The 57,161-nt window shown below is 76.0% G+C and carries 47 protein-coding genes and 1 pseudogene (2 of these 48 only partly in view); 23 read left to right on the top strand and 25 right to left on the bottom strand.

Annotation, left to right across the window (positions count from 1 at the left end):
• The 6 genes from cseB to RM780_RS05425 all read left to right on the top strand — a co-directional run.
• A protein-coding gene (gene cseB / locus RM780_RS05450) for a two-component system response regulator CseB (RefSeq protein ID WP_311629375.1) crosses the window boundary here: on the top strand, positions 1-672 show its 3' portion. The gene continues 63 nt to the left of window position 1, outside the view; 672 of the gene's 735 nt are visible here — the last part of the coding sequence; the start codon falls outside the window, past its left edge; it ends in the stop codon at positions 670-672.
• A 1-nt stretch (position 673) separates the two neighbouring features.
• Positions 674-1,957, top strand: coding sequence for a sensor histidine kinase (locus RM780_RS05445; RefSeq protein WP_311629327.1), 1,284 nt, complete (start codon positions 674-676; stop codon positions 1,955-1,957).
• Positions 1,958-2,081: 124 nt separating this feature from the next.
• Entirely contained in the window at positions 2,082-3,053 is a 972-nt protein-coding gene (locus tag RM780_RS05440; RefSeq protein WP_311629326.1) for a D-alanyl-D-alanine carboxypeptidase family protein, read from the top strand.
• A 141-nt stretch (positions 3,054-3,194) separates the two neighbouring features.
• Positions 3,195-4,037: an SGNH/GDSL hydrolase family protein gene (locus RM780_RS05435; protein ID WP_311629325.1), complete on the top strand. Its 843-nt coding sequence runs from the start codon at positions 3,195-3,197 to the stop codon at positions 4,035-4,037.
• 98 nt (positions 4,038-4,135) lie between these two features.
• Positions 4,136-4,654 carry a hypothetical protein gene (locus RM780_RS05430; RefSeq protein ID WP_311629324.1) on the top strand — a complete coding sequence of 173 codons (519 nt, stop codon included), beginning with the start codon at positions 4,136-4,138 and terminating at the stop codon, positions 4,652-4,654.
• Between the two features lie 77 nt (positions 4,655-4,731).
• A complete protein-coding gene (locus RM780_RS05425; protein WP_311629323.1) occupies positions 4,732-5,970 on the top strand; it encodes a chromosomal replication initiator protein DnaA in 1,239 nt (412 codons plus the stop codon).
• A gap of 51 nt (positions 5,971-6,021) precedes the next feature.
• Here the strand turns inward: RM780_RS05425 and RM780_RS05420 are convergent, their stop codons facing one another.
• Positions 6,022-8,496, bottom strand: a complete 2,475-nt coding sequence (locus RM780_RS05420) for an NB-ARC domain-containing protein (protein ID WP_311629322.1) — start codon at positions 8,494-8,496, stop codon at positions 6,022-6,024.
• Positions 8,497-8,666: 170 nt separating this feature from the next.
• Here RM780_RS05420 and RM780_RS05415 point away from each other — a divergent pair, with 170 nt between their 5' ends.
• Positions 8,667-8,927, top strand: a complete 261-nt coding sequence (locus RM780_RS05415) for a hypothetical protein (protein WP_120760512.1) — start codon at positions 8,667-8,669, stop codon at positions 8,925-8,927.
• 644 nt (positions 8,928-9,571) lie between these two features.
• Positions 9,572-10,849, top strand: a complete 1,278-nt coding sequence (locus RM780_RS05410) for a PucR family transcriptional regulator (RefSeq protein ID WP_311629321.1) — start codon at positions 9,572-9,574, stop codon at positions 10,847-10,849.
• Between the two features lie 27 nt (positions 10,850-10,876).
• Here the strand turns inward: RM780_RS05410 and RM780_RS05405 are convergent, their stop codons facing one another.
• Positions 10,877-11,794, bottom strand: coding sequence for an alpha/beta hydrolase family protein (locus RM780_RS05405; RefSeq protein ID WP_311629320.1), 918 nt, complete (start codon positions 11,792-11,794; stop codon positions 10,877-10,879).
• Between the two features lie 478 nt (positions 11,795-12,272).
• Between RM780_RS05405 and RM780_RS05400 the strand changes: the two genes are divergently transcribed.
• The 4 genes from RM780_RS05400 to RM780_RS05385 all read left to right on the top strand — a co-directional run bounded on the left by RM780_RS05400 (position 12,273) and on the right by RM780_RS05385 (position 15,260).
• Positions 12,273-12,539 carry a hypothetical protein gene (locus tag RM780_RS05400; RefSeq protein WP_311629319.1) on the top strand — a complete coding sequence of 89 codons (267 nt, stop codon included), beginning with the start codon at positions 12,273-12,275 and terminating at the stop codon, positions 12,537-12,539.
• A gap of 156 nt (positions 12,540-12,695) precedes the next feature.
• Positions 12,696-13,724, top strand: a complete 1,029-nt coding sequence (locus tag RM780_RS05395) for a helix-turn-helix domain-containing protein (RefSeq protein WP_311629318.1) — start codon at positions 12,696-12,698, stop codon at positions 13,722-13,724.
• Positions 13,711-14,220, top strand: a complete 510-nt coding sequence (locus RM780_RS05390) for a hypothetical protein (protein WP_311629317.1) — start codon at positions 13,711-13,713, stop codon at positions 14,218-14,220. The genes RM780_RS05395 and RM780_RS05390 overlap by 14 nt, the downstream gene beginning before the upstream one ends.
• A 212-nt stretch (positions 14,221-14,432) precedes the next feature.
• Entirely contained in the window at positions 14,433-15,260 is an 828-nt protein-coding gene (locus RM780_RS05385) for an SAM-dependent methyltransferase (protein WP_311629316.1), read from the top strand.
• An 18-nt stretch (positions 15,261-15,278) separates the two neighbouring features.
• Here the strand turns inward: RM780_RS05385 and RM780_RS05380 are convergent, their stop codons facing one another.
• A complete protein-coding gene (locus tag RM780_RS05380; RefSeq protein WP_311629315.1) occupies positions 15,279-16,184 on the bottom strand; it encodes a helix-turn-helix domain-containing protein in 906 nt (301 codons plus the stop codon).
• An 87-nt stretch (positions 16,185-16,271) separates the two neighbouring features.
• Complete coding sequence (locus RM780_RS05375) at positions 16,272-16,508, bottom strand: DUF397 domain-containing protein (protein WP_311629314.1); 237 nt, start codon at positions 16,506-16,508, stop codon at positions 16,272-16,274.
• 170 nt (positions 16,509-16,678) lie between these two features.
• On the opposite strand from RM780_RS05375, the gene RM780_RS05370 reads away from it, so the two are divergent.
• The gene (locus RM780_RS05370) at positions 16,679-17,131 is read left to right on the top strand and encodes an ATP-binding protein (RefSeq protein WP_311629313.1); all 453 of its coding nucleotides are present in this window, start codon (positions 16,679-16,681) and stop codon (positions 17,129-17,131) included.
• Between the two features lie 158 nt (positions 17,132-17,289).
• Here the strand turns inward: RM780_RS05370 and RM780_RS27800 are convergent.
• The 8 genes and pseudogenes from RM780_RS27800 to RM780_RS05330 all read right to left on the bottom strand — a co-directional run.
• Positions 17,290-17,541 (bottom strand): annotated as a pseudogene (locus tag RM780_RS27800) (BTAD domain-containing putative transcriptional regulator); the annotation flags it as partial.
• A 224-nt stretch (positions 17,542-17,765) separates the two neighbouring features.
• Positions 17,766-18,161, bottom strand: coding sequence for a four-helix bundle copper-binding protein (locus RM780_RS05360; protein ID WP_394812889.1), 396 nt, complete (start codon positions 18,159-18,161; stop codon positions 17,766-17,768).
• Positions 18,162-18,324: 163 nt separating this feature from the next.
• Entirely contained in the window at positions 18,325-19,281 is a 957-nt protein-coding gene (locus RM780_RS05355) for a squalene/phytoene synthase family protein (RefSeq protein ID WP_311629310.1), read from the bottom strand.
• The gene (gene uppS, locus RM780_RS05350) at positions 19,278-20,225 is read right to left on the bottom strand and encodes a polyprenyl diphosphate synthase (protein WP_311629309.1); all 948 of its coding nucleotides are present in this window, start codon (positions 20,223-20,225) and stop codon (positions 19,278-19,280) included. Before uppS ends, RM780_RS05355 begins: the two co-directional genes overlap by 4 nt.
• A gap of 164 nt (positions 20,226-20,389) precedes the next feature.
• Positions 20,390-20,974: a GTP-binding protein gene (locus RM780_RS05345; protein WP_394812887.1), complete on the bottom strand. Its 585-nt coding sequence runs from the start codon at positions 20,972-20,974 to the stop codon at positions 20,390-20,392.
• Positions 20,955-21,347 carry a DUF742 domain-containing protein gene (locus tag RM780_RS05340; RefSeq protein WP_311629307.1) on the bottom strand — a complete coding sequence of 131 codons (393 nt, stop codon included), beginning with the start codon at positions 21,345-21,347 and terminating at the stop codon, positions 20,955-20,957. The genes RM780_RS05345 and RM780_RS05340 overlap by 20 nt, the downstream gene beginning before the upstream one ends.
• Positions 21,344-21,769, bottom strand: a complete 426-nt coding sequence (locus RM780_RS05335) for a roadblock/LC7 domain-containing protein (protein ID WP_311629306.1) — start codon at positions 21,767-21,769, stop codon at positions 21,344-21,346. Before RM780_RS05335 ends, RM780_RS05340 begins: the two co-directional genes overlap by 4 nt.
• Positions 21,762-24,518 (bottom strand): sensor histidine kinase, encoded by a 2,757-nt coding sequence (locus RM780_RS05330; protein ID WP_311629305.1) that lies wholly within the window; start codon positions 24,516-24,518, stop codon positions 21,762-21,764. Before RM780_RS05330 ends, RM780_RS05335 begins: the two co-directional genes overlap by 8 nt.
• A gap of 254 nt (positions 24,519-24,772) precedes the next feature.
• Between RM780_RS05330 and RM780_RS05325 the strand changes: the two genes are divergently transcribed.
• Entirely contained in the window at positions 24,773-25,900 is a 1,128-nt protein-coding gene (locus RM780_RS05325) for a GAF domain-containing protein (RefSeq protein ID WP_311629303.1), read from the top strand.
• Positions 25,901-25,993: 93 nt separating this feature from the next.
• Here RM780_RS05325 and RM780_RS05320 read toward each other — a convergent pair whose 3' ends face one another.
• Positions 25,994-27,109 carry a hypothetical protein gene (locus RM780_RS05320; RefSeq protein WP_311629302.1) on the bottom strand — a complete coding sequence of 372 codons (1,116 nt, stop codon included), beginning with the start codon at positions 27,107-27,109 and terminating at the stop codon, positions 25,994-25,996.
• Positions 27,110-27,502: 393 nt separating this feature from the next.
• On the opposite strand from RM780_RS05320, the gene RM780_RS05315 reads away from it, so the two are divergent.
• Positions 27,503-29,560 (top strand): NADPH-dependent 2,4-dienoyl-CoA reductase, encoded by a 2,058-nt coding sequence (locus RM780_RS05315; RefSeq protein ID WP_311629301.1) that lies wholly within the window; start codon positions 27,503-27,505, stop codon positions 29,558-29,560.
• Between the two features lie 62 nt (positions 29,561-29,622).
• Positions 29,623-30,228 (top strand): PadR family transcriptional regulator, encoded by a 606-nt coding sequence (locus RM780_RS05310; RefSeq protein ID WP_311629300.1) that lies wholly within the window; start codon positions 29,623-29,625, stop codon positions 30,226-30,228.
• Positions 30,229-30,231: 3 nt separating this feature from the next.
• Here the strand turns inward: RM780_RS05310 and ccrA are convergent, their stop codons facing one another.
• Positions 30,232-31,578 (bottom strand): crotonyl-CoA carboxylase/reductase, encoded by a 1,347-nt coding sequence (gene ccrA / locus RM780_RS05305; RefSeq protein WP_311629299.1) that lies wholly within the window; start codon positions 31,576-31,578, stop codon positions 30,232-30,234.
• 174 nt (positions 31,579-31,752) lie between these two features.
• Between ccrA and RM780_RS05300 the strand changes: the two genes are divergently transcribed.
• Together RM780_RS05300 and RM780_RS05295 are read left to right on the top strand one after the other, a co-directional pair.
• Positions 31,753-33,474, top strand: coding sequence for an AMP-binding protein (locus RM780_RS05300; protein WP_311629298.1), 1,722 nt, complete (start codon positions 31,753-31,755; stop codon positions 33,472-33,474).
• A gap of 29 nt (positions 33,475-33,503) precedes the next feature.
• Entirely contained in the window at positions 33,504-33,953 is a 450-nt protein-coding gene (locus RM780_RS05295; protein WP_311629297.1) for a VOC family protein, read from the top strand.
• A 45-nt stretch (positions 33,954-33,998) separates the two neighbouring features.
• Here RM780_RS05295 and RM780_RS05290 read toward each other — a convergent pair whose 3' ends face one another.
• On the bottom strand, positions 33,999-34,328 hold the full coding sequence (locus RM780_RS05290) for a YybH family protein (RefSeq protein ID WP_311629374.1): 330 nt from the start codon (positions 34,326-34,328) through the stop codon (positions 33,999-34,001).
• 218 nt (positions 34,329-34,546) lie between these two features.
• Between RM780_RS05290 and RM780_RS05285 the strand changes: the two genes are divergently transcribed.
• On the top strand, positions 34,547-35,467 hold the full coding sequence (locus RM780_RS05285) for a LysR family transcriptional regulator (RefSeq protein ID WP_311629296.1): 921 nt from the start codon (positions 34,547-34,549) through the stop codon (positions 35,465-35,467).
• 264 nt (positions 35,468-35,731) lie between these two features.
• Here RM780_RS05285 and RM780_RS05280 read toward each other — a convergent pair whose 3' ends face one another.
• Together RM780_RS05280 and RM780_RS05275 are read right to left on the bottom strand one after the other, a co-directional pair.
• Positions 35,732-37,087: a serine hydrolase domain-containing protein gene (locus tag RM780_RS05280; protein WP_311629295.1), complete on the bottom strand. Its 1,356-nt coding sequence runs from the start codon at positions 37,085-37,087 to the stop codon at positions 35,732-35,734.
• 157 nt (positions 37,088-37,244) lie between these two features.
• The gene (locus RM780_RS05275) at positions 37,245-38,678 is read right to left on the bottom strand and encodes an MFS transporter (protein WP_311629294.1); all 1,434 of its coding nucleotides are present in this window, start codon (positions 38,676-38,678) and stop codon (positions 37,245-37,247) included.
• Between the two features lie 259 nt (positions 38,679-38,937).
• Between RM780_RS05275 and RM780_RS05270 the strand changes: the two genes are divergently transcribed.
• The 4 genes from RM780_RS05270 to RM780_RS05255 all read left to right on the top strand — a co-directional run bounded on the left by RM780_RS05270 (position 38,938) and on the right by RM780_RS05255 (position 47,330).
• Positions 38,938-40,731 carry a fatty acyl-AMP ligase gene (locus tag RM780_RS05270; protein WP_311629293.1) on the top strand — a complete coding sequence of 598 codons (1,794 nt, stop codon included), beginning with the start codon at positions 38,938-38,940 and terminating at the stop codon, positions 40,729-40,731.
• A 37-nt stretch (positions 40,732-40,768) separates the two neighbouring features.
• Entirely contained in the window at positions 40,769-45,136 is a 4,368-nt protein-coding gene (locus RM780_RS05265; RefSeq protein WP_311629292.1) for a beta-ketoacyl synthase N-terminal-like domain-containing protein, read from the top strand.
• A gap of 96 nt (positions 45,137-45,232) precedes the next feature.
• A complete protein-coding gene (locus tag RM780_RS05260) occupies positions 45,233-46,216 on the top strand; it encodes an alpha/beta hydrolase (RefSeq protein WP_311629291.1) in 984 nt (327 codons plus the stop codon).
• A 136-nt stretch (positions 46,217-46,352) separates the two neighbouring features.
• A complete protein-coding gene (locus RM780_RS05255) occupies positions 46,353-47,330 on the top strand; it encodes an acyl-CoA desaturase (protein WP_311629290.1) in 978 nt (325 codons plus the stop codon).
• Between the two features lie 48 nt (positions 47,331-47,378).
• Here RM780_RS05255 and RM780_RS05250 read toward each other — a convergent pair whose 3' ends face one another.
• The 8 genes from RM780_RS05250 to RM780_RS05215 all read right to left on the bottom strand — a co-directional run.
• Positions 47,379-48,893, bottom strand: a complete 1,515-nt coding sequence (locus RM780_RS05250; protein WP_311629289.1) for a vanadium-dependent haloperoxidase — start codon at positions 48,891-48,893, stop codon at positions 47,379-47,381.
• A gap of 521 nt (positions 48,894-49,414) precedes the next feature.
• Complete coding sequence (locus RM780_RS05245) at positions 49,415-50,656, bottom strand: S8 family serine peptidase (RefSeq protein ID WP_311629373.1); 1,242 nt, start codon at positions 50,654-50,656, stop codon at positions 49,415-49,417.
• 129 nt (positions 50,657-50,785) lie between these two features.
• Positions 50,786-52,036 (bottom strand): cytochrome P450 family protein, encoded by a 1,251-nt coding sequence (locus tag RM780_RS05240; RefSeq protein WP_311629287.1) that lies wholly within the window; start codon positions 52,034-52,036, stop codon positions 50,786-50,788.
• Positions 52,037-53,321: 1,285 nt separating this feature from the next.
• Positions 53,322-53,948 carry a GTP-binding protein gene (locus RM780_RS05235; RefSeq protein ID WP_199739546.1) on the bottom strand — a complete coding sequence of 209 codons (627 nt, stop codon included), beginning with the start codon at positions 53,946-53,948 and terminating at the stop codon, positions 53,322-53,324.
• The gene (locus tag RM780_RS05230; protein WP_120760501.1) at positions 53,926-54,282 is read right to left on the bottom strand and encodes a DUF742 domain-containing protein; all 357 of its coding nucleotides are present in this window, start codon (positions 54,280-54,282) and stop codon (positions 53,926-53,928) included. The genes RM780_RS05235 and RM780_RS05230 overlap by 23 nt, the downstream gene beginning before the upstream one ends.
• Positions 54,279-54,728 (bottom strand): roadblock/LC7 domain-containing protein, encoded by a 450-nt coding sequence (locus tag RM780_RS05225; RefSeq protein WP_311629286.1) that lies wholly within the window; start codon positions 54,726-54,728, stop codon positions 54,279-54,281. The genes RM780_RS05230 and RM780_RS05225 overlap by 4 nt, the downstream gene beginning before the upstream one ends.
• Before the next feature lie 95 nt (positions 54,729-54,823).
• The gene (locus tag RM780_RS05220) at positions 54,824-56,344 is read right to left on the bottom strand and encodes an ATP-binding protein (protein ID WP_311629285.1); all 1,521 of its coding nucleotides are present in this window, start codon (positions 56,342-56,344) and stop codon (positions 54,824-54,826) included.
• A 361-nt stretch (positions 56,345-56,705) separates the two neighbouring features.
• Positions 56,706-57,161 carry the final stretch of an FtsK/SpoIIIE domain-containing protein gene (locus tag RM780_RS05215; RefSeq protein ID WP_311629284.1) on the bottom strand. It continues 4,110 nt past the right edge of the window, so 456 of the gene's 4,566 nt are visible here — the last part of the coding sequence; its start codon lies off the right edge, out of view — the gene reads right to left on this strand; the stop codon is at positions 56,706-56,708.

The raw sequence follows: 57,161 nt of genomic DNA, 5'->3' as shown, positions 1-57,161 counted from the left end.
GACGAGGTCATCCGCCGGGCCGTGGCCATGGCGCTGGAGCGCTACGGCTACCGTGTGGACGTGGCCGCCGACGGCCTGGCGGGTCTTGAGGCGCAGCGCGCGCGGCGGCACGACGTGCTGCTGTTCGACGTGATGCTGCCGGGCCTGGACGGGATCGGGCTGTGCCGCAGGGTGCGCGAGACCAGCCTGGCGCCGATCCTGATGATGTCCGCGCGGGGCGACGCGCTGGACGTGGTCGCGGGGCTGGAGGCGGGGGCCGACGACTACGTCGTCAAGCCGGTCGACACCCCCGTACTGGTGGCCCGGATCCGCGCGCTGCTGCGGCGGGCCGCGTTCGGCCCGCCCGAGCCCGGCGCGCCCGAGCCCGCGGAGGAGGAACGGCCGGGCGCCCGGCTGTCGTTCGGCGACGTGACGATCGACACCGCGGGCCTTGAGGTCTGCCGCGCGGGCGCGCCCGTGGCCCTCGCGCCGACCGAGCTGCGGCTGCTGCTGGAGTTCGCGGCGCACCCCGGGATCGTGCTGGACCGCGGGACGCTGCTGCGGAACGTCTGGGACTACGGCTGGGACGGCGACAGCCGCGTCGTGGACCTGTGCGTGCAGCGGCTGCGCAAGAAGATCGGCGCCGACCGGATCGAGACGGTCCGCGGCTTCGGCTATAAGCTGCGGCGCTGACGTGCGCAACTGGCCCTTTCTGCATTGGCGTTCGCTGCGCTGGAAGATCGCCGCCCTGGTGTCCGCGGCCTCCTGCGCGGTCGCCCTGGCCGTCGGGCTGCTGGTCCACGAGCGCACCTACGACCGTTCGATGAACGAGGGCGCGGGCTGGGCCGTCCGCGAGCTGACCACCGTGATCGAGGAGCACCGGCGCACCAAGGACGAGGCCGCCGTGGCCGAGCCCCTCCAGGAAGCGGCGGACCTGCCCCCGGAGCTGCGGCAGCGGATCCGCCCCGGCGAGTACACCACCTGGTACGACGACAGCCACGCGGACCGGCCCTGGATGTGGGCGGCCGGAACGCTCGACGACGGCCGCCCGCTGGCCGTTCGCATCGAGGTGGGCGCCGACCTGCGCAGCCGCCAGGCCCTGGACCGCACCATGCTGCGCGCGGCGCTGGCCGTGCTGGCCGTCGTCGTCCCGCTGTCGCTGCTCGCCGCCGAGCTGCCCAACCGGCGCCTGCGGCGGGTCGCCGCCACCGCGCGGCGGATCGCGGCCGGCGACCTCGACGCCCGGACGGGCGCGCGGGGCAGGCGCGGGGGCGACGAGGTCGCCGGCATCGCCGCGAGCGTCGACGCGATGGCGGACGCGCTGCGCGGCCGGCTGCGCGGCGAGCAGCGCTTCACGGCCGACGTCGCCCACGAGCTGCGAACGCCCCTGGCCGGCCTGGTCACCGCCGCCGAGCTGCTGCCGGAGAGCGAGGCCACCGGCCTGGTCAGGAACCGGGTCGCCGTGCTGCGGAAGCTGGTCGAGGAGCTGCTGGAGATCTCCCGCCTCGACGCGGGCGCGGAGCGCGCCGAGGCGGTGCCCGTCGCGCTCGGCGAGGCGGTCCGCGAGTCGGCCGCCCGCGCGGGCCTGGCCGCCCGGATCACCGTCGACGGGGAGCCCGCCGCCGCCACCGACCCCCGGCGCCTGGACCGGATCGTCACCAACCTGCTGGTCAACGCCCACCGGCACGGGAGCCCGCCGGTGGAGGTCGAGGTGGCCGCGGAACGGGACGGGGCGGCGATCGTGGTGCGCGACCACGGGCCGGGCTTCCCGGCCGAGCTGCTGGCCGACGGGCCGCAGCGCTTCCGCAGCGGAGCGGCGGAGCGCGGCCGGGGCCACGGCCTCGGGCTGACCATCGCCGCGGGCCAGGCGGCGGTCATCGGCGCCGCCCTCACCTTCGCCAACGCCCCCGGCGGCGGCGCCGTCGCCACCCTCCGGCTGCCGGGCGGCCCCGCCTGGGACGAGGGCCGCGCCGGCTGAAACCCGGCCGATACACGACGGAGGGGCGGCCGGGCCCTGGTTCCGGCCGGACGGACACACCGCCCGCCGAGGGTGGTGAACGCGGCAGCCCGCCGCGTTCCCGCCCACCGGAGGTCTCCCTTCCATGCGTGCTCACTCCGCACCCGCGGACCGCCCCCGCCGCCGGCTCGCGCTGCTGACCGGGGCCGTCGCCGCCCTCACCCTGGCCGCCGTCGCCGCCGTCACCGGCCTCACCTCGCCCCCGGACGGGCCGGACGCCAGGCCCGCCCAGGTCCTGACGGGCGAGCAGGCCCGGATAGCCGACGCCCTGCCCTGGCCCGAGGACGGCCAGGCGGCCGTCGAGGCGGAGGGCCTGGGCAGCCTCGGCACGAGCGGCGAGCAGCGCCCGATGCCGATCGCCAGCCTGACGAAGGTGATGACGGCCTGGGTGCTGCTGCGCGGCCACCCGCTCGCCTCCGGCGAGGACGGCCCGGAGATCACCGTCGACGCGACGGCGGCGAACGAGTCCTGGAACCCGGACGAGTCGGCCGTGCCGGTGCGCGAGGGCGACGCGTTCAGCCAGCGCGAGCTGCTGGAGATGATGCTTGTCCCCTCGGGCAACAACATCGCCCGCCTGCTGGCCCGTTGGGACGCCGGAGGCGAGGAGGCGTTCGTCGCCCGCATGAACGAGGCCGCCGAGGAGCTGGGTATGGCCGACACCACCTACACCTCCGCCAGCGGCTACGCGGCCTCGACCGTCAGCACCGCCGCCGACCAGCTGATCCTGGCCCGGCACGCGATGACGGAGCCGGCGTTCCGGGAGGTCGTCGCCACCGAGCGCATCACCGTCCCCGGGAACCCGCGCCGCTTCGACAACACCAACGACCTGCTCGGCGCCGACGGCGTGATCGGCATCAAGACCGGTTCCAGCACCCCGGCCGGCGGCGCCCTGATGTGGGCGGCCCGCGCGCCCGGCGACGGCCCGCTGATCCTCGGCGTCGTCCTCCACCAGGAGGCCGGTACCACCCCCGCGCGGGGCAGCGCCGCGGCGGCGGAGGCCGGCCGGGCCCTGGTCCGCGCCGCCCGCGAGGCCCTGGCCGGGCACCGGGCGGCGTGACCCCTCGGCGCCCAGCACTTGTCACGCGTCACAAGCGCGCCCCGGGCGATTCGGGCAGAGGGCCAAGGACCCGGGCGGCCCCGGGGCGGCACCATATGGGGGCGCGTCCCAACGGCGGGGCGCGGCGCCGAGGGAGGCCCCATGCGACGAAACACCACGGTCACGGCCGTCAGCGCGGCGGCGCTGGCTGCCGTCCTCGGCTGGGGCGCGGGCCCCGGCCACGCCTCGGAGGCGCAGGAGCCCCTGCGCTACGTGGCGATGGGCGACTCGGCCGCCGCCGGGCCGCTGATCCCGGACCAGGTCGACCGGGACTGCCTGCGCTCCGACCGCAACTACCCCTCGGTCGCGGCGGCGGAGCTGGGCGCCGAGCTGACCGACGTGTCCTGCTCGGGCGCCACCCTGGAGGACTTCTCCGGCGGCTCCTCCCCGCAGTACGAGGCGCTGGACGAGTCCACGGACCTGGTGACCGTCACCATCGGCGGCAACGACACCGAGCTGGTCGCCCTGACCCTGGGCTGCGTGAACCTGCTGCCGCCCCCGCTGGGCCGCTCCTGCGCCGACGAGATGACGGCCGGGGGCACCGACCGGGTCGCCGAGGCCATCCGCGCCTGGGAGCCGGCGTTCGGGGAGGCCCTGGCGGAGATCCGGCGGCGGGCCCCGCACGCGCGGATCCTCGTGGCCGGCTACGGCACCTACCTGCGGGACGGCGGCTGCTGGCCCGCGCAGCCCATCTGGTCCCGGGACGCCGACTACGTCCAGGGCTCGGTCGACGCGCTGAACGACGCCCTGCGCCGCCAGGCCGAGGCGCACGGCGCCGGCTACGTGGACCTGGCCGCCGTCAGCGTCGGCCACGACACCTGCGCCCCGGCCGGGGAGCGGTACCTGGAGGGCCTGGTGGCCGTCAGCCCCGCCGCCCCGCTGCACCCCAACGCCCGCGGCATGGCCGCCTTCGGCGCCGAGGTCGCCCGGGCCGCCCGCGGCTGAGCCCCGGGCGTTGCCCCTCCCGCGAGCGCTGCCCGGGCCCGGCGGCGGGTTACGATCTGCCGTCGTTGCCCGGGTGAAGCGTGTCGCGGTGGGGGTGGGTGGTGGGGGAACTCCCGCACGTCAGGGTGCCGGTGGGGCGGGAGGCGGAGCGCTGGGTGACGGGGCGGGGGCGCCGGCGGGTCCTGCTCGTCGTGCACAACGTCACCTCCGCCACCCGCCTGCTGGACGTCCTGCCGCTGTTCGCGGACGACGGGCGCGTGCAGTTGCTGGCGACCTGCACGGGGTCCTCGCCCTTCCCGGACGGCGTGCCGCGGCTGCTGGAGTCGGCCGGGCTGCCCGTGCTGCCGTGGCGGCAGGCGGTGCGCACCCCGGTCGACCTCGCGGTCGCGGCCAGCTACGGCGGTCAACTCCATGCGATACGGGGCAAGTTGGCCGTTCTCTCGCACGGCGCCGGATACAATAAGAAGCTGGCGCCAGCGGCCAGCGGCCAGCGGCCAGCGGCCAGCGGCCAGCGGCCAGCGGCCAGCGGCCAGCGGCCAGCGGCCAGCGGCCAGCGGCCAGCGGCCCGGCCTTCGGTCTCGGTCCCGAGTGGCTGCTGCACGACGGTGAGCCGATAGCCGCCGCCACTGTCCTGTCCCACCCCGAGCAGCTTGACCGCCTGCGGGCCGCCTGTCCGCCGGCCGCCCTCACCGCCGTGCTGGCCGGCGACCCCTGCTACGACCGCCTCCTCGCCGCGCTGCCCTACCGCGAGCGGTTCCGCCGCGCGCTGGGCGTGGCACGGGGCCAGCGCCTGGTCCTGGTCACCTCCACCTGGGGCGGCGCCTCGCTGCTGGGCCGGAGCGAGCCGCAGGGCCCCGACGCCCCGCCGGGACTCCTGCCCCGGCTGACGGCCGAGCTGTCCGCCGACGAGTACCGGACGGCGGCCGTTCTGCACCCCAACGTCTGGCACGGGCACGGCCCCGGCCAGGTGCGGGCCTGGCTGGACGGGGCGCGCCGGGCCGGGCTGCTGCTGATCCCGCCGCTGGAGGGGTGGCGGCAGGCACTGATCGCGGCGGACTGCGTGATCGGGGACCACGGCTCGGTGACCTTCTACGCCGCCGCGCTCGGCCGCCCCGTGCTGCTGGCGGCCTTCCCCGACCCGGACGCCGGCGCCGACCTCGACCCGGCCTCCCCGGTGGCCGCGCTGGGGCGGCACGCACCCCGGCTGAACGCGGCCGGGAGCCTCCGGGCACAGATCGAACGGGCCGTCTCCGCGCACGACCCCGCCCGCCACGCCGGGCCGCGGGAGCTGGTCACCTCGGCCCCGGGCGGCTCGGCGGCCCTGCTGCGCGCGCTGTTCTACCGGCTGATCGGCATCCCCGAGCCGGCCGGGAGCCCGGCGCTCCTGGACCGCCTCCTCCCGCCCCGCCCGGAGCCGGCCCCGCGCACCGCGCCGCTGCGCGTGCTGACCCGCCCGGCCGCCGGGCCGCTCCCGGCGGTCGCGGTCAAGCGGTTCGCGGGACCGCCGTTCGAGCCGGAGGCCGCCGGGTTCGAGGAGGCGCACACGGCCGTTCACGAGGACACCCGCGACCTCGCCGCCCTGGCGGTCGCCGACCTCGTGCTGCGCGGCCCCGGGGAGGACGAGGCGGGCCCGGCCGGGCCGCCGGAGGCGTGGACGGCGGAGGTGCTGGAACGCCACCCCGGCTGCGCCCTCGCCGCCTGGATCACCGGCCCCGACCGCTGCCTGGCCCGGCCGCGCGGCGGGGGAACGCTCCGCCTGACCGCCGCCCCGGACGCCTCGGGCCGCCCCGACCTGTGCGACCCCGCGGCCTACGCCTCGGCCCTCTACGCCTGGCTGTCCGGCGGCGGGGACCTCTCCCGCCTCGCCGCGGAGGGCCTGACCGTGCTCACCGGAGGGACCGGCCACCACGTCCGCGTGGAGCCGGGCCCGTAGGGGGCCCGGGACCGGGCCGTGACCGAGGGCCGGGCGCGCCGCGGCCCCCGGCTAGGGGCCGTCGCCGCCGAGCCGCGCCAGGCGGTCCTCCACCCGCGCGGCGGCGGCGAGTTCGCCCGTGCGCTCGTACAGCTTCCGGGCGGTGCGCAGGAACGCGGCCTCCCCCTCCGCGTCGCCCAGGTCCCGCGCGCAGCGGGCCCGCAGCAGCGCGGCCTCGGCCTGCGGGAGCCAGGCGCCCTCGGCCGACAGCACCTCAAGGGCCTCGTCCAGCGGGGCGCGGGCGGCCCCGGGGTCGCCCGCGTCGAGCAGCGTCTCCCCCAGAGCGGTGCGCACCCGGGCCCCGTTGTAGGGGTCGGGCACCTCCAGCGCGCCGAAGAGGGCCAGGGCCTCGAGGAGCCGGCGGACGGCCTCCGTCAGCCGCCCGTCGCCGCGCAGGGCCCGGCCGGTGTGGAACGCCAGCAGGGCCGTGGCGCGCGGCACGTCACGCGCGCCCTCCTCGTCGGGGGCGATCAGGCCGAGCGTTTCCCGGGCCCGCGCGAACGCGGCCTCCGCCTCGGCCCAGCGCCACTGGCGCAGCCGCAGCAGCCCCAGCGTTTCCTCGGCCGTGGCCTGGCCGCGGCGGTGCCCGGCGCGCCGGTCGGCCTCGGCCGCGTCCCGGAGCTGCTCCTCGGCCTCCTCCGTCCGCCCCAGGCCCATGAGGGCGAAGGCGTGCTGCACCCGCATCCGGCCCTCGGCGCGGGCGTCGCCGAAGTCCTCGGCGGCACGGCGGGCGGCGGCGACGCCGCGGGCGTGGGTGTCCGCCTGCTGCTGGTGGAAGCCGAGCTTGAGGTGCAGGCTCCACGTGGCCTCGCAGAGCTGCCAGACGAGGCCGTCGGAACCCTGCTCCTCGGCCGCGCGGACGGCCTCGGCCAGGTTCTCGCGCTCGCGCCGCAGCCAGGCGAGGGCCGGGGCCACCGGGCGCGGCGGGGCGCCGGGCGGCGGCGGGCCCGGGAAGGCCGGGCCCAGGCGCCAGCGGCCCGGGAGCACGGCCGCGTCGGCCTCCGCCGCCCGGCGCAGGAACCAGCGCGCCATCCGGCCGGTTGCGCGGGCGAGTTCGGCGGGGCTCTCCTCGCGCGCGGCCTGCCGGGCGGCGTGGCGGCGCACCGCGTCGTGGAAGCGGTAGCGCTCCTCGGCCACCTCCTCCAGCAGGTGGACCCGGGCCAGCTCCTCCAGGAGCGCGCGAGCCTGGTCCTCCTCGGCCGGGCTCGCCTCGGGACCGGCCGCCGGGCCCGCCGCCGCGGCGGCGGCGCCGACCGGGATCTGCGGCCAGGGGCGCTGCCCCAGCAGCCGGTAGAGGCGGGCGGCGGGCGGGCTCAGCTCGCGGTAGGAGAGGTGGGTGGCGAGGAGGACGGGGTCTCGTCCGTCCGGTTCCTCCTCTCCGCTGAACGCCCCGTTCTCCGGGGAGAGTTCGCGCACGATGCGCTCCCAGCTCAGGTGCTCGCGCTCCGCCGCGCGGGCGCCGGTGGCGCACAGGGCGAGCGGGACGCCCGCGCAGGAGCGGGCGACGGCGGCCACGTGCGCGGGCTGCCGCGCCACGCGCTCAGGGCCGGCGATCCGCGCGAGGAGGCGCACGGCGTCGGCGTCCTCCAGCGGCCCGAGCGGAACGAGGCGGGCGCCGTGGTCGCGCACCAGCTCCGGCAGCCGGTACCGGCTGGTGACCAGGACCAGCGAGCCGGAGGAGGCGGTCAGCAGGGGAACGACCTGAGCGGCGGAGTGGGCGTTGTCCAGGAGAACGAGCAGCCGCCGCCCGGCGGTCAGGTCCCGGTAGCGGTCCACCTGGCGCCGCTCCTCCCCCGGCACCGCCCCGTCCGCGAGTCCCAGCGCGGGCAGGAAGCGGCCCAGGATCTCGGAGGGCGAGGCGGCGGTGGCCGCGGAGGCGCCGCGCAGGTCGGCGTAGAGCTGCCCGTCGGGGTAGCGCCCGGCCAGGGCGTGGGCGGCGTGCACGGCGGTGGCGGTCTTGCCGATGCCCCCGGGGCCCAGCAGCACGACGACGCGCGGGCCGCCCGGGGCGGCGGCCCCCGCGTCCGCCAGGGCGGTCAGGGTGTCCAGCACGCCCTCGCGGTCGGTGAACGCCGGGGTGCCGGGCGGCAGGAGGCGGGGCCGGGCGAGCGCGCGGCGGGCCTCGCGCTCGCGGTCCTCGACGACTCCGGCGGAGTCCCGCAGCCAGCCCTCCAGGTCGCGGGCGAACTCCGGGTCCTGGCCTGCCAGTTCGAGCAGGCGGCGGGCCAGCTCGCGGCGCTCCTCGGCGGTCTCCGGCAGCACCGGCTCCCCGTCCCCGGGGCCGCCCTCGCCGTCCTCCCCATCCCGCCGCCACAGCCGCCGCGCGAGCCCGGCGAGCGCCTCGGAGGCCCGGCGGCCGAACTCGCCCGTGGCGCCCGCCACGACGTCCGACGTGACCGACTCCACGGCCGCCAGTACCGCGGCCGTCGTCAGCAGCTCCACCCGCCCGCCCTCCCCGCCTCGACCGTCCCAAGTACGGTAGCCCACCAGGGCATTCGGGCCCGGCGCGTCGGCCGGGGACCCGCCGACCGGCGCGCCGGGGGCGCCCCGAGGCCGGAATCGGCGGCACGGGCGTCCGTTGACACCTCATCCGCCCCACCCATACCGTCGATACGCGCTTCGGACGGCGTCTCCTTCGTGGAAAGGAAGTTCCCCTCATGGCTCTCCTCCGCACCGCCGGCCTCGTGCTGGCCGCCACCGGCGCCGCGCACTTCGCCGCCCCGAAGGCCTTCGAGCCCATCTCCCGGCTGCCGTTCCCCCGGAACACGGGCGCCTGGATCAAGCGCAACGGCGCCACCGAGCTGGCCCTGGGCGTCGGCCTGACCGTGGAGCGCACCCGCAAGGCGGCCCTCGTCGGCACGGCCCTCTACACCGCCTGGCTGGGCGCCCGCACCGCGTACCACCTCCGCTCCGCCTGAGCCCGCTCCGCGTCGAAAACGCCGCACCCCGGTCACCGCGGGGCCGCGTCCGGGCGGGCCGGGTCCGGTGGTCTCGATGCCGGACCCTGCGCTGCCCGGCGGCGCGGGCGGTGTCGTCGATGAGGGCCGCCAGGTCCCCGACGCCAGGTCCCCGAAGAGGTGCGGGGGCTTCCCCGGGCGCCCGGCGTGGGAACGCCCGCCGCCCGCGCGGGAACGGCGTCGGCGGCGCGGGCGCAAGGGAGAAGAAGGGGAAACGCCGGAAGTGCGGGCGTAACGAGAGCGGTGGCGGCCGTCGGCGGCGACAGAGCGCGCCGGCCACGCGCAGCAGGTCGATGTGCGGCCCGCGCCACAACCGGAAAGGGGGCCCGGGGGCGGATGTCCGGGCCGCGGCGGGACACGCGGCCGTCACTGTCGTCTCCGCCCGGCGGCGCCGAGGCGCCGCGCGTGATCACGTCCGGCGGTTCCCGGAGCCCGGCACCGCGGAGGGCTCCGTATTCCCGTTCTCTGATTCCCGCTCCCGCATTCCCGCTCCCGCATTCCCGCCCGCCGGGCCCTCCCCCGCGCGCGGGGGTCCGGGGTATCGTCCCGCGGACCGGCCGCCACGCGCGGGGCGCGGGCGAGCGGGCCGGGAAGGAGCCACCGGGATGACGCGTGCCACCAACGCCACGCCGCACGTGGGCGGGGTCGCCCTGCACCAGACCCTGATCACCGAGCTGCCGCGGCTGACGGCCGAGCTGACCCGCCACCTGGCCCGGACCCTGCCCGACTACGCCCGGCTGCCCGCCGAACAGCTGCACGGGGACGTTCAGGCCGCCGTCCGCTCGACGCTGCGGATGCTGGCCGAGATCCTGCGCACGGGACGGCCGCCCTCGGAGGAGCACCTGGAGTTCGTGCGCTCCTCCGCGGCGCGGCGGGCGGAGGAGGGGCTGCCCCTGGACGCGGTGATCAATGCCTACCACGTCGGCGCCGCGGCCTGCCTGGACTCCCTCACCCGCGAGGCCGGGGGCGAGGACCTGCGGGACGTGGTGGCGTTGCAGCGCGCGATGTTCCACCACCTGGGGCAGATCACGGCCGCCGTCGCCGCCGGGTACCTGGACGAGCGCAGCGCCGAGCACAGCGAGTACCACGCGGCCCGGGACTCCCTGCTCTCCGCGCTGCTGGAGGGCGGCGACCCCAGCCCGCACGCCGCCCGCGCCGGGATCTCCCTGCCCGCCGCCTACGTGGCCCTGGCCCTGACCGTCAGCCCGCACCCGGACGAGCAACGCCCGCACACCGACCCGGCGATCGCGGCCCGCCGCAAGCTGCGCCGGCTGCGCGCCGAGCTGGACCGCAGGGTGGGGCGCGGGGCGCTGCTGCGCCTGACCGCGGACCAGGGGCTGGCGCTGGTGCCGGTCCCGCACGAGCGCGAGGACCCGGAGGACCCGGACGGGTGGCCGCGCCTGACGGGCCTGGTCGCGGGCCTGGCCGACGCCTGCGGGGCGCCGATCGTGGCCGGGGCGCAGCCCTGCGCGCCCCCGGGGGTGCCCGCCGCCGCGCGCCTGGCGCACGAGCTGCGCGACCTGGCGCTCATCGCCGGCCGTCCGCCGGGCGTCTACCGGCTGGCCGACCTGTTCCTGGAGCACCAGCTCAGCCGTCCCGGGCCCGCGCAGAACCACCTCGCCGCCCTGCTGGCGCCGGTCGCCCAGCGGGAGGACCTGCTGGCCACGCTGCGGGCGTTCCTCGGCTCGGGGCTCAACCGCCGCCGCACGGCGACCCTCCTGGGCGTCCACCCCAACACCGTGGACTACCGGCTGGGGCGGGTCTGCGCCCTCACCGGCCAGGACACCTCGGCCGGGACGGGTCTGCTCGTGCTGCGCGCGGCCGTCCTCGCCCACGACACCGCCGGGCGGCGGGGCACGGGCGAGGAGGCCGCGGAGGCGTGAATCGCCGGCCGGCGCGGGACCGAGCCGTCAGGCCGCGCAGTTGGCCGCGCGGTACTCCTGGATGGTCTCGCTGGGCCGGGGCGCGGGGCACAGGAACTGCTCGTAGCGGGTGTCGTTGTCGACGTACCGCTTCAGCCAGGCCACGGTGTACCGCGCGATGGTCGGGTCGAAGCGGGCGGGCGTGGCGTGGACGGCGTCGTTCAGCTCCAGGTAGGCCCGCTCGTCCGCGCCGTGGCTGGCGTAGAACCGCTCGGAGTGCTGGGCGACCCCGGCGGTCGTGTCGTTCTCGGCGCCGACGATGAGGGTCGGCACGGTGGTGTTCGACCAGCTCTTCCACGTGTGCCACGGGGTCAGCGGGACGGCGGCCCGGAGCTCGGGGCGCAGGAAGGAGGCGCGCAGCGCGCCGCCGCCGCCCATCGAGTGCCCGGCGACGGCGAGGCGTTCGGGGTCGATCCGGTCGCGGACGGAGCTGCGCTCGGTGAGGAAGTCGAGCGCGTCCAGGAGCTGGCTGCCGCGGGAGTCGGGCCAGTTGAGCCAGGTGTTCTCCACGTCGATGGTGAAGACCACGAAGCCGTGCGAGGCGAGCGTGCGGCCGTACCAGGCGATGGAGTTCTGCCGCGCGGTGAAGCCCGGGGAGACGGCCACGGCGCCGAAGGTGCCCTGGCTGGTGTCGGTGGGGTAGTAGATGGTGCCGCCGTCGAAGGTGCGCTGGTCGGGCACGGTCACCGTGGCGTACTCGAACGGCCCCTCCTGCGCCGACAGGGCCTCGGCCGTCGGGGCGGGGCCGCGGCGGAACTCGCCGGCCACGGCGGTCTCCACCGCGGAGGCCGAGCCGGAGAGCGCCGGCAGGGTCCCGGCGCCGAGCAGGACCGCCCCCGCGAGCAGGGCGCCCCCGGCGAGCTTCATCCGCGCACGGCGGGCCGGGCGTTCGGGGCGACGGCGCATGGGGGGCTCCTGGGGGTGAGGGAACGGCGGCGGGACGCGGAGTCCCCACATGCTGCCGCCGCGGCGCGCGTTCGCCCCTTGGCCTGTTGTCCGAATCGGACGCGGCGCGCTTGTGACGCTTCACAAGGAAGGCGCGCCGCGCGGCGGTCGCGCCGGGGCGACCGGCTCGCGCGGCGGCGCCCGCGACCGGCGTTGAACGAAAAGCGTCTCTCCGCGATCGCGGATGCCCGGAATTCTTTCCGTACAGGAGCTCGCCGACCGGCTGTTGCCGCACGGAACGCCCGCCCCCGCGCTCTCTTCGCACGGCTTTTCCCGTGGGGGGCGCGAATTTCGACGCCCCGGCGAGCAGATCTTTGTATTAGCGGGCGCTGTGGGCCGTGTGGGGGACAGGGAGGCGATAGGTTGAGAAAGGGCCCCGGCGTCGCCGTCGGAAGCAGCCGGGGCCCCATTCTGTCCGCCCGAGACTGAGGAATATCCGATGCCCGAACGTCATTTCACGCAGGAGGTCGCCGCCTCCAGCGCGTTTCAGGACTGTATCACCGGGCCGGGCGCCGCCCGGCGGCGCGAAGTGCTGAGTGCGGTGCGAATTTCGCTGCCCCTGGGCGTGCTGTTCACCCTCCCTCTGGCGCTCGCCCTCGTGGCGACCGGGGAATGGCACGAGCCCGAGGGGCTTTTCCTGGTCGGTGCGATGCTGGCGGCCGGGCGGCCGGCCCACTGCTCCTACCTGCGGGTGTGCCACCTCTGACAAGCGGGCGCCCCGCCGGCGGCCGGAGCCGGCGGGGCGCCCGGGGGGGCAGGCCCGCCGGGCCGGGCCGCGAGGGCGCGGGCGGCGGCGGGCGTGCGGAATCCGAGCGGACCCGGGGAGAAATTCCGTCACTGTCGGAGGGGCTTCGTTGTGCCGGTGAGTGAGCAGGGCGTCAAGGGGTGCGAGAACTGCGGCGCCGAGCTGGTGCAGCGCCGGGGCCCGGGCCGCAGGCGGCGGTACTGCGACGCCCGCTGCCGGCGCGAGGCCCAGCGCGCCCGGGAGGGCCGGGACCGGCCCAGGCCGCTGCTGGCCCAGCGTATCGCCGAGGACATCCAGGAGGCCGCGGCCCTGCTGGTGCGGGCCGAGTACGGGCGGCGGGACCTCGGGGCGCTGCTGGGCCTGGCGCACGGCCTCTCCCGTGACATCGACGCCTACGTGGCCGCGGCGGTGCTCGACGCCCGGCACGGGGGCACCAAGTGGGAGGCGGTGGCCGAGGCCGCTCGGGTCAGCGTGGCCACGGCCCGCTCCAAGTGGCGCCACAGCGCGGTGGAACGCCTGCTGCGGGCCCGCGCGGGAGAGCGCGCGCCCGAGGTGGCCCCGGCGAGCCCCGCGGGCGGCGGGGCCGGGCGGCTGCTGGTCTCCGCGTTCTTCCACCTCGTGCGCGAGAGCGGCATGCCGCGGCCGGAGCTGGCCCGGCGCCTGGGCGTCTCGCCCTCCCACCTCTCGCGCACCCTCGCCGGCCACCGCCTGCCCGGCTGGGACATGACCTGCTCGCTGGCGCTGGAACTGGGCACCCAGCCCGCCGAGTTGCGGGTGCTCTGGGAGAGCGCGCACGGCCTGAGCGCCCCCGCGGTCCCCTCGATCCCGCAGGCCGCGGCGGCCCTGCACGCCGCGCTGCGCGGGCTGCACCTGGCCGCCGGGCGCCCCACCCCCCAGGAGGTGCGCCGCCGCTCGGAGGGGGCGCTCGGCGCCGAGTTGGTGGAGGACGCGCTGGCCGGGCGCCTGGTGCCGCCCTGGGAGCGGCTGGCCGCGCTGGTCTCCGCCCTGGGGGGAACGCCCGCCCACTACCGTCCGCTGTGGGAGGGCGTTCACGACAGCGCGGTCCGCACCCAGGGGCGCGCGGCCGAGGCGGAAGGGCCCCGGCGCGGCGGCCCGGAGGACGGGAGCTGCGATGGCCACCCCTGACGGCCGCGCCCGAACGGGCCAGGGGCGGGCGGATGTCGCCCCGGGGCAGCCGCGGGTGCGGATGCCCTCGACGTTCACCGCCTTCTGCCTGCTGCACCACCGCGACTACCTGCGCTACTGCCGCGCCCGCCTCCCCACCGGCTGCCCCGCCGAGCCCGTGGTCGAGGGCGCGCTCGGCGACCTGGCCACCCAGTGGCCCGCCGTGCTGAGCAGCCCCCGCGTGGAGGCCGCCGCCTGGAGCGTGCTGCGCGGCCACGTGGCGCGGGCCGCCGCCCGGCGCCCGTGCCGCGGCGGCGCGAACGGCGACCTGCTGCACCGCCTCCTCCCCGCGCCCGAGGCCGACGCGGTGGTGCTCTGCCGCCGGCTCTCCCTGGACCGGGCGCGGGCCGCGGAGCTGATGGGCATCTCTCCCTGGGAGGCCACCTGCCGCCTGCTGCGCGCCGAACGCGCCCTGCCGCCGGACGTTCTGCGCCGCCTCCCGCGCGCCGGCGCCTGAGCCCCGCCCCCGGGAGAGCCGCCGCGCCACGGCGCGCCAGGCGCACGCCGTCTCCACGCCAGGGCCCGAACGCTTCGGCGGCGCGCGTTTCGCAACCGACCCTCCCCCCGATCTGCCTGAGATCCGCCCCCCGGGAGTCCTAGCATGAGGAACCGCCGCACATCCGCGGCGTTTTTCCCCCTCCCCGACCAGGTAGGCGCCACTGCATGGGCATGGACAGGACTCAGCCCGGATTCCCCACCCTCGACCTGAACGTCCCGAGCGTCGCGCGCATGTACGACTACCTGCTGGGGGGCAAGGACCACTACGCCGCGGACCGCCTGGCCTGCGCGGAATTACTCGGCCTGGCCCCGGGGATCAGGGCCGCCGTGCTGCACCAGCGGCGCTTTCTCGAACGCGCCGTCCGCCACCTCGCCGCCGAGGCGGGCGTGCGGCAGTTCATCGTCTTCGGGGCCGGAATTCCCGCCCGGCACAACAACGTCCACGAGATCGCGCAGGAGGCCGAGCCGCGGGCCCGCGTGGTGTACGTGGACAACGACCCGGTCGTGGCCGCCTTCGGACGCAAGTACCTGGAGCGCGGCGAGCGCGTGGCGGCCCTGCGCGCCGACCTCCGCCGGCCCGGGGAGGTCTTCGCGCATCCCCGCTTCCGGGAGCGCATCGACGTGGAGCTTCCGGCCGCGGTGCTGCTGGTCTCGGTGCTGCACTGCCTGCCGGGGCCCGAGGGCCCGCGCGAGGTGGTCGACGCGCTGCTGGACCGGCTCGCCCCGGGCAGCTTCGCCGCGATCAGCCAGCTCGCCTCCGCGCGGGAACGCACGCGGGAGCGCGTGACGCGGTTCATGCGGGAGACGGCCGCCGAGGGCTTCGGGGACGTGCGCGCCCCCGAGGAGGTGGCGGCGTTCTTCGGGAGGCTGCGCGTGCTGCCGCCCGGCCTGGGGGACGTGGCCGGATGGCGGCCCGACTCCGACCTGCTGCCGCGGCAGTGCGGGGGGCGGTCCGGCGAGGACCTCGTGGAGTTCGGCGGGGTCGGGCGCCTGCCCTGAACGGCCGGGGCGGGGGCCTCAGGCGTAGAGGGAGGCCGCCCGCTCCAGCTTCGCCAGGGTCTCCTCCCGGGAGAGCGCCTCGACGCAGAGCAAGTCCAGGGCCCCGCGGTAGACCTCGGTCTCCTTCTCGCCGTCGAGGTAGTGGGCGCCGGTGTGGTGCTCCAGGTACACGATGTCGGGGAGGCCGTCCTTGGGGAAACGCAGCAGCGTCACCGGGTGGTTGAGCCGGGCGCCCGAGCTGCCCGCGGTGAACGGGACGACCTGCAGCAGGACGTTGGGCAGCCCGGCCAGCCGAATCAGGTGCCGCACCTGACCGGCCATCACGGCGTTGGAGCCCACCTCGCGCCGCAGGACCGACTCGTCGATCAGCGCCCAGACCTCCAAGGCCCCGCTGGTGACGAGCTGTTGGCGTTCGCTGCGCAGGGCCACCCGGGCGGCGACCTCCTCCAGATCGGCGTGCGGCAGGCCGGAGCACATGACCATCCGCGCGTACTCCTCGGTCTGGAAGAGGCCGGGCACGCCAAGGGGTTCATAGGTGCGCACGGCGAAGGCGTGGGTCTCCAGGTCCAGCAGCAGCCGCACCCACTCGGCGGCCACGTCCCCGTAGCGGTGCCACCACCCCGGCTCGCCGGCCCGCGCGACCAGGTCCCTGGCCTCGGCGAACAGCGCCTCCCCCCGTACCTCGTAGGCTTGCAGCAGCCGGACCGCCTCGTCCGTGCTCGGCAGCCGCCCCTCGGGGTTCTCGAGCCGGCGGATCCGCGCGGGCGAGCAGCCGGCCGCCGCCGCGGCCCCATCGACGCTCAACCCCCGTTCGACGCGCCTCCTCTGGAGGAAGGCGGCGACCTTCCAGCGGGAGACCGTCAGGCGGAACGGGGGCGTGAGCAGGCTGACGAGGGACGGGCGGCGCTCCGGCTCGGGGGCCATGCGGAAAGACCTCTCCTATGAGGACTCGATAGGCCTACCAGTATTCCACCCCGGGAACGCGCCCCGGCCCCGGGAGCATCAGGGTGCTCAGCCGAACAGAAAGTCGAAATCCCCCTCCCTGACTCCCACAAGAAACGCCTCCATCTCCGCTTTCGTATAGACGAGCGCGGGCCCTTGCGGATAGCGGGAGTTGCGCACCGCGGCGCCGCCATCTGCGAGAAGGGCCACCTCCACGCAGTTTCCCTCGGCCGTGCTGGCGCGGCACTTGCGCCACACCACTCCCCGGAGCTGATCCGCCCCGACACCGTTCCTCAGACTGTCCATACCGAGCATTTCTCCGGGAAACGCTGGGGCTAACTCACTTACCGGTGAGTAAATGCGGCGCATGGGCGCCCGCCGCCGCGCGCACCGCGGAGGAACACGCCCCGCCCGGTCGCCGCTCTCGGTAATGTCACCCACCGGCCATTCCGCACCGCAGCACGGGGAGTTGACGCATGGCAAGCCACCGGGCCGCCGGGTCCGCCCCCGAACTCGGCCCGTACGCACCGGCATTCACCGCCACCTGCTATCCGCCCTCCCCCCGGCACCTGGCCGCGGCCCGCCGCTTCGCGCTGCGCACCGCGCACGAGTGGGGCCTGGCCGCCGTCGCGGACGCCGCCGTCTGCGTGGTCAGCGAGCTGATGGCCAACGCCATCGCCGCGGTCTCCCCCGCCCCCGGCGGCGCGCCCGAGCCTCCCGGCGCCGTCTGGCTCTCGCTGGCGCGCCCGCGCGACGGCCTGCTGTGCGTCGTCCACGACCCGGCCACCTCCGGCGGCCCCGCGCCCTCCCGGCCGGGCCCCGGGGAGGAGTCGGGGCGCGGCCTGCTGATCGTCGCCGCCCTCAGCGAGGAGTGGGGCTGGCACCGCGACCAGGGCACCACCGTCTGGGCACGCATCCGCTGCCCCTGACGTTCGGATGGGGGCGCCTCCCCCGGTCGACTCGCCCGCCGGCGCGGCCGAGACGGCGGCCCCGTCGTTGCCCAGGATCGCCCGGTGCAGCCGGAGCAGGCCGGGGCCGGGCTCCCCCCGAGGTCGCGGGCCAGGCGGCGGCGGTGGCGCTCGAAGGCCCGCAGCGCGTCCTCGCGGAAGCCGGTGCGGTAGAGGGCGATCAGGTAGCGGGACTGCACCGCCTCGTCGTAGCGCTGCCGCTCCGCAAGGGCGCTGAGGTCGTGCAGGACCTCGTACGCGCGGCCGGCGCGCAGGGCGGCCACGATGCGCTGGACGCGGGCGAAGGTGCGGGAGACCGACAGCCGGGCGGCCTCGGCGTCGAGGCGGGCCCCGCGGGCGGCCGGCTCGGCCAGGTCGGCGGCCCAGGGCACGATGACCTGCGCGGAGACGGTGACCAGGCCGAGGACAGCGAACCCTGCGGTCAGGGCGCGCTGGCGGGTGGGGCGGGGCCTGGGGAGCGGGCATGCCCCGGAGTGTCGGGGCGGGCGGCGCGGGGCGTCGAAGGGCGGTGAGCGGGGCGGGGGCGCGACGTGAGGGCCCCCGGCCCTCCCGCCGGGGGCCGGCGAGGGGGGCCGGGGGCCCGGTGGGGGCTGGGTCAGCCCAGGGCGCGCAGGAGGTCGTTGCACGCCTGCTCGCACAGGCGGCACATCTCCGCGCAGACGCGGCAGTGCTCGTGCATGCCCGCGTGCCGGGCGCACTCGTCGCCGCAGGAGCGGCAGGCCATGGCGCACGCCTCGAGCTGGGCGCGGGTGAGGTTGGCGTCGTAGCCGGTGTGGCGGGAGAGCATCCGGCCGGTGGCCTCGCAGATGTCGGCGCAGTCGGCGTTGGTGCGGATGCAGGCGCGCAGCTCGGCGATGCGCTCCTCGGAGAGGCAGGCGTCGGCGCAGGCGGTACAGGTCTGGGCGCAGGAGAAGCAGGCCTCGATGCAGCGGGCCAGGGCCTCGCGGTCCACGCCGCCGAGGTCGGCGGGGTAGGAGTCCAGCATGTCCATCACGGGGGCGCTCACGGGCGGGTCCTTTCGTCGTCGTTCCGGCCGGGCCGGGCCGGTGGGGGCCGGATCAACGTGACACGAGCGCCGCGCGGGCGGACCCGGAGGCGCGCGCGAGCGCCCCCTCGGGCCGCGCGGCGCCGCCGCAACGGCCTAAGGCTCTGTGCTAGCGGGGCGCGGACCGCGCGGCGGTGACCCGCAGCAGGGCGGCCAGCGAGCGCAGCGACTCCTCGGCGAGGTCGGCCGGGGAGGGGCGCACCTGCCGGATGACGCCGCGCCGGGTGAGCGCGGCGCCGCGCCGCCCGGCGGCCCCGATCGCCAGCCGCGCCCACAACAGGCTGGGGCGGCACAGCACTTGAGAGACGTCGGGGGCCGTCTCCAGCACCCGGTGGGCCTCCGCCAGCGTGGCGGCGGCCCGGCCGTGGGCCCGGGCGAGGACGGCCCGCACGCCCGCCGTGTCCCGGCCGTCCTCCAGGTCGGCGCGGGTGACCCCGCAGCGCAGCAGCTCCGAGCGGGGGATCGTCAGCATCCCGCGCCGCAGGTCGGCGGCCAGGTCGGCGAGGTCGTCGGCGCGCTGCACGGCGTCCGCGACCGGGCGCAGCCGCGCGGCCTCCGCGCGGGGGTCGGCGGGGCTGCCGCAGACGGCCAGGGTCATCCGCAGCAGGGGCAGCACGACGCCGTCGAGGTGGTCCTCGTGGTCCTGCTCGGTGGCGTACCCCGTGAGCGGGAAACGCCCGGCCTGGCACGCGAGGTACTCGCGCACGTCGGGGTGGGCCAGGCCGCACGCGGCCACGGTGTGGAGGAACGCCCGCAGTGACGGGGCGTCCGCGCGGCCGGTCTCCAGGCCGGTGCGGACCCGGTCGGCCCAGGCGTGGTAGCGGGCGGGGTCCTGGCGGTGGGCGGGGAGGTCGGCCAGGGAGTCGGCCTCGATGCCGAAGGCGGCCACGGCCAGGACGTGGGGCTGCCAGCCGGGCGGGCACAGCAGCCGCAGCGCGGGGTAGAAGGCCGGGTAGCGGCGGGCCGTGAGGCGGGCGGCGGCGGCGTAGTCCCCCGCGGGCCGGCCGCCGGGGACCCCGGCCAGGCGCAGCGTCACCCGCCAGGGCGTGAGGGGCGGGGCGTTCACGACGGCGGCTCCGCGCGGGCCGCCGGGCCGGGCGGCCCTCCGCCGAGGCGCTCGCGGGCGAAGCGCGCCGTCGACCACAGGCCGTCCACGAGGGCGGCGGCGAAGTGGGCGGCGACCGCGCCGGGCAGGGTGAGCGCGACGGAGAGGCCGGGCACCGGGGCGGGGGCCGGGGGCGTCGAGGGGCCGGCGCCGGGCGGGGCCCCGGCGGACGGATCGGCGGACGTTGCTGGCGCCTCCTCCTCCACCCCGCCGAAGCGGCGGCGCCGCTGCGCGTACAGGTCGAGGGCGCCCCGGAAGTGCGCCGCGCGGAAGTCGGGCCACAGCACGTCGAGGAAGATCAGCTCGGCGTAGGCGCAGTGCCACAGCAGGAAGTTGGACAGGCGGCACTCCCCGCCCGTGCGGATGAGGGCGTCCACGTCCGGAAGTTCTGGGTGGCGCATGGCGCCGGTGAGCAGCTCGGGCGTGATCTCCTCGGCGGGGGCGCCGCGTCGGGCCAGGGTCCGCGCGGCGTCCGCGATGGCCTGACGGCCGCCGTAGTCCAGCGCCACGGTGAGGTGGAGGCGGTCGTTGCCGCGCGTGACCTCCTCGGCCCGGCGCAGCCGGGCGGCGACCTCCTGCGGCAGCCGGGACTCCCCGGAGGTCAACAGGCGCAGCCGCACGCCGCGTTCGTTCAGCCGGTCCAGCTCCTCCTCGGCCAGGCGCGGCGCGAGGTTGCGCACGAGGAAGCCGACCTCCTCGGGCGGGCGCGACCAGTTCTCGGTGGAGAAGGCGAACAGGGTCAGCCACTCCACGCCCTCGGCCAGGGCCGCGTCCACCACCTCGCGCACGGCGGTGCCGGCGGCGGCGAGGTGTCCGTGGCTGCGGGCCAGGCCCCGGTTGCGGGCCCAGCGGCCGTTTCCGTCCATGATGCAGGCGACGTGCCGGGGAGGTGCCGGTGCGGCCATCCACGCTCCAGGTCGGGCGACGGGTGATCACGGCGATGACCTTGGACGACTACCCGCCCGCCGGAGCGGCGCATGCCTGCCCCGGCGGCACTGCACGCGCCCTTCACCGCGCCGCCACCCGGCCCGTGCAACTACCGCATCAGGCGGGGGCGTTGGGCGGGGCCTCAGCCGGTCGCGAGGTCGCGGGCGGACTCCAGGAGGGCCAGCAGCACGGACTTGCTGGAGTCGCGGTGGCGCACGTCGCACAGGATGACGGGCGCGGGGGCCCGCAGGTCGAGGGCGGCGGTGATCTCCTCGGCGGTGTAGTCGCGGCGGCCGTGGAAGCAGTTGACGCCGACCGCGAAGGGGATGCCGCGCTGCTCGAAGAAGTCAAGCGAGGGGAAGCTGTCCGCCAGGCGCCGCGGATCGGCCAGGACCACGGCGCCCAGGGTGCCGTAGGCCAGGTCGTCCCACATGAACCAGAAGCGCTCCTGCCCCGGCGTGCCGAAGAGGTACAGGACGTGGTCGGAGTCCAGCGTGATCCGGCCGAAGTCCATCGCGACCGTGGTGGTGACCTTCTCGGGCACCCCGGTCAGGTCGTCTATCTCGGAGCTGGCCTGCGTCATGAACTCCTCGGTCTCCAGCGGCGGGACCTCGCTGACGGAGCCGATCATCGTCGTCTTGCCCACGCCGAAGCCGCCCGCGACCAGGATCTTGAGCGCCGTGGGCATCGCCGGTGCGTGTGCCGCCTCAGAGCCTCCGGATGCCATCGATAACCCTCTCCAGTAGTTCGACGCTCGGGGCGCCCGTCCCCTGGCCCGGCGCCTTGACGGTGATCATGGAACGGCCGAGCAGGTCCCCGCAGAGCACCTTGACCACGCTCGCCGGCAGGTCGAGGCGCGCCGCGATCTCGACGATCGCCAGCGGGCGTTCGCGGCATAAATCGAGGATGGCGGCCAGCTCCGGCTGCTCGGCGCGCCGGTCGATGCTGTGGGCCGGGGCCGTGGTGGCCACCAGGGTGATGAGGGAGAAGTCCGAGCCGCTGGGGCTGGTCCGGCCGCCGGTGACCGCGTAGGGCCGGACCAGGTACTCCGCCCCCTCGCCGAACCAGGAGGGGCGAGGGGGATCGCGACGGGCCGTCACGGATGCCGGCCGGGGCGGCCGGCGTCGGCGCGCGGTGCGGCGCTGAGGTAGTCCCCGACCTGCTGGACGATGCGGGTCATCTCGTAGGCGGCCATGCCGGCGTCGACCTTGTCCGAGGCGAGGACGGCCAGTTGGGCGCCCTCGCCGGCGCTGGTGACGAACAGGAAGGCGTGGTCCATCTCGATGACGGTCTGCCGGACGTGGCCGCCCTGGAAGCGGCGGGCGGCGCCGCGCGAGAGGCTCTGGAGGCCGGAGGCGACGGCGGACAGGTGCTCGGCCTCGTCCCGCTCCAGCCCGCCGGACCTGGCCAGCGGCAGCCCGTCCTGGGAGAGAACGATCGCGTGCTGGATACCCGGAACGTTCGCCACCAGGTTGTCCAGCAGCCAGTTGAGGTGACTGCCGGCCCGTAGCTGGTCACTCATCACCGCTCCTTCCTCGCGTCTCCTGGCCCCCCTGCCCGTCCCCCCGGTCAGATCCTTCCTCATCCGGCGCCGGAGCGGAGCCCCCGGGCTCGGGAGCGGGCGGCGCGGGCGTTCCGGCGGACGGCTCCGGCGGCGCGGGCGTGCGCGCGGCCGGCGGCCCGGGGCGTTCCGCGCGGGCGCGCCGGTTGCCCGCCTGGATGGCGGACATCACGGACCCGGCCCGGTCGGGTGAGGACGGCGCGGGCGGCGGCTCCGGCGGGTTGTGGGCGCGCAGCGGCCCGGCCAGGCTCTCGCCGCGCACCCGCACCGGGAGCCCGGCGGGGGGCGGGGGCGGGGCGGGGCGGCCGGGCCGTTCGGCCGCGGGGTCCACCGGCGGGTGGCCGGCGGGCCGGGTGCGGGCCTCGGGCTCGGGGCCGGGGGGCGGGCCGGGCAGCAGGCCGGCGCCGCCGTAGGAGGGGTACCCGCTGTCGTCCTCCTCCGGGCGGGGGGCGGGGCGGGACTGGGGCGGGCGGACGAACTCCCCGGCCGCGCCCAGCGCGGGGTGGTCCAGGTCCTCGAACGCCCCCGGCAGGCGCCCGTAGCGCTCCCGCGGCGGCGGGTCGGCGGGCCCGGGGGCCAGGGGGTCGCGGGTGGCGGGTCGCGGGATGCGGGGGCGGGCCGGCCAGCCCAGGGCGGTGCGCGCGGACAGCTCCCCGGCCGGTCCCGCGTGCTTTTCCCCCGGGCCGGGCGCGGAGGGCCCGGCGGGGCGCGCGGTCGTCTCGCGGACGGCCGTCTCGCGGGCGTTCGCCTCGCGCGGGGCGGGCGGCCCGGAAACGCCGCCCGCCAGCAGGGACTTGGCCTCCGCGAGCAGCCCGGCGGGCAGCAGGACGACGGCGAGGGTGCCGCCGTAGGGCGACTTGCGCAGCGAGACCTCGATGCCGTGGCGCGCGGCGAGCCGGGCCACGACGAACAGGCCCAGGCGCGGCACGCCGCCGGGCACCACGGCGTCGGCGCCGGGCGGGTCGGCGAGCAGGCGGTTGAGCCGCTCGTACTCCGCCTCGGACATGCCGAGCCCCCGGTCCATCACCTCGATGGCGACCCGGCCGCGGGCCACCACCTGGGCACTGACCGAGACCTTGGTCATCGGTGGCGAGAACGAGGTGCCGTTCTCGATGAGTTCGGCCAGCAGGTGCACCACGTCCGCCACCGCGCGGCCGTCCAGCGAGACGGGCGGGGCGGGCGGGGCCTCGACCCGGGAGTAGTCCTCGGTCTCGGAGACGGCGCTGCGCAGCACCTCGTAGACGGGGACCGGGCGGGCCCAGCGGCGGCCGGGGGCGACGCCGCCGAGGATGAGGAGGTTCTCGGTGTGGCGGCGGATGCGGGTGGCCAGGTGGTCCACCTCGAAGATGTCCTTCAGCAGCCGGGCGTCCTGGTGCTCGCGCTCCAGGGTGTCCAGGCGCGGGATGATGCGGTTGATCAGCACCTGGGTGCGGCGGGCCAGGCCGAGGAAGACGGCCTCGGCCCCCTCCCGGCCTCGGGCCTGGGCGATGACGGCCTCGGCGATGCTCTGCCACTCCCGGCGCAGCGTTCCGGCCAGGCGGCCGATCTCGTCCTGGCCGTAGTCGCGTTCGGGGGCGCCGCCGCCGGGGCGCTCCAGCTGCTCGTGGGTGCGGCCGAGCCAGTCGATCAGCTCGGGCAGGGCGGTGCCGGCGCGGTCGGCGGCCTCGCGGTCCAGGCCGGCCAGGCGGCCGGTGACGGAGCGGACGACGCGGACGGCGAGCACGGCGGAGACCAGCGCGGCCAGGAGCGCGGCGGAGCCGGCCAGGGCGGCGTCGCGGACGCGCGCGGTGCCTCGGTCGGCGGCGTCCCCGACGGCCGTGCCGAGGGCGTCGGCCCCGGCCTGGCGCAGCCGGGGGGCCAGCCCCGCGGCGGCCTCGCGCCACTCGGCGGGGGCGGCGGGCAGGGCGGTGGTGCCCGCGTGCCCGGCGGCCTCGACCTCCATCAGCAGGGCCCAGGCGCGGGTGGCGGTGATCCGCTCGTACTCCTCGGCCTGGGCGGCGGGCAGTCGGTCCGCGTCGAGGAGGGCGCGGGCCTGACGCTGGAGGGCGAGGGCGCGGGCCAGGTCCTCGCGGACGGCCGGGGCGGCGGTGGCGTCGGGGCGCACGCCGACGGCGGCCAGGGTCTCCTGCCGGGAGACGGTCTCCGCGACCTGGGCGAGCGCCGCGGCGGCGGCGGCGCCGCCGGCCAGGCGGCCGTCCTCGCCCTGGGGGGTCCGGCCGAGGACGCCCAGGGCCTCGGCGACGGCGTCGGTGTAGACGCGGAACGCCTCGGTGCCGCCGGTCTCGCGGCGGTCCACGGCCTCGCGGCGGACGACGAGGTCGCGCAGGGCGGCGTCCAGGCGCCCGGCGGCGGGCCCGGACGCGGGGGACTCGCGGAACGCCTCGGCGGCGGCGTCGGTCTCGCGGCGGGCGGCGTCCAGGGCGCTGCGCTCGGCGCCCTGAGGGGCGGCCAGCCACAGGGCGGTGGCGGCGCGTTCGTCCTGCAGGCGCGCGGCGAGCGCGTGGGCAGGGGCGCCGGCCTCGCCGGTGCGGTCGGCCTGGTCGCTGAGGGAAACGCCCTCCCCGGCCAGGTCGGCGGCGGTCCAGCCGCCCAGTGCGGTGAGGGCAGCCGCGGCGGTGGCGACCGGCACGGCCAGGGAGACGCGCAGCGAGGAGCGCAGGCGCGCCCTCGGGGTCCCTGGCACGGTGTGCCGGTCGCGTGTGCCTGACATCTGAAGTCCTCGTCCGGCGGCGGGACAACGCGACGGGCGGAAATGTCTGGTTGTCCCGATGCGGATGGTTGTGGTACCTTTCGGCGCCGCATCCGCGGCGTCGGTTCGGTGCACCGTACCAGGTCCCCTTCCGCCACGGTCGCAAAGGGTTCCTACCTGCGGCAACCCGGAGCAACCCCCCGTCCCCGGGACGAGCCGCCAAGTCCCCTTCTTCACCGGCGCATTCGCGGGCGGTTCTGGTTACATGTCTGGGCATGGAGCCCCTGACACCCCCGACTCCGAGGACACCCCTGACCACCGATCACGCGCGTCGTGAGGGCGAGCGCCGCCGCCGCCGGCTTCAGGTCCTCGGCCTCAACTCCCCCGGCCCCGAGCCCGCGTTCGACCGGGTGGCCAGGCTGGCGGGCCAGTTGGCGCAGGCGCCGCTGGCCCTGGTGAACCTCGTGGGGGACGAACGGCAGCTCTACCGGGGGCTGTTCCTGCCGCCCGCGCCCGGCGGCGAGGGGGAGGCGGCGGGCCGGGCGGAGGGCGGCCGTTCGGGGGCGGGGCGCGCGGGGGCGGAGGCGGCGCGGGCGGAGGGGGTGATGGAGGGCGTGGCGGAGGGCCCGGACCCGGACGCCGTACCGGACCTGGCCCGGGAGGCGCCCCTGGACTACGGCTTCTGCTTCCGGGTGGTCATGGGCCGGGCGCCGTTCCTGCTGGACGACATCGCCGCCCACCCGGACCCGGAGGTGACGGGGAACCCGATGGTCCGCGAGCTGGGCGTCCGGGCCTACCTGGGCACCCCGCTGCCCGACCACACGGGCCTGGTGCTGGGCACGGTGTGCGTGGCGGACCTCAGGCCGCGCCGCTGGGGCAGGCAGCACCAGGAGTCGCTGCGGGAGCTGGCGGGGACGCTGCTGGCGGAGTTCCGGGTGCGGGACTCGCTGCTGGCGCAGCAGCAGGAGCTGTTCGCGGTCTTCGACGCCGTCCCCTTTCCGGTGATGCTGACCCAGGGCCCCGACCACCTGCTGCGGTACGCCAACGCCGGGCAGGGGATGGCGTTCGGCCGGGTGCGGCAGCTCAGCCCGGGGCGGCAGGTGCTGCCGGGCCTGGACGCGGTGGGGGTCTTCGACACGATGGACCGGGCGCTGCGCACGGGCGAGACCGCGACGCTGCCCGAGGCCCCGATCGCCTCCTACGACTCGCGCTCGCCGCAGATCTACCGCTTCACGTGCGCGCCCGTGCGGGTCTCGCCCAAGGCCCCGGTCAGCGGCGTGCTGACGGTGGGCATCAACATCACCGGTCACTCCCCCGCCGACGCCGGCTCCCGCCGTCTGGCCGCCGACCTGACCTCGCAGGTGGAGCGCCTGAACAACGGCGGCGGCCCCCCACGCCCCTGACGAGGCGTCACGGCATACTGACGGGCCGTCACAAAAAGCCGATGCGGCGTCAACTCTCCGCCAGAGCAGGGCGCTTCGGGCGAAGGCGGGAGGTCAGTCCCCCGCGCACCAGGAGAAGAAGGGGACGTTGAAGCAGCCGGGCTCGGGCTCGGGCCAGAACGACGGCGGGTCCTCGCGCTCCTCCTCGGTCGGGGAGGGCCGGGCCGGCGGGTTGGTGGTCGGCTCCTGCGTGGGGGGCGGGGGCTCCTGGGTCCGCTCCGGCGTGGTGCGCACCGGCTCGGGCTCCGGCTCGGGCTCCGGCTCGGGCTCGGGATCCGGGGTGGGGCTCGGGGACGGCTCCTCGGTCTCCTCCTCGGTGGGAGTGGGCGAGGGCGTCGGGGACGGGGTCTCCTCGAAGGTCTCCTCGGGGGTGTTGAGGAGGGCGGCCGGCTGCTGGGCGTTGGCCTCGTCGTCGGTCGGCAGGGGGACCTGCCCGGCCCGGGCCATCACGATGCCCAGCGCGACGCCGCCGAGCAGGCCGACCAGGAGGTAGCGCCGCCGGGAGCGGGGCTCCTCCTCGTCCTCGTCGTCCGCCGCGGTCGCCGGTCCCGGCGCGTCCGCGGCGCCCGCGGCGAGGTCGTCCGGCAGGACCACGTCGGCGCCCCAGGCGGGCTCGGCCAGCCACGCCTGGTCGGTGTCCCACAGCGAGTCGCCTGGCGTTCCGGCGCCGCCCGCCGCGCCCGCGCCGGGGGCCGCGTCGGGCATGGGGGGCAGGTAGGCGGTGGGGGCCTCGCCGTCGGGGGCGGAGGAGGCGGCGTACGCGGCCCCGGCCGCCGGGTAGGCGGCGGTGCCGTAGCCGTCGTAGCCCTCCTGCGCGTAGCCCTCGTACCCGTCCTGGGCGTGGGCGCCGGGGCGGTACCCGTCCTCGGCGTAGCCGTCCGCGGCCTCGGCGGCGCCGGACGCTGCGCCGGCCTCCGCGGGCCGGTAGTCGGAGGGGAGCGGGCCGACGTCCATCGCGGCGGCCGTCAGCGGCTCGCCGGCGGGCGCGGGGCCCGAGGCGATCACCTCGCCGGCGACGACCTGGCCGGGGACCTCGCCGGCCGCGGGCGGCACGGGCGGGAGGTCCGGCGGCGCGGGCCAGGCGACCTCGGCCCCGGGGGCCGTCCTGCCGCAGCCCGAGCACGCCGAGGCGCCGTTGTAGTTCTTGCGGCAGGTGCTGCAGTAGGCCATGGCTCCCAACCCTGATGCGAAGACGCCGTGCGTGCCGGGCACGGCAGCCACACAGGCGCTACCCGGCTTCTCCCCCGCACGGGCACCCGCGAGCCGGGTCGCCGGTGCACCGAGGTGGGCTCAACGTACCTGACCAGCCGGTAAAGAGGAATGGCGGATATCCGGCAAGTCACCGGCCGCGCGAAGGCGTTGGTGCGCGGATGACAAAGCGGGGCCCCCGGGGCACTCACTCCGCGCACAAAACGGGACAGCCCGGCCCTCCGTGGGCGCGCTCCCCCCGTCACGGTACGCCACGCGCCGCCCGCCGCGCGCGTTCCGCCGGGCGCCGGTGGCCTCGGCCACAGCTTAATGCAACTAGTTGCATTAACGTCTCCGGCTCGGTACAACGGCCCCATGACGTCCGTGAGCCCCGCCCCCGCCCCCGCGGGCGCGACCCCCTACCCGCACCTGCTGAGCCCGCTCGACCTCGGGTTCACCACCCTCCCCAATCGCGTCCTGATGGGCTCCATGCACCTGGGCCTGGAGGAGACCGAGGGCGGCTTCGAGCGGCTGGCCGCCTTCTACGCCGAACGCGCCCGCGGCGGCCCCGGCCTGATCGTCACCGGCGGCATCGCCCCCGACGAGGCCGGGCGCCCCTGGGAGCTGGGCGCCAAGCTCACCACCGAGGCGGAGGCCGAGGAGCACGCCCTGATCACCCGGGCCGTGCACGCGGCCGGGGGCCGGATCGCCCTCCAGCTTCTGCACTTCGGCCGCTACGCCTACCACCCGGACCTGGTCGCCCCCAGCGCCCTCCAGGCGCCCATCAGCCCCTACACGCCCACCGCGCTGAGCGCCGGCCAGGTCGAGGAGACCATCGAGAGCTTTGCGCGGGCCGCCGCGCTGGCCCAGGCCGCCGGGTACGACGGCGTGGAGATCATGGGCTCCGAGGGTTACCTGATCAACGAGTTCATCGCCGCCGCCACCAACCGGCGCGAGGACGCCTGGGGCGGCTCCTTCGAGAACCGCATCCGCTTCCCCGTCGAGATCGTCCGGCGCGTGCGCGAGCGCGTCGGCGAGGCGTTCATCATCGTCTACCGGCTGTCCATGCTCGACCTGGTGCCCGGCGGCTCCACGCTGGAGGAGGTCGTCACCCTGGCCCGCGCGGTCGAGGCCGCCGGCGCCACCCTGTTGAACACCGGCATCGGCTGGCACGAGGCCCGCATCCCGACCATCGCCACCTCCGTGCCGCGCGCGGCGTTCACCTGGGTCACCCAGCGGGTGATGGGCGCGGTCTCCCTGCCGCTGATCACCAGCAACCGCATCAACACCCCCGAGGTCGCCGAGCGGCTGCTGGCCGAGGGCCGCGCCGACATGGTCTCGATGGCCCGGCCGTTCCTGGCCGACCCCGCCTTCGTGGCCAAGGCCCGCGCCGGGCGCGCGGAGACGATCAACACCTGCATCGCCTGCAACCAGGCGTGCCTGGACCACACCTTCAGCGGCAAGGTCACCTCCTGCCTGGTCAACCCCCGCGCCTGCCACGAGACCGAGCTCGTCCTGGCCCCCACCCGCCGCCGCAGGCGCGTGGCCGTGGCCGGGGCCGGGCCCGCGGGCCTGGCCGCCGCCACCGCCGCGGCCGAGCGCGGGCACGCCGTCACACTCTTCGAGGCCGAGGCGGAGATCGGCGGGCAGTTCAACCTCGCCCGCCGCATCCCGGGCAAGGAGGAGTTCGGCGAGACGCTGCGCTACTACCGCAACCGCCTGGCCGAACTCGGCGTCGAGGTACGCCTGTCCACCCGCGCGCGGGCCGCAGCGCTGGACGCCGGCTACGACGAGGTGGTGGTGGCCACCGGCGTGCTGCCGCGCGTTCCGGACATCCCGGGCATCGACCACCCGAGCGTGGTCGGCTACCTGGACCTCCTGCTGGGCCGGGTGAAGGCCGGGGAGCGGGTGGCGGTCATCGGCGCGGGCGGCATCGGCTTCGACGTGGCGGAGTTCCTCACCGACTCCGACCCGGCCGTTCCCGAGGACGCCGAGAGCTACCTGCGGCGCTGGGGCGTGGACACCGCCTACGCCGCCGCCGGGGGGCTGCGGGCCCCCGAGCGGCCCGCCCCGCCGCGCGCCGTGCACCTCATCCAGCGCAAGGCCGCCAAGGTCGGCGCGAGCCTGGGCCGCACCACCGGGTGGATCCACCGCACGGAACTGCGCCACCGGGGCGTGGAGATGATCGCCGGCGCCGCCTACGAGCGGATCGACGACGAGGGCCTGCACCTGACCGTGGGCGGGCAGGCCCGGGTGATCCCCGCCGACACGGTCGTGGTCTGCGCCGGGCAGGAGCCGCGCCGCGACCTCTACCGGGAGCTGCGGGAGCTGCGCGCGGAGGGCCTGCACCTGATCGGCGGCGCGGACGTCGCGGCCGAGCTGGACGCCAAGCGCGCCATCCTTCAGGGGACGCGGCTGGCGGCGGAGCTGTAGCGGGCGGAGCCGTGGCGGGACGGCGGGCTCCTGGCGTTCCGCGCGCTTCCTAGGATGCCCGCATGTCTCTCCCGCACGCGATCCTCACCGCCCTGCTCGAACGGCCGTCCTCCGGCCTGGAGCTGACCCGCAGGTTCGACAAGTCGATCGGCTACTTCTGGTCGGCCTCGCACCAGCAGATCTACCGGGAGCTGGGCAGGCTGGAGGCGGCCGGCCTGATCCGGGCCCTGCCCTCGGAGCGGCCGGCGCGGGGGCAGCGCAAGCAGTACGAGGTGCTGCCCGCGGGGCGGGAGGAGCTGACCGGCTGGGTCGCCACGGGCGAGGATCCCCGTCCGCTGCGCGAGGCGCTGTTCCTGCGCCTGCGCGCGGCGGGGGTCGTCGGCACGGCCGGGCTGGGCGAGGAGCTGCGGCGCCACCTCGCGCTGCACGAGCGCCAGCTGGCCGAGTACAACGCCATCGAGGCGCGCGACTTCCCCGCCGACGACGCCGCGGACACCCCCGACCGCCTCCGCCACCTGGTCCTGCGCGCCGGCATCGGCCTGGAGAGCTTCTGGATCTACTGGCTCCACGAGGCCCTGACAACCCTGCGCGAACCGGCTCCGCCCGGGGCCCGACCGCCCGGCCCGGGGGACGGGGCGGGGCCGGGGGACGGGGCGGGGCCGGAGTGACCGCTAGGGCAAGTGACGCAGGGGCGTGATCGCGCGTTCGCCGATACGGTCGCGGAGGGCCTGGTCCGTGACGCCCAGACCCTCGCGTTCGGCCAGGCACAGGACGCCGACCTTGCCGCTGTGGGCGTTGCGCTGCACCAGGCGGGCCGCCTCGCCGGTCTCCGTCAGCGGGAAGACCTCGGAGAGCGCGGGGTGGATCCGGCCCATCGCGACGAGGCGGTTGGCCTCGGCCATCTCGGCGAGGTTGCCGCCGTGGCTGCCGATGACCCGCTTCAGCCGCATCCACAGGTAGCGGTTGTCGAATTCGTGCTGGTAGCCGGTGGAGGAGCCGCAGGTGACCACCGAGCCGCCGCGGCGGACGACGAACACCGAGATGCCGAACGTCGCACGGCCCACGTGCTCGAAGACGATGTGCGGGTCCTCGCCGACCGCGTTCCTGATCAGCCGCCCCAGCTTCCGGCCGGCCTCGGCGGGGTCGGGGATCGCGTTGTCCGAGTTCGCCCCGCCCCGGCCCGAGAGGCCGATCTCCTCGCGGTTGATCACCACTTCGCAGCCCAGCGCGCGGGCCCGCTCCGCCTTCTCCTCGGAGCCGACGACGCCCACGGGAATGCCGCCGCCGTTGCGCACGAACTGCGCGGCGTACGCGCCCAGGCCGCCCGCAGCGCCCCAGATCAGCACGATGTCGCCCTGCTTGATCCGCGCGCCGCGGTCGCTGACGAGCATCCGGTAGGCGGTGCCCATGCACAGCAGGTTGGCCGCTGCCTCCTCCCACGTCAGGTGCGCGGGCTTGGGCAGGAGCTGGCTGGCGCGGACCACCGCGTAGTGGGCCAGGCCGCCGAAGTTGGTCTCGAAGCCCCAGGCGCGCTGCTCCTCGCCGAGCATGCCGTCCGCGTGCGTGGCCGGCTCGTGGTCGTCCACGTGCGCCGGGGCGACCACCACCCGGTCGCCCGGCTTCCAGCGGCGCACCACCGAGCCGACGCGGACCACCACGCCGGAGGCGTCCGAGCCGAGCACGTGGTGCGGCTGGTCGTGCCGGGCGGCCCAGCGGTCCTGCACGCCGTAGCGCCTGAGGAAGGCGAAGGTCGGCAGCGGCTCGAACATCGCGGACCAGACGGTGTTGTAGTTGATGCTGCTCGCCATCACCGCGACGAGCACCTCGTCCGGGGCGAGTTCGGGCATCGGCACCTCACCCACCCGGATCGAGCGGCGCACGTCCTTGTCGGCGACCCCCTTGAACATGCCCGCGTCGGATTCCAGCGTGTGGGCGGCGGTGTAGGCGGCGGGCACGGGTATCCGTTCCAGCTCCGCCGCCGATGCGCCGGCGCGGACCGCCTCGGCGAGGGCGTCCATATGAACCTCCGGAGGGGTGGTAGGTCGGGCGGTATGCGAGTCTGGTCGTGCCGGAGGCTAGTCCAGGCCACAGGGGTGGCCCATAGTCACCGGCATCACAAACCCGCCGCCGAGGTTCTTCGCCCCCGCACAAGACTCCACGGCGTGCGGTCCGCCATTATCACGGGAGGGCCGATGGTGAGGAAGGGGCTGCGGGTGGAGGATTCGCCCTGGTCTCCGTGGCTGCGTTTCTACCCGTCCGGCGTTCCGCACCAGGTCTCCGCACCCGACGCCGACCTCGGCCTCCTGCTCGACGCGGCGGCCCGGGCCCACCCCCGGCGCACCGCCCTCCTCTTCTTCGGCCGTCGCACGAGCTACCACGCGCTGGCCCGGCGGATCGAGCGGTTCGCCGACGGGCTGCACACCCTCGGCGTGCGGCCGGGCGACCGCGTGGCGCTGCTGCTGCCCAACTGCCCGCAGTTCGTCGTGGCGTTCTTCGCCACGCTGCGCCTGGGCGCCGTCGTGGTGCCGACCGACCCGCAGTACTCCGAGCACGAGCTGCGGCGGCAGCTGGACGAGGTGGGGGCCGTCGCGGTCGTCGCCTTCGACGGGGTGGTCAGGAAGGCCGCCGCCGCCCGCGACGGCACGCGCGTGCGGCACCTGATCAGCGCCGACCTCTCCCGCGCCCTGCCCCCCTGGCTGCGGCTGTGGCTGCGGCTGGCGCCCCGCCTGCCGCTGGCCCGCCGGATGCGCGGCCCGAAGGTGCTGCGCGCCCGTCTGGCGCCCGGGCTGCCGCCCGGCACCCGGGCCGTTCCCTTCGACGAGGTATCCGGCGACGGGACAGCGCCGCCCTGGCCGCGCGTGGAGCCGGACGACACGGCGGTGCTCCAGTTCACCGGCGGCACCACGGGCGTTCCCCGCGCCGCCGTCCTCACCCACCGCAACCTGGCTGCCAACGCCCACCAGCTCGCCGCCTGGCACGCGCCGCTGGAGGCGACGGGCACCACCGTGGCGGTGCTGCCGCTGCACCACCCCCACGGCCTGACCGCCGGCCTGGGAGCGGGCCTGCTGGCCGGCTCGCGGACGGTGCTGCTGCCCACGCTGAACACCGGCCGCCTGCTGCGCGCCTGCCGCCGCTGGAGCCCGGGCGTCCTGCACGCCACGCCGCCGGTCTACCGGGCCCTGCTGGAGCGGCCCGAGCGGGAGCTGGAGGCGCTGCGCTCGCTGCGGATGTGCGTCTCCAGCGGCCAGCGGCTGCCCGCCGAGCTGGTCGCCCGCTTCGAGGCCGCCACACACGTGCCCCTGACCGACTCCTACGGGCTGACCGAGGCCGCCCCGCTGGTGCTGGCCAACCCGCTGAACGCCAACGCCCGCCCCGGCACGGCCGGCCTGCCGCTGCCCGGCACCGAGGTCGTGATCGCGGAGACCACCGAGCCGGGCCAGGCCGGAGAGCTGCTGGTGCGCGGGCCGCAGGTCTTCGCCGGGTACTGGAACGACCCGCGCGCGACCGAGGGCGCCCTGACGCCGGACGGGTGGCTGCGCACCGGGGACATCGCGGTGCTGAGCCCGGACGGGTTCGTCACGCTGATCGACCGCCGCGACGACGTGATCACCGTGGGCGGGCTGCCGGTCTTCCCCTCCGAGGTGGAGGACGTGCTGGCCGAGCACCCGGCCGTTCAGGACGCGGTGGTCACCGGGGTGCCGCACCCCGCGCACGGCGAGGTCGTCAAGGCGTTCCTCACGCTGGCCGACGGCGCGGAGCTGAACACCCCGCAGGTGGTGGGCCACTGCACGGGCCGCCTGGCGCCCTACAAGGTGCCCGCGCTGGTGGAGATCCGCACCGCGCCCCTGCCGCGCAGCCCCTCCGGCAAGGTGCTGCGCCGGGCGCTGCGGGGGGCCTCCGCCTACGGAGCGTGACTGTCAGTGGTGGCTGGGATGCTTGAGGCATGGAACTTCAGCTCACCATCGACTGCGCCGACCCGCCCCGCCTGGTCGCCTTCTGGTCCGAGGCGCTGGGCTACGTTCCCGAGCCCCCGCCCGGGGGCCACGCCAGCTGGCGGGCCTACTGGGCGGAGATGGGCGTTCCCGAGGACGAGCTGACGGGCGGCGCGGGCGAGACGCCCGAGTCGATCGTTCCCGCCGCGGGGGTGGGGCCGCGCATATGGTTCCAGCGCGTCCCCGAGCCCAAGACGGTGAAGAACCGCGTGCACCTGGACCTGCGGGCGGGCGGCGGGCGGCAGGTGCCGCTGGCCGTCCGCACCGAGCGGGTGACGGCCAGGGCCGAGGCGCTGGTCCGGGCCGGGGCGAGCGTCCTGCGGGTGATGGACGAGCCGGAGATGGACTACTACGCGGTCGTCCTCCAGGACCCGGAGGGGAACGAGTTCTGCGTCGTCTGAGCCCCGGGGGACCGCCGTGGCGCGGCGCGGTCCGGCGGGGGCGGCTCAGACGGCGGGCCGGAGGAACTCCGGCTGGTCCAGGGCGCGCAGCCAGGAGCCGTCGGGCTGGCGGCGCACGACCTGGGCGCGGGCTCCCGCGCCGTCCCGGGGCGGCGTGGAGGTGAGCGCGAGGTCGCCGCTGAGCAGCGTGGGCAGCGGCTCCTCGGGCCGGAAGCGGGGGCGGGCGGCGAGGACCCGCTCCCACAGGGCGCGGATGGCCTCGCGCCCGACGGTGGTGCGGCCGGGCGGATAGGCCACGACGGCGTTCTCCTCGTAGAGGGCGGCGACCCCGGCGGCGTCCCCGGCATTGGAGCGTTCGACGAACAGGCGGGTGATGTCCTCGGGACGGCGGGCCTTCTCATAGGCGGCGTAGGGGTCGCGCGAGTCGTGGTTGGCGTTCGGGGTGGTGGCGTGCGAGGGGGTGGATGCGGCGTGCTCGGACACGGTTGCTCCCAGTGGTACGGCGGTGCGGTCGGTGCTTCTCCTTCGAGTCTGGCGGCGTGCGCGGCCAGAAGTCCAACAGATGATGCTCATGTCAGCTAGAATCAGTGCTTATGGATCTGCGGCAGCTCGAGTACTTCGTGGCGGTGGCCGAGGAGCGCAGCTTCACGCGGGCCGCCGCGCGGGTCCACATCAGCCAGTCCGGGGTCAGCGCCCAGATCCGGCAGCTCGAACGGGAGCTGGGCGCCGAGCTGTTCGAGCGCTCCGCGCGGGCGGCGACGCTGACCGTGGCGGGCAAGGCGGCCCTGGAGCACGCCCGGGCGGCGCTGGCCGCCGCCGGGGCAGTGGGCCAGGCCGTCGGCGAGGTCACCGGCCTGATCCGGGGCCGGCTGGCCGTGGGCATGGTCAGCGGCTGCACGCTCACGCCCCTGTTCGAGGCGCTGGCCGCCTTCCACGGCGAGCACCCGGGCGTGGCGCTCTCGCTGCGGGAGGCGGCCTCGGACCGGCTGACCGAGGAGGTGCGCGCCGGGGCGCTGGACGTGGCCCTGATCGGGGCGGCGGCCCCGCCCCGGGGCCTGGAGGCGCTGACCGTCCTCAGCGAGCCGCTGGCCCTGGCCGTCCCGCCCGGGCACCCCCTGGCCTCCCGCCGCCGGGTCCGGCTGCGGGACGTGGCCGGGCACCCGGTGGTCTGCATGCCGCAGGGCACGGGCCTGCGCGCCGTCTTCGACCGGGCCTGCGAGGAGCGCGGCGTGCGGCCGTCGATCGCCCTGGAGGCGGGCGCCCCGGACGCCCTCGCGGACCTGGCCGCGCGCGGCCTGGGCGTCGCGGTGCTCAGCGCCTCCATGACGGCCGCCTACGCGGACCGGCTGGTCGCCGTCCCGGTGGAGGACGCCGGCGCGCCCGCCCTGCTGGCCCTCGTGTGGCACCCGGCGCACGGCCCGGCGGTGCGGGCGTTCGTCCGCCACTGCCGCCGGACGTTCGGCGCGGACCCCGGCGCTCACCCCTCCGGAGCGCCGGGCCGCACGTTCAGCTGACCCAGGAGTCGGCGAACCCCGGTGCGGACGTGTGCTGCGTCGGATTCATCGCGGTGCGCGCCCTTCCCTGAGACGTTGTTCCTCACCCCCGGACGCTAGAAAGCCCGCCCCGCCCCGCTCAAGGCGCACACTGCCCAATCTCCCCCGCTCGGCGCGCACGGTGTACAGCGGTGGCGGAGGCGGGACGGCCCGGAGGATCACACGCGCCGCGCGGGTCCGCCAGAGGTGGCCGCGCGGCGCGTGGGGCTTGTCAGCGGGTGAGCGTCACCGGCCCTCGGGGGGCTCAGGGGGGAAGTACTCCTCGAACAGGTCGCGGGAGGGCCAGCCGCCGTACTGGGTCAGGAGGTCCGCGGGCTCGTTGAGGGCCATCGGGAAGACGCCGGTGTACGGCAGGCCCGACGGGTCGTCGGACTGGTTGAACAGCGCCACCCAGGTGTAGCCGGCGTGGGACCGGAAGAAACGGGTGGTGGTGCCCGCGGAGGAGCCGGTGTGCCACCAGTCGTACCCACCGCCCGGCTGCGGGTCGAAGTACATGCCGCACCCGTAGTACCGGTCGCTCTCGTACGTGCCCGAGTGCCCCGGGCCCCGCAGGAAGTTCAGCCCGCTGCCGGACAGCACGCCGCCCCCGTCCTCGTAGACCGACAGGAAACGGGCGTAGTCGATGGCCGACATCACCCAGCTGCCGGAGCTGAGCCAGTTCTCCCGGTTGATCTGCCCGTAGGGGGTGGGCACCTCGACCGTGGAGTCCGAGACGGCGGAGAGCGCCGTGTGCTGGGAGAAGTACTCCACCTCGCCGGGCCGCTGGGGGTCCCGCACGGACTGGCCCTCCAGCGGGCGGTCCAGCCCGAGGGGCGCGAAGACGCGGTCGCGCACCCATTGGGCATAGCCGTCGGGCGTCACCGCGTCCAGGGCCATCCCCAGCAGCAGGTAGCCGTAGTTGCAGTAGACGAAGTCGGCGCCGGGGGCGAAGGCGAGCCGCTGCCTTCCGGAGACGAAACGCACCACGTCCTCCTGGCTGATCGGGAGCGAGAGCGCCGGGCTGTGCGCATCGCGGATCTCCCGGTCCAGCAGGAGGGGTTCGAGGTACAGCTTCCGGTCTGCGTTCACCTCACGAGGGTCGCTGACATGTGTCCAGCCGCCCTCGTGGTGGAGCAGGTGCCACAGGGTGATGTCGTTCAGCAGCGGGTCGGCCTGGTCCCCGGGAAGCGGCGTCAGGTCGACGTGGTCGCGCAGCGGGTCGAAGGCGCCCAGCAGGTCGTCCTCCGAGGCCGCGATCGTCGCCGTCGCCGTGATCGCCTTGCTCAGGCTCCCGAGACGGAAGAGCGCCGTCGGCTCGATGAGCGGACGATTGCTGCCGTCGATCAGCGTGTACCCGCGGGCAACGACCAGCCGGCCCTGGTAGACCACGGCGAGCGCGCCGTTGGGGATGCTGCGGGCGCTCATGTAGTCCTTCATGGCCTGGTCGAGCCCGCCGATGAGCGGGAAGGGCTCCCCCGTCGCCTCCACCTCATACCCCGCCGCCCGCGCCCGGCCCGCCAGGAGGCCCGGCGCGGCCAGGCCTGCTCCGGCCGCCGCCGCGAGCTTGCCGAACCGGCGTCTGCCGATGCGTCGTTCCGACACGTTCCCCACCCCTTGCGCTCGTTTCCGGCTCTTCGCGGCCGGATGGTCACACGAGGCACACAGGTTCCGCCAGGCCGCCTCGGCGGGGAGGGGAGCGGACTGTCACCGGGTGAGCACCGAACGCCCGGTTCCGCTCACCGCGCGGGGCGGCGGGCGCTCACACCCGCCATACCCCCTGCGGTCCCCGCGGGGCGCGGTGGCGGCCCGGGCGGCGGAGGGCGAGGGCTGTGATGAGGGCGCCGAGGAGGACGCAGAGGGCGGCGAGCTGGAGGCCGGTGTCGTAGCCGCGCAGAAACGCGGTGAGGGGGTCGGCGCCGTCCTCCAGGGCGGCGCGTTCGCGGCGGGTGAGGATGACGCCGACCAGGACGACGCCGAAGACGCCGGAGACCTCGCGGGCCGCGCTGACCACGCCGGAGGCCATGCCGGTGCGGGTGGCGGGGACGCCGTCCAGGGAGCGGATGGTCAGGGGCGTGGTCAGCGCGGAGCCGACGCCGATCAGCAGCAGGCCCGGCTGGAGACTCCAGTACGTGGCGTCCGCGCCGGCCCGGGAGACCCACAGCAGCCCCAGGGCCACCATCACCAGGCCGCCGGAGATGACCCGGTGGCCGCCCAGGAGCTTGGAGAGGCGCTCGGCGAAGGGGGTGGTCAGCAGCAGGGACAGCGCCAGGGGAAGGAACGTCAGCCCGGCCTTGGTCGGCGAGAAGCCGAGGACCTGCTGGAGGTAGAGCGCGGTGAAGAAGAAGACGCCGTTGACACCGATGCCCCACAGCACCTGGGCGGCGGTGCCGCCGGAGAGGGCCCGGTTGCGGAAGAGGCCGGGGTCCATCAGCGGCAGGAAGGTGCGGGACTCCACGACGTAGCACAGCAGGGCCACCACGGCGGCCCCGATGAGGTACTGCGGCACGGGCGAGGTGCCGAAGCCCTCGGCCCCGCCCTCGACCAGGCCGTACGTGAGCAGGTACAGCGCCAGGGTCGAGAGCAGGGCCCCGGGTATGTCCAGGGCGGGCAGCAGCCGGTCGTTCGCGGCCCGGGGCGGGGCCGGGGGAACGGCCAGGGTGAGGATCAGCGCGGCGGCGCCGAAGGGGATGTTGAGGTAGAAGATCCAGCTCCAGCCCCAGTGGTCGGTGATGATGCCGCCGGTCATCGGGCCCAGGGCCAGGGCGATGGCCAGGGCCGCGGTCCAGGCCCCGACCGCGAACGCCCGGCGCCGCTCGGGCAGGTCGGAGGCGACCACGGCCAGCGAGGCCGGGATGACCATGGCCGCGCCCACGCCCTGGGCGGCGCGGGCGGCGATCAGGGCGGAGCCGGAGTCGGCCAGGCCGCAGAGCACCGAGGTGACGGTGAAGATGACCATGCCCACGGCCAGCACCAGGCGGCGCCCCAGCAGGTCGGCGAGCCGGCCGCCGACCAGCAGCAGCGCGCCGAAGCTCAGGACGTAGCTGGTGGCGACCCACTCCAGGTCCTTGAGGTCGAGACCCAGGTCACGCTGGACGGACGGCAGCGCCACGTTGATGACCGTATTGTCCAGGGTCGTGATGAAACCGGTCAGGGCGATCAACGCCATGACCGCGATCTGACGCGCCCTGCCCACCGGGTCCTCCTCCCCCTTCTTCGGCCTACCGTGCTGAAGCGCACCTTATCCCGAGCCCACCAGGCCGGACGTTGTGTCTGAAGTGACAAGCACGGCCCCGGGAACTGTCACTCGGCGCTCTAACCGGCGCACGTACCGAGCCGGATCCGGTCCCTTTGGGTCACGATCGGCTCCAGGCACGGACGGATGCCGTCACCGTCGGCCCCGGCCCGACCCACCAGGGACGGCAGGTCCCCCCATCGCCCTGCCATGGAGCGCCATGCCCGCGAAGAACAGCACCCACAGCACCCACACCGCTCAGGAGACTTTCCGGGAGGAGACCACGGCGAACGCCTACCGGCCGCTGACCGAGAGCCTGCGGGAGTGGGCCGGCACGCGCGGCCACCAGCGCGCGTTCACCTTCGTCGAGTACCCCGGGCCCGACTCCCCCGGCGTGCACCGCACCCTGACCTGGCAGCGGCTGTACCAGCGCGCCCAGGCCGTCGCCGCCGGCCTGCGGGAGACCGCCCGCCCCGGCGACCGCGCCGCGCTGATGCTGCCGCAGGGCCTGGACTACGTGACCGCCTTCCTGGGCTGTCTGTACGCCCGGGTCATCGCGGTGCCGCTGTTCAGCCCGGACCTGCCCGGCCACGAGGGGCGCCTCGCGGCCGTGCTGGACGACTGCGAGGCCGCCGTCGTCCTCAGCGACACGGCAACGGCCGGCCTGGTGCGCGAGTTCGGCGCCGCGCACGGCATGGCCGCCGACGTGACCGTGCTGGCCGTCGACCAGCTCCCCGTGCCCGAGGAGTTGCCCGCCCACGAGCCGGCGCCGGAGGCGGACGAGATCGCCTACCTCCAGTACACCTCGGGCTCCACCCGCCTCCCGGCCGGCGTGATGATCAGCCACGGCAACGTCGCGGCCAACGCCGAGCAGGCCATCGCGGCCTTCGACGCCGACGCGGACCGCACCACCTGCGTGGGCTGGCTGCCGCTGTTCCACGACATGGGCCTGGTCCTTTCCGTGGCCGCGCCCGTCTCCTGCGGCTTCCCCTCGGTGCTGATGGACCCCGTGGCCTTCCTGGAGCGCCCGGTGCGCTGGCTGAAGCTGCTGGGCGGCTACCGCGGAACGGTCAGCGCCGCGCCGAACTTCGCCTTCGACTACGCCGCCTCCCGCGTCTCCGCCGAGGAGGCCGCCGACCTGCGCCTGGACCGGGTCCGCACGCTGATCAACGGCTCGGAGCCGGTCCGCACCGGCACCATCGACCGCTTCCTGGCGGCGTTCGGGGACACCGGCCTGCCGCCCGAGGCGCACTGCCCCTCCTACGGGCTGGCCGAGGCCACCGTCTTCGTCTCCGCCGACCCGCTGACCGAGCTGCCGCACGCGGTGACCTGCGACCGCGACGCCCTCACCCACGGCCGGATCGTGCCCCCGCCCGCGGACGACCCCGAGGCCGCCACCGAGCTGGTCGCCTGCGGCGTGCCCGCCGGACAGGAGATCGCGATCGCGGACCCGGACACCGGCGCCGCCCTCCCCGAGGGCAGCGTGGGCGAGATCCGGCTGCGCGGCCCGAACATCGGCCTGGGCTACTGGAAACGCCCCGAGCAGTCCGCCGAGACCTTCGGCAGCCCGCTGGCCGGCGGCTCCGGGGCCTGGCTGCGCACCGGCGACCTGGGCGCCCTGCACGAGGGGCAGCTGCTGGTCACCGGCCGGCTGAAGGACCTGATCATCGTCGACGGGCGCAACCACTACCCCCAGGACGTCGAGGAGACCGTGCAGGCCGCGGTGGCCGCCGTGCGCCGGGACCGGCTGGCGGCCTTCGACGCCGGGGACGGCCGGGTCGTGGTCGTGGCCGAGCACCGCCGCGAGGTGGACCCGACCCCCGAGCTGCGCGCCGCCGCCACCGAGACCGCCCGGGCCCAGGTGTCCGTCGGGCACGGCGTGCGGCTGGCCCGCCTGCTGCTGGTGGAGCCCGGCGCCGTGCCGCGCACCTCCAGCGGCAAGGTCTCGCGCAGCGCCTGCCGCGCCCAGTACCTGGCCGGCGCGTTCGCGGGGGTGGAAGGGGCCAACGCGTGAGCGGGGCACGCTCCTCCGGAGTGCACGAGGAGACGCTGTGAGTGGCACGCCCGACCCTTCCGAGCTGATCCGGCGAGCCGTCGTCGCGCGGCTCGGGGAGTGGTACGGGATCGCGCCCGAGGAGATCACGGACGAGCGGCCGTTCGCGGAGCTGGGCCTGTCCTCCCGGGACGCGGTCGCGCTGGCCGCGGAGCTGTCGGTGATCGTCGGCGCCCGCCTGCCCGCCACGCTGCTGTGGGACTCCCCGACTTTGGGCCGGCTGACGGCCGGGGTGCGGGAGCTGCTGGCCGCGCCCGCCGAGGTGCTCGCCCCGGTGCGCTCGGGGACGGACGCGCCCCGGGCCGACCGGACCACGCCGCCGATCGCGGTGATCGGCATCGGCTGCCGGCTGCCCGGCGGCGTCGGCTCGCCCGAGGCGTTCTGGCGGCTGCTGACCGGCCAGGGCGACGCGGTGGGCACCGTTCCCGACGGCCGGTGGGAGCCGTTCACCCCGCCCGGCGCCGAGGAGACCGTGGCCGGGATCAGCCGGCACGGGGCGTTCCTGGGCGGCATCGACGAGATCGCGGGCTTCGACGCGGAGTTCTTCGGCATCGCGCCCAGCGAGGCCGTCGCCATGGACCCCCAGCAGCGGATGCTGCTGGAGGTCACGCGCGAGAGCCTGGACCACGCGGCGATCCCGGCCGGGCGGCTGGCCGGCTCGCGCACCGGCGTCTACGTCGGCATCTCCGGCAACGAGTACGCCCAGCTGACCACGGCCGACCTGGACCGGGTGGACGGCTGGACCCCGCCGGGCGCGGCCCTGTCCATCGCGGCCAACCGCCTCAGCTACGCCCTGGACCTGCGCGGCCCGAGCCTGGCCATCGACACGGCCTGCTCCTCCTCGCTGGTCGCGATCCACCAGGCGGTACGCGGCCTGGCCACCGGCGAGATCGACGCCGCCCTGGCCGCCGGGGTCAACCTGCTGCTGACGCCGGCGCTGACGCTGGGCTTCCAGCGCACCGGGGCGCTGGCCGCCGACGGCCGCTGCAAGTCCTTCGACGCCTCGGCCGACGGCATGGTCCGCGGCGAGGGCTGCGCGGTCGTGGTGCTCAAGCGCCTGGCGGACGCGGAGCGGGACGGCGACCGGGTGCTGGCCGTCGTGCGCGCCTCCGCAGTCAACTCCGACGGCCGCTCCAACGGCCTGCTGGCCCCCAACGCGGAGGCGCAGCGCGCGCTGCTGGCGGAGGCCCACCTGGGCCTGGGCCCGGTCACCCCGGCCGAGGTGGACTACGTCGAGGCGCACGGCACCGGCACCGAGCTGGGCGACCCGATCGAGGCCGCCGCGCTGGGCGGCGCCCTGGGCCGCTGGCGGGACCCGGACCGGCCGCTGCTGATCGGCAGCGCCAAGACGAACGTCGGGCACCTGGAGTCGGCCGCGGGGATCGTCGGGTTCATCAAGACGGTGCTGGCGCTGCACCACGACGAGATCCCGCCGCAGCTCCACTTCTCCGAGCCCAGTCCGTACATCGACTTCGACGCGCTGGGCCTGCGGGTGGTCACCGACTCCGAGCCCTGGCCCCGGTATTCGGGAACGGCCACGGCGGGGGTCTCGGCCTTCGGCTTCGGCGGGACCAACGCACACGTGGTGCTCCAGGAGTACCGGCCGCGGCGCCCCGTCGGCCGGACGGCCGCCCGGCAGGGCGAGGAGGCCCCGGCCGTGGTGCTGCTCGACGCCCCGAACGAGGCGCGGCTGCGCGAGGACGCGGGCGAGCTGTCGGCCTGGCTGGCCGGTCCCGGCGGGCGGCGGCGCCCGGTCGCGGACCTGGCCAGGACCGTCACCGGGCGCGCGGGCCGCGGCCGGCACGCCGCCGCGGCCGTCGCCCGCTCCACGCCCGAACTGGCCGAGGCGCTGGCCGCGCTGGCGGCGGGCGAGCCGCACCCCGCGCTGGTCACCGGCCGCCCCGGCGCCGGTTCGGCCGCCGCCCGGGGCACGGTGTGGGTCTTCTCCGGCTACGGCTCGCAGTGGCCGGGCATGGGGCAGCGGCTGCTGGCGGCCGAGCCCGCCTTCGCCGAGGCGGTGGAACGCCTGGAGCCGCTGCTCCAGCGCCACGCGGGCCTGTCGTTGACCGAACACCTGCGGCCGGAGGCCGAGTTCGAGGTCCCCTCCGTCGTGATGCCGGTGATCTTCGGCATGCAGGTGGCGCTGGCGGACCTGTGGCGCTCCTACGGCCTGGCGCCCAGCGCCGTGGTCGGCCACTCCATGGGCGAGGTGGCCGCGGCCGTCGTCGCCGGGGCGCTGGACGCCGAGACCGGCACCCGCGTCATCGCCACCCGCTCCCGGCTGCTGGACGGCCTCAGCGGCGGGGCGATGGCCGTCATCGGGCTGTCGGAGGAGGGCGTGCGCGGCATGGCCCCCGAGCCGACGAGCGTGCAGGTGGCCGTGCACTCCTCGCCCGAGCAGTGCGTGGTGACCGGCAGCGCGGAGGACATCGAGCGGCTGGTCGCGCGGGTCAGCGCCTTCGGCGGCCTGGCCAGGCCCCTGGCCTCGGCCCGCGGCGCCGGGCACTCTCCCCAGGTGGAGCCGCTGCTGGGGCCGTTCGCCGAGCGGCTGGGCGAGATCGCGTCCACGGCGCCCTCCTGCCGCTTCTACTCCACGGTGCTGGAGGACCCGCGGGCGGTGCCGGCCTTCGACACCGCCTACTGGTCGGCCAACCTGCGCCGCCCCGTGCGTTTCACCCAGGCCGTCACGGCCGCGGCGGCAGACGGGCACCGGGTGTTCGTCGAGGTCTCCCCGCACCCCACGCAGCTCCACCCGCTGACGGAGACGCTGCGGGCGGCGGGCGCCGAGGGCGCGCTGGTGCTGCCCACGCTGCGGCGCGGCGCGGACGACGCGGTCGCCTTCCGCTCCGGCCTGGCCACGCTCGCCGTGCACGGCGCGAGCCTGCCGCCGCGCGCCCTGCACCCGGGGGCGCGGGTCGCGGACGTGCCCTCGCCGCGGTGGCGGCACCGCAGGTTCTGGGCCGGGGACGCGCCCGGCTCGGCCGAGGCCGCGGGTCCGGCGCCGCCGGCCGCGGCGCGGGCCGGGATGACCACCGCGGAGCGCCTGCGCGCCCGGGTGGCGGAGATCATGGGCTACGCGCCCGACTCGATCGCCATGGACGTTCCGCTGACCGACCTCGGCCTGGACTCGCTGATGGCGGCCCGGATCATGTCGGCGATCGCGGACGAGTTCGGCACGAAGCTGGAGCCGCGGCTGCTGCTGCGGCAGGGGACGCTGGCCGGGGTCGCCGAGTTGCTCGACGGCCCCGAGCCCGGCCCCGGCCAGGCCGCCGCCGACCGCGTCCTGCCCCGGGACGCCGCCGAGCGGCTGGTCGCGCACGCCTGGCAGTCCGTCACCGGCGGCGAGACCCCCGGTGCCGAGGACCCCCTCGACCTGTCCGGCGACGAACTCGCCGCGCGCCTGGCGGTCGCGCTGACCGAAGCCGGCGGCATCCCCGTCGCCGCCGGGGAGCTGAGCCCGGCGGCGCCCGGCGAGCCGGTCACCGTGGCGAGCCTGGCCGACCGCGTCCGCCCGGCCCTGGAGGGCCACGGCGCGGGCCCGGTCCGCACCCTGCTGACCGGCGGCTCCCGGCCGGCGGTCTTCCTCGCCCACCCGGCCGGCGGCACCACCGCCGTCTACCGGCCGCTGGTCCAGCGGCTGCGGGCCGCGGGCGCGGACCGTCCCGTCTTCGGCCTGGAACGCCGGGCCGAGCTGCGGGAGGTTCCCGAACGGGCCGCCGCCTACGCCGCGCTGATCCGGGAAACGGCACCCGAGGGCGGCCCCTGGGTGCTGGGCGGCTGGTCCTACGGCGGGCTGGTCGCGCAGGAGGCGGCCCGGCAGATGGAGGCCGAACGACCGGGCTCGGTAGGGGCGTTGGTCCTCATCGACACCGTGCTGCCGCTGCCCGCCCCGCGCCTGACGCCGCTTCAGGAGGCGGAGCGCCGCTTCAGCGCCTTCGCCGGCTACGTGGAGCGCACCTACGGACGGCCGTTGCCGCTGCCGTACGAGCAACTGGCGGAGATGGACGACGAGGAGCAGATCGAGCTGGTCGTCAAGGCGCTGGAACAGGCGGTGGAGCTGCCGCCCGCCGTCGCCGAGCACCAGCGCACCTCCTACCTCGACCTGCGCAGCGGGGAACGCCACACCCCGGGCCGTTTCACCGGACGGACGCTGCTGTACCGTGCCACCGAACCGGCGCCGCACACGGTGCGCGACACCCGCTACGAGCGCGCGGACGAGGATTTGGGCTGGGCCGAGCTCTGCCCGGACCTCACGGTCGCGCCGCTGGAGGGCGCCCACCACCTCAACCTCCTGGACCCGCCGGTGGTCGACCGCCTGGCCGACCTGCTGGCCGGCGACCTCGCCCGCGACGTGGGCGAGGGCTGAGAAGCCCCGCCCCCTCCCCCACAGTCCCGATCCGCACATCACCACCGAGAAGGACCCGACCCGATGGCCGCTCAGCACAGACGCTCCATACTCAGCATGAAGTCGCGCACCGCCCGTGCCGCGGTCATCGGTGCCGCGACCGTCGCGGCGGTGGCCGGCCTCGTCGTCGCGCCCACCGCCTTCGGCACCGAGGGCACCCGGGTCACCGCCACCCAGCCCGCCGACGACGGCGCCCGCGTGGTCTCCGAGACCTGGCTGGCCGACCGGACGCTGGAGCTGCAGATCCAGTCCCCGGCCGTCGGCGGCACCGTCCCGACCCGGGTTCTGCTCCCGGCGAGCTGGTCGCAGAACACCACCCGCACCTACCCGGTGCTCTACATGCTCCACGGCGCCGGCGACGACTACACCTCGTGGACCCGGGAGACCGGCATCGAGGAGTTCGCCGCCGAGCGCGAGATGATCGTGGTCATGCCGGACGCCGGCCGCACGGGCATCGTCGCGGACTGGCGCCGGGGCGGCGACTACGTGGGCTTCCAGACCGACGAGCTGATGCAGCTCCTCCAGCGGAACTACCACGCCAACTCCACCCGCGCCGTGGCCGGCATCTCCACCGGCGGCTACAGCGCCATGGCCCTGGCCATGCACCGGCCCGGCACGTTCGGCGCCGCGGCCTCCTACAGCGGCATCCTCAACACGACCTTCCCCGGCATGCCGATGGTCGTGGAGCAGATCGTCAGCCGCGAGGGCATCAACGCCAACGACCTGTGGGGGAGCTGGCTGTTCAACTGGGGCACCTGGAGCGCCAACAACCCCGCCTCCAACGCCCGGCGCCTGCGCGGCACGGAGCTGTACGTCTCCACCGGCACCGGCCTGATCGGCGGCGTGGGCATGTGGCTGGAGGAGACGATGGAGTCCATCCTCTTCCCCGCCACCGAGACCTTCACGCTCGGGCTGCGCATACAGGGCGTCTCCGTCGAGACCAACCTGGTCTGGGGCGGCGCCCACCTGTGGTCCGACTGGGAGGCCGAGTTCCAGGAGTCCTGGCCGATGTTCGCCGAGGCCCTGGGGCTGCCCGAGTAGGTCCCGCCACCCGCGCCGCGCGCGGCCGGTCCGCCTGCGTCCCTGCGGCCCGCGCGGCGCCCACCGTCCCCGTCCGACAGTCCGACACCACCCACCGGCCCTCCCCCTCCCCTCGAACCCCCCTTGGAGGACCACCATGTCCCAGCCCACCGCCGCGGCCGTCCCTGGCGGCGCCACGGGTGCCGGAGCGCCCTGGGGCGCCAGGATGGGCACGTCCGACCGCATCCTGGTCGGCGTGTTCGTCGGCGTCCCCTTCCTCGCGGTGATCGCCTCGGTCTTCGTGCTGTGGGGGTGGGGGATCGGCTGGCACGAGGTGGTGATCGGCGCGGTGATGTACGTGATCACCCTGCACGGCATCACGATCGGCTACCACCGGCTGTTCACCCACAAGTCCTTCAAGGCCGCGCGCCCGTTGAAGATCACCCTGGCCGTGGCCGGCTCGATGGCCATCCAGGGCGACCCGATCACGTGGGTGGCCGACCACCGCCGCCACCACCAGTTCGCGGACCAGCCGGGCGACCCGCACTCGCCCTGGCGTTTCGGCACCTCGGCCTGGGCGCTGACCAAGGGCATGGTGTGGGCGCACATCGGCTGGACGTTCAACAACGAGAAGACGAACGAGCGGCGTTACGTCCCCGACCTGCTCGCCGACCGGGACATGATCCGCATCCGCCAGTGGCAGCCGCTGATCGCCCTGACCTCCTTCGTCGCGCCCGCCGTGGCCGGCGGCCTGTGGGGCGAGGGGACCTGGGACGGCTCGGCGGCCTGGTCGGCGTTCTTCTGGGCCGGCCTGGTGCGCATCGGCCTGCTGCACCACGTCACCTGGTCGATCAACTCGATCTGCCACATGGCCGGGGCCCGGCCGTTCAAGTCCCACGACAAGTCGGGCAACGTGTGGTGGCTGGCCCCGCTCTCCGGTGGCGAGGCGTGGCACAACCTGCACCACGCCGACCCGACCTCGGCGCGGCACGGCGTGCTGCGCGGCCAGATCGACACCAGCGCGCGACTGATCCGGATCTTCGAGAAGCTCTCCTGGGCGCGGGACGCGCGCTGGCCCGACGCGCGGCGCATCGCCTCGCGCTCGGTGCAGAAGGACGCTGCCGGCAAGGATTGAGGCGTGTCAACGCGGACCGCCGGGGCCGGGCCCGTGCCGTGCTTCCCGCTAGGCCTCGCCCCTGATGTGCGCCTGCACGAACTCGTAGGCCCGGTCCCCGATCCGCGGCCCCAGCGCCCAACTGGCCTCCACCGCCGAGAGGAAGTGCACCCCGCCCCACGTCCGGCTCAGCCCGCAGTCCTCGACGTAGGCGTTCCAGGTGTCCCAGCGCAGCTCCAGGTCGGTGGCCGGGGTCCGCCCCGGCTCCACCAGCGAGGAGCCCCGCTCCACGCGCAGCACCCAGCCCAGCTCCTCCGAGTCCAGGAAGCGCCGGGAGGCCTGCGCCTGCGCTGTCGCCAGCGTCGTGGACCCCGAGGGGTACTCGGGGTGGTCCCCGACGTTCAGGTAGGCCCGCCACTCGCGGCCCGGGAGGTCGTCGACGGTGCCGCGCCCGGGGCCGCCCCAGGCCCGTACCGGGCGGTCCCCGTAGACGTGGCGGACGGCGGAGAAGGGGCGCACGGCGTTGTGCCGGTACTTCTCGTTCCACACCACCACGCCCGCGTCGAACGTCGCGGTGGAGGCCGTCATGCACAGGTGCACCCAGCCGTCCAGGTCGAGTCGGTGATGCGCTGCCGCGGCGGAGACGGCGCGGCCGATGCCGAGGAACTTGTTGTCGAAGGCCTCGGCCGTGATCTTCTGGGCGTCGGTCAGCGCCGCGGAGGCGGCCAGGATCTCGTCCACCTGCCTGCGGTACGCCGCCGCGTTACGGTGGTCGCTGGAGCGGGGCGGGTCGGTACGGAACTCCTCGGGGTCCTCGAAGGAGTAGGGCCGGGTGAGGCGCCACTGCGGGGTCACGAACTGCTGGACGATGTAGGCCCCGAAGTCGGAGATGCCCTCGCCCATCCTGCGGCGGTGCGGGGTCAGGTCGGGCTGCCAGTGCGAGGGATCGGTCAGCTCGTAGGCGGAGTTGACCGGCGCGTAGCCCGTGTAGTCGTCGTACGGGCGCGGGTGGTAGCGCCGCCCGCCCTCGTCGCCGAGCTGGTTCATGCCGTCCCGCTCGCGGTTGGCGACCACGCCCCGGGCGGCGAGGTTCCCGATGCCCGCGGGCGTGGTCCGGTCCTCGCTGCGGTCCTCCGGGTCCAGGCCGAGGGAGCGCAGCAACTCCCTGCGGTCCTCCGCGAGTTGAGGGATGACGTTCTCGAAGACCCGCAGGATCGCGTACAGCAGGGCGATGTTCTTGTTCCGGTTCGTCTCCCGCTCGGAGGCGGGCCGGCGGCCCAGCCGCGAGTAGATCCCCACCGCGGTGGGGTGGTACGGCGCGAGCGCGTCGAACCACGCGTTCTGCGTCAGGTGCGTGACGCGGATGATCAGCGAGACGTCCATCGAGGCCAGCGGGTCCGCGAGGACGTCGTCCCGGTACACCAGGTCCCGGATGACGTTCCCCGTGTCGAAATCGAACTCCCCCGGATCAACGGCCGCCCGCGCCGAGGCCGCCCCCGCCCTCCCCGCGAGCCCCAGCCCCGCCACCCCCGCGACCCCGCCCAGAAACCCCCGCCGCCGCACCCCGCCACCACGCGTCTCCACCCGACAACCCCCTTCGCCGATGTCACGCCATGGTCGGCCGCCCCCTTTCCACGCCACAAGACACACCCACGCGTTCCCACCTGAAGGGGGTATTTCCTCGAACCGAATCCCGATTCCTCATGACGTTTCCCCCTCAACCACCACAGACCACGCACGCGCAACGTCACGGCGGCATCACCGTGGGTACGCGCCCGGTTTCGTCCCGCGCCCCCGGGAAACCCGGAGGTGGAGAGGGAAGCCGACCGAGGCGGGAGAGGGATCCCGATGACCGAGAGGACCGCCACAGGGCCGGGGGAGCCGCAGCCGGGGCCCGACCCCGTGCCGCCGAGCCCGACGCCGCCGCCCGGGCCGGGGGGACCGCGGCCGGGGCCGGCGCCCGGGCCGTTGCCCGGGCCCATGCCGGGGCCGCCGCCGGAGCCGATGCCTCCACCGGAGCCCGACCCCATCCCGCCGACCCCGCCGGGCCCGGACGAGCCGGAGCCCAAGCCGCAGCCGCAGCCCCCGCCGGTGCCGCCCCCGACCTAGGAGCGGCGGCGCGACAGCGCCACGGCCGTCGCGGCCACGGCCAGGGAGGCGGCCCCGGCGCCGCCCCACAGCAGCCACGGCCTGCCGGGCTCGGCCCGGGGCCGTGGCTCGCGCGCGAGCGCGGGCGCGGGCGGGCGTTCGGGCGAGGGCGACGACGAGGGCGACGGGGAAGGCGAGGGCGGCGGCGCCAGCACGGCCTCGAACTCCGCGAACAGCGGGTTCACGTCCGCCTCCCCCGGCTCCGCCCCGCCGCCCAGCAGAACCCGGTCCGGCCGCACCATCCCGAACCCGGTGTGCTGGTCCCGGCCGTCGCCGCCCTCCGGCCGCTGTGCGGTCTCGATCAACGCCCGCAGCACCTGGTTCTTCGTCCACTCCGGATGCGCCGACCACACCAGGGCCGCCGCCGCGGAGGCCACCGCCGTCGCCGAGCTGGTCCCGCCCTCGGGGAAGACGCACAGCACCGACGCGTCCGGCCACTCGCAGTGCCCCGGCATGTCCGTGCCCGGCGCCGCGAGCGCCACCTGCGGGCCGAAGGTCGAGAACGGCGCCCGCTCCGCGTCCGGGCCCACGGCGCCGATCCCCACGACGCCCGGACGGCTGGCGGGGAACTCGCTGGCGTTGCCCCCCTCTCCCTCGTTCCCGGTGCTCGCGAACACCAGCACGTCCCGCCGCGCCGCCTCCGCCAGCGCCGCGTTCACCTCGGGCACCCCGAAGCCGCGGTCCCGGCCGCCCCGCGAGATGTTGATGACGCGCGCCCCGCCCTCCACCGCGGCCAGGATCGCCTGGGCCATCCGCGCCTCGCCGTTGCTGAGGACGCCCCCGGCGCTCTCCGTCAGGCGGACGGGGAGGATGGACGCCTCCGGGGCCAGCCCCTGGATCCCGCCCCCGGCGCCCGAGCCGGCGATCAGCGCGGCCATGTCCGTGCCGTGGCCCGTGGCGTCCACCCCCGCGCCCGAACGGCCGTCCGTGAGGTCCACGCCGGGAAGGACCCGGCCGCGCAGCTCGGGCAGCGAGGCGTCCACGCCCGAGTCGATGACCGCGACCGTGACGCCCTGCCCCCGGGCCACCTCCCAGACGTCCTCGGCCCTCAACGCCCCGAGGTACCACGGGCGTTCGACGTCCTCCACGGCCCCGGCCGGCACCGCGGCCCCCGCCCACAGGACCGCCCCCGCGACGGGAACGGCCAGGGCCGCCCCGCCCCGCAGGCGGCCCCGGGCCCCGGCGAACCAGCGCGCCATCCCCACGCCTCCCCCTCCTCCCGGACTGCCGATCCGAAGAACGTACAGGAGGCGGCTGTGAGAACCCGGAGGGAGGGTGCGGCGGGAGGGGCACGGCGGGAGGGGCACGGCCGGAAGCCGGCGGAACGATCAGACCGCCGGCGCCGCCCGCAGCCGGTCCCCGGCCCCCAGCAGGTGCACGGGCAGCACCTCGCGCCCGTGCGAGATGAAGGACTCGATCGGCGGCGGCGCCACCTCCGCCAGCGCCAGCTCCGGGAAGCGCGCGAAGAGAGCGGGAAGCGCGATGCGCGCCTCGGCCCGCGCCAGCGGCGCGCCCAGGCAGTAGTGCGCGCCGTGCCCGAACGCCAGGTGCTCGGGTGCCGGGCGGGTGATGTCGAACCGGTCGGCGTCCTCCCCGTGCTGGGCCGGGTCGGTGCCCGCGGCGGCGAACACGGCCAGGATCGCCTCTCCCTGACGGATGGTCACCTCCTCGTCGATCTCCACGTCCTCCACCGCGTAGCGCAGCGGCAGGCTGGCGATGGAGGGAGCCCAGCGCAGCGTCTCCTCGATGACCGCGTCCCAGGTGACCCGCCCGTCGAGCACCATCTCCAGCTGCCCGGGGTGCGTGAGCAGAGCGTGGACGGCGTTCCCCAGCAGGTTGACCGTGGTCTCGTGCCCGGCGGACAGGACGAGCAACAGCGTGTCCAGCAGCTCCTGTTCGGAGAGCCGGTCGTCGCCCTCGCGGGCCTGGATCAGCGCGCTGGCGAGGTCGTCGGCGGGCTCGGCCCGCTTGAGCGTGACGAGTTCGGCGAGGATCCGGTACAGCTCGTGGTAGTTGGCGGCGGCCTCCTCCGGCGGGACGGAGGTCTTGAAGATGCTGTCCATGGTGCGCCGCAGCCCGGGCTTGAGATGCTCGGGAACGCCGTACAGCTCGCAGATCACCTGGATCGGCAGCGGCTGGGTGAACGCCTCGCGCAGGTCCGTGGGTTCGCCCGCCGGGGCCGCGGCCATCGCGTCGAGGAGGCCGTGGGTGATGGCCTCGACGCGCGGCAGCAGGGCCCGGGTGCGCCGGGCGGTGAACGCCGGGGCGACCAGGCGGCGCAGCCGGGTGTGGTCGGGCCCGTAGGCGGTGAACATGTTCCGCACCGCGACCCAGGTGTACAGCGGCCAGGTCTCCGGTATGCGCCCGGCCATGAACTCCGGCCAGTGCTGCCGCGCGTCCTTGGAGATCCGGGAGTCGGTCAGCAGCCGCTTGATCAGGGCGTGGCCGGTGATGGCCCAGGCCGGGACGGAGCCGGGGAGGAGGACGCGGACGGCCTGCCCCGCGGCGCGGAGGGCCGCGGCCTCGCCGGGGACGTCTCGTCCGGTGGGATCGAGGACGACAGCGGACTGGCGTTCCATGGGCTGGTTCCCTTCTGGTCGGGCGCGATCGGGGTGAATCGGGCGGGCAGCGCCTCCAGGGCCCGGTGGAACGGACCGGGGCGCCAGGTGAGCTGGTCAAAGGGAACGGACAGGTGGATGTCGCACAGCCACCCGGTCAGCCGGTCGATGGCGGTGCCGGCGATCAGCAGCGAGGGGTTGCGGGCGGGGCAGGCGTGCGGGCCCGCGGCGAACGCCAGGTGCGCGCCGGTGTCGGCGCGCGGCCCTCCCCCGCCTACCGCTGGGAGGTGCCCCCGGCCGGGGGGCTGCGTGGCGGTGTTGGCGGCGGCGTAGGAGACCAGCACCGGGGTGTGGGCGGGTATCCAGGTGCCGTGCAGGTCGACGTCGCGGCGCGGGTAGTGCGTGGAGTAGTTCATCAACGGCGCGTCGTACCACAGGACATGGGCCAGGGCGTCGGTGACGGTGAGGGCGCCGCTGGAGACGGTGCGGTAGTAGCGGGGGTCGGAGAGCATCCGCGCCAGGGCGTTGCCCATGAGGTTGGTCAGCGGGTCGGAGCCGGCGCCCAGGCAGGTGACGAGCTGGCCGATGACCTCCTCGTCGGAGAGCCCGAGGGGGTGGTCCAGCATCCAGGAGGTCACGTCCGGGCCGGGCTTCTGCCGCTTGGAGGTGACCAGTTCGACCATCAGCCGGGTGAACTCGTCGTTCGCGGCGTGGGCGTTCTCCGCCTCGGCGTCGAACATCCCCTCCATGGCGGCCAGGAGGAGCCGGCTGGACTCGTCCGAGACGCCGAAGAGGCCGGTGAAGATCATCGGCGGCAGGCGGCGGGCGTACTCGCCGATCAGGTCCACCTCGCCGCGGGAGGCGAAGCCGCGGATGAGGGAGTCGGCGGAGCGGTGCACCAGGTCGCGCAGCTCGTGGGGCTCGATCATGGCGAGGCTGTCGTTGGTGACCCGGCGGTAACGCGCGTGGATCTCGCCGTCGTTGAAGAGGGCGTTGGGCCGCCACCCCATCATCGGCAGCACCTCGCTGTCCGGCGGCACGGTCTGCTGCCACACCCGCGGGTCCTTGCCGTAGGTGTCGGTGTCGTGCAGCACCTCCAGGGCCGCGCGGTAGTCCGTCACCAGGGTCGCCGTCACGCCGGGCGCCAGCTCGACCGGGGCGCAGGCGCCGTACGCGCGCAGGCGCTCGTAGACGGCGTACGGGTCGGCGGCGAAGTCGGGGCCGTAGAGCGGGACGGGCGCGGTGGCCGCAGCGGCCCCCGGCTGGGACGGGCCGGGGCGGGAGGGGCCCGGCGGGGAGGGGTGGTTCACGGGTGCTCCAGGGCGGGGAGTTTCTGCAGGTGCTCGGCCAGCGCGAGCAGGGCGCGCAGCGAGGTGCCGCGGTCGCGCGCGTCGCAGGTGATCAGCGGCGTGTCGGGGGCCAGGTCCAGCGCCTTGCGCAGCTCGGCGTCGGGGTAGGCGGGCGAGTCGGGGAAGTGGTTGAGCGCCACCGCGTACGGCAGGCCCTGCTCCTCGATCAGCCCCATCACCTCGTAGGAGTCGGCGATGCGGCGGGTGTCCGCGAGGATCAGCGCCCCCAGCGCGCCGTGCGTGAGGTCCTTCCACAGCGCGTGGAAACGCTGCTGCCCCGGCGTGCCGAAAAGGCACAGCGCGAGGTCGTCCGCGAGCGAGACCCGGCCGTAGTCCAGCCCGACGGTGGTGGTCGTCTTGTCCCGCACCCCGTGGAGGTGGTCCACGACGGCGCCGGTGGCGGTCATGACCTCCTCGGTCTTCAGCGGAGGTATCTCCGACAGGCTGCGGACGATCGTGGTCTTGCCCACGCCGAACGGCCCGCTGACGATGACCTTGACCAGCTGCTGGTCGGGGTTGCGCAGGTAGATCCGGTCGCGGGCGGATCCGGTGGCGGCCCGGCTACTGGAGAGCGCGGAGTCCATCGATCACCCTTTCGAGGAGCTTCTTGTCGGGCCGCCAGGCGCGGCCGGGCGTGAACGCGGGGGCCGGCGCGCGGGCGTGCAGCAGGCCCTCGTCGAGGAGGTCGCTCGCCAGCACCTTCACGAAGCTGACGGGCAACGACAGGTGCGCGGCGACCTCGGCCAGCGGGAGGGCGCCGTCGAGCAGGATCTCCAGCACCCGCTGCTGGGCGGGCGTGAGGTCGCCCGGGACCTCGTCCACGGCCGACCGCAGCACGGTCAGGCGGTCCAGGACGTTGCGCGTGGGGTGCGTCCGGCCCCCGGTCCACACGTACGGCGGGATCAGCCGCCTGGTCATGCGGGCGCGCCGCCCTGGTCCGCAGGGGGCGGCGCCCCGTGCGGACGTGGCGGGCTGACCATGGCCTTGCCCAGCGTCTGGACCTGCTTCTGCATCTCGTAGGAGACGTTGTCCATCGCCACGGAGGGCCCGGTGAACACGGCCAGGTAGGTGCTCTCGGCGGCCGGGATGACGAAGATGTAGCCGTCGTACGTCTCCACCATCACCTGCCGCAGCAGGTCGCGTTCGCCGAAGTAGGTCTGGCTGGTGCCCTTGCCGGAGGCCAGCAGGGAGGCGAGCACGGCCGAGAGCTTCTCCGCTGTCTCGGGGTCGAGGCCGGAGTGGGCCTCGAAGAAGCCGTCCGCGGTGATGATCATGGCGTGCTGGACGTCCGGCACCTCGAGGATGGGCGCGAGGACGAACGACAGGTCGACCTCGGGTTTCCGTACCGGCACTGGGACGCTCATCGGCTTCCCCTTCTCTCAGTCTTACGGCTTACGCGTTCGCTCGGTTCGCTGGCGGTCGGTCCCCGGGGCCTCGCGGGCGCGCCCGGGGCCGCTCCTCACCCGTGCGCGCCGGGCCCGGCGTGCGGGCCGCGGTCTCCTCCGACGCCGGGGTCCCGGCGTCCCTCGGCGCGGCCGCGGGCGGTGCCGCGCTGGAGGGCGCCCATCCGGGCCGCGGCCTCCTCGGGCGGCCGGGCCCCGGGGACCCGGGGGGCGTCGGGGGCTTCCGGCGCCTCCGGCGCCTCCGCGTGGGCGACGGGGTGGTCGGGGGCGCGGCGGTGGCGCCGCTGCGGCAGGGGCGGCGGGTCGCCGGCGCCCTCCTCCGCGGCGGGGGCGTGCTCGGGGTGCGCGGGGGGAAGCGGGGCAACGTCCGCGGTGGGCGCGTCCGTTCGGCTCTCCGCCCGGGCCGCGGGGGCCCCGGCCGGCTCGCCCGCCGGATCCGGCACCCGGTCCGGGCCCGGCCCGGCCGACGGGCGCGAGGCCGGCGCCGGGGCGGGCAGCGGCCGGTCCTCGGCCTCGCTCACGGAGGTCAGCAGCTCGGTCGGGATGAACACCACGGCCTTGACGCCCGCGTAGTGCGAGGGCTCCACGGACACCCCGATCCCGTACTGGCGGCTCAGCTCGCCGATCGCGGCGAAGCCGGAGCGCGGCGGGTCGCCCAGCTCGGCCAGCGCGACTTCCTCCGTCCCGGCCAGCAGCGTGCGCGCGAGCCGGAACTCGTCGGCGTTCATGCCGATGCCCGCGTCGTTGATGACGACCACCGCGCCGTTGTGCGCCCGGTGCAGCGTGACCTCCACAGGCAGCGAACCGTGCGAGTGGTGCACGGCGTTGGCCAGCAGCTCGGCCACCACGATGGCGACCGGCTCGGCGGCGCGGTCCACGACCGCGACCGGCTGCGGCAGGTGGTCGACGATCTGCACCCGCTCGTAGCCGGGGATGCGGGAGCTGGCGCCCAGCACCAGGGCCCGCAGCGGGGCCTTGGTGCGCACCAGGCCCGCGCCGGCGCCGCAGACCACGCGGGTGACCTGGAGGCGGCGCAGGATCTGCTCGTTGAGGTAGTCGAGGGCGGCCAGCCGCTCGGCCAGCTCCGGGTCGTCGTACTTGTGCAGCAGGTCGTCCACGGCGGACTGCATCTGGTAACACATCGTCTGGAGCTTGGTGGTGGCCCCGCGCATCGCGGCGCGGGCCGCGCCGTCCACCCGCCGCCGCTCGTCCAGCACGGCCTCGGAGACGCCCGCCAGCACGGTGTCCAGCGCGGGGCCGCCGGCCGCGGCCAGCGCGTCGGGGTGCAGCGGCCCGGGGACCTTCACGTGCGGGTGGCGCAGGGCCTTGGTCACGGCCGGGAGCCGGGTGGAGGCCAGGTGCTCGACCTCCTGGGCCATCAGCCGCTCCCGCCGCTGAATGGCCGCCAACTCCCCTCGCACGCCCGCCAGGTGGGCCTCGGCGTGCTCCGCCCGATGCCTGGCCGTCACACGCTCGCGGCGCAGGCGCGGCTCGCGGACCGCGAGCACCACGACCAGCATGAGGGCGAGGCCGCTTCCGGCCGACAGCGAAGCGACGAGCGCCGCCGGTATGTCCATAGGTTCCCTACCCTGATGCCTGCGGCGATCTGCTTGCACACAGCCGTCACACGCGCACAGCACCCAGGGCTCCTTCACAACTGGGCGTCGTTGCCGACGATTTGCTCACGCTCGTCACGGCGACAGGCCAGAGTCAAGCAGCCACCCGGTCACGGCGCAACCCGTGCGCGTAACCGGAAGACATCGACCGGCAATCCCCCCGCAGCCCCCCGTTCGCACAAGCGGCCGTCGCCACCCCCCGCCCCTTCGTATACGACCGCCCTCGGCCGCGGTTCCCGCCCGGCCTTGGCGCGCCGCCCGGGCGGGCGCGCCTACGAGCCCCCGCCACCTGGCGGCGGGGGCTCGCGCGGTCGTGCCGGGGTCAGGGGACCGGGGTGGTGACCTGGAAGGGGGTGCCGTCGCCGAGGTGGAGGATGCCTCGGCCGGGGGTGGGCTGTTCGGCGGCGGCGCTGCGGGGGAGCTTGGCGCCGATGAGTTCGCCGACCCGGTGGGTGGAGGGGGAGAGCAGCACGCCGCGGCGGCACTTCTTCGCGTCGACCTGCCAGCCGGTGAAGCCGTTGCAGATCTCGCCCTCGTCGCCGCCCAGGATCAGCGAGCGGCCCAGCTCCAGGCCCTGGGTGACGATGCCCTTCAGCTCCTCGCCGCCCCCGGCCCGCCGCAGGTCCTCGCCGTCGTCCACGATGAAGACGACCGGGTTCTCCCGCGAGGAGGTCGCCACGGCCTGCTTGACCTCGTCCGCGGTGAGGTCGGAGCCGGTGTAGACGGCCACGACGCCCTCCTGCCCGGCGAGTTCGCGCAGAGGCGAGGGCCGCGGGGC

Source organism: Streptomyces boetiae (assembly GCF_031845405.1).
GTDB lineage: Bacteria > Actinomycetota > Actinomycetes > Streptomycetales > Streptomycetaceae > Streptomyces > Streptomyces boetiae.
The sequence above is the reverse complement of the archived record's forward strand: the minus strand, read 5'-3'. Positions and strand labels throughout refer to the sequence as shown.

Bases quoted from the DNA above. Each gene is read 5' to 3' on its own strand.
- RM780_RS05440 (WP_311629326.1), top strand. From the start codon at position 2,082: ATGCGTGCTCACTCCGCACCCGCGGACCGCCCCCGCCGCCGGCTCGCG.
- RM780_RS05435 (WP_311629325.1), top strand. From the start codon at position 3,195: ATGCGACGAAACACCACGGTCACGGCCGTCAGCGCGGCGGCGCTGGCT.
- RM780_RS05415 (WP_120760512.1), top strand. From the start codon at position 8,667: ATGGCTCTCCTCCGCACCGCCGGCCTCGTGCTGGCCGCCACCGGCGCC.
- RM780_RS05410 (WP_311629321.1), top strand. From the start codon at position 9,572: ATGACGCGTGCCACCAACGCCACGCCGCACGTGGGCGGGGTCGCCCTG.
- RM780_RS05405 (WP_311629320.1), bottom strand. From the start codon at position 11,794: ATGCGCCGTCGCCCCGAACGCCCGGCCCGCCGTGCGCGGATGAAGCTC.
- RM780_RS05400 (WP_311629319.1), top strand. From the start codon at position 12,273: ATGCCCGAACGTCATTTCACGCAGGAGGTCGCCGCCTCCAGCGCGTTT.
- RM780_RS05390 (WP_311629317.1), top strand. From the start codon at position 13,711: ATGGCCACCCCTGACGGCCGCGCCCGAACGGGCCAGGGGCGGGCGGAT.
- RM780_RS05385 (WP_311629316.1), top strand. From the start codon at position 14,433: ATGGACAGGACTCAGCCCGGATTCCCCACCCTCGACCTGAACGTCCCG.
- RM780_RS05380 (WP_311629315.1), bottom strand. From the start codon at position 16,184: ATGGCCCCCGAGCCGGAGCGCCGCCCGTCCCTCGTCAGCCTGCTCACG.
- RM780_RS05375 (WP_311629314.1), bottom strand. From the start codon at position 16,508: ATGGACAGTCTGAGGAACGGTGTCGGGGCGGATCAGCTCCGGGGAGTG.
- RM780_RS05370 (WP_311629313.1), top strand. From the start codon at position 16,679: ATGGCAAGCCACCGGGCCGCCGGGTCCGCCCCCGAACTCGGCCCGTAC.
- RM780_RS05360 (WP_394812889.1), bottom strand. From the start codon at position 18,161: ATGGACATGCTGGACTCCTACCCCGCCGACCTCGGCGGCGTGGACCGC.
- uppS (WP_311629309.1), bottom strand. From the start codon at position 20,225: ATGGCCGCACCGGCACCTCCCCGGCACGTCGCCTGCATCATGGACGGA.
- RM780_RS05345 (WP_394812887.1), bottom strand. From the start codon at position 20,974: ATGGCATCCGGAGGCTCTGAGGCGGCACACGCACCGGCGATGCCCACG.
- RM780_RS05335 (WP_311629306.1), bottom strand. From the start codon at position 21,769: ATGAGTGACCAGCTACGGGCCGGCAGTCACCTCAACTGGCTGCTGGAC.
- RM780_RS05330 (WP_311629305.1), bottom strand. From the start codon at position 24,518: ATGTCAGGCACACGCGACCGGCACACCGTGCCAGGGACCCCGAGGGCG.
- RM780_RS05325 (WP_311629303.1), top strand. From the start codon at position 24,773: ATGGAGCCCCTGACACCCCCGACTCCGAGGACACCCCTGACCACCGAT.
- RM780_RS05320 (WP_311629302.1), bottom strand. From the start codon at position 27,109: ATGGCCTACTGCAGCACCTGCCGCAAGAACTACAACGGCGCCTCGGCG.
- RM780_RS05315 (WP_311629301.1), top strand. From the start codon at position 27,503: ATGACGTCCGTGAGCCCCGCCCCCGCCCCCGCGGGCGCGACCCCCTAC.
- RM780_RS05310 (WP_311629300.1), top strand. From the start codon at position 29,623: ATGTCTCTCCCGCACGCGATCCTCACCGCCCTGCTCGAACGGCCGTCC.
- ccrA (WP_311629299.1), bottom strand. From the start codon at position 31,578: ATGGACGCCCTCGCCGAGGCGGTCCGCGCCGGCGCATCGGCGGCGGAG.
- RM780_RS05300 (WP_311629298.1), top strand. From the start codon at position 31,753: ATGGTGAGGAAGGGGCTGCGGGTGGAGGATTCGCCCTGGTCTCCGTGG.
- RM780_RS05295 (WP_311629297.1), top strand. From the start codon at position 33,504: ATGGAACTTCAGCTCACCATCGACTGCGCCGACCCGCCCCGCCTGGTC.
- RM780_RS05285 (WP_311629296.1), top strand. From the start codon at position 34,547: ATGGATCTGCGGCAGCTCGAGTACTTCGTGGCGGTGGCCGAGGAGCGC.
- RM780_RS05270 (WP_311629293.1), top strand. From the start codon at position 38,938: ATGCCCGCGAAGAACAGCACCCACAGCACCCACACCGCTCAGGAGACT.
- RM780_RS05260 (WP_311629291.1), top strand. From the start codon at position 45,233: ATGAAGTCGCGCACCGCCCGTGCCGCGGTCATCGGTGCCGCGACCGTC.
- RM780_RS05255 (WP_311629290.1), top strand. From the start codon at position 46,353: ATGTCCCAGCCCACCGCCGCGGCCGTCCCTGGCGGCGCCACGGGTGCC.
- RM780_RS05245 (WP_311629373.1), bottom strand. From the start codon at position 50,656: ATGGCGCGCTGGTTCGCCGGGGCCCGGGGCCGCCTGCGGGGCGGGGCG.
- RM780_RS05240 (WP_311629287.1), bottom strand. From the start codon at position 52,036: ATGGAACGCCAGTCCGCTGTCGTCCTCGATCCCACCGGACGAGACGTC.
- RM780_RS05235 (WP_199739546.1), bottom strand. From the start codon at position 53,948: ATGGACTCCGCGCTCTCCAGTAGCCGGGCCGCCACCGGATCCGCCCGC.
- RM780_RS05230 (WP_120760501.1), bottom strand. From the start codon at position 54,282: ATGACCAGGCGGCTGATCCCGCCGTACGTGTGGACCGGGGGCCGGACG.
- RM780_RS05225 (WP_311629286.1), bottom strand. From the start codon at position 54,728: ATGAGCGTCCCAGTGCCGGTACGGAAACCCGAGGTCGACCTGTCGTTC.
- RM780_RS05220 (WP_311629285.1), bottom strand. From the start codon at position 56,344: ATGGACATACCGGCGGCGCTCGTCGCTTCGCTGTCGGCCGGAAGCGGC.